Origin of the sequence: Sphingobacterium sp. UBA5639 (assembly GCF_002421245.1) — a bacterium.
GTDB classification, from domain to species: Bacteria; Bacteroidota; Bacteroidia; order Sphingobacteriales; family Sphingobacteriaceae; genus Sphingobacterium; species Sphingobacterium multivorum.
In genome coordinates this window covers 288,358-346,028 of the sequence record NZ_DIJR01000029.1, presented here as the reverse complement: position 1 = coordinate 346,028, position 57,671 = coordinate 288,358, and the positions used below count along the sequence as shown (strand labels likewise).

General features: G+C 39.9%; 47 protein-coding genes (1 of these 47 running past the window's edge). 23 read left to right on the top strand and 24 right to left on the bottom strand.

Going from position 1 to position 57,671, the window contains the following annotated elements; translation table 11 throughout:
- Positions 1-245: 245 nt before the first annotated feature.
- Positions 246-2,648 carry a S9 family peptidase gene (locus tag B4Z90_RS18320; protein ID WP_286802918.1) on the bottom strand — a complete coding sequence of 801 codons (2,403 nt, stop codon included), beginning with the start codon at positions 2,646-2,648 and terminating at the stop codon, positions 246-248.
- 461 nt (positions 2,649-3,109) lie between these two features.
- Between B4Z90_RS18320 and B4Z90_RS18315 the strand changes: the two genes are divergently transcribed.
- The 4 genes from B4Z90_RS18315 to nrdF all read left to right on the top strand — a co-directional run bounded on the left by B4Z90_RS18315 (position 3,110) and on the right by nrdF (position 6,969).
- A complete protein-coding gene (locus tag B4Z90_RS18315; RefSeq protein WP_046673718.1) occupies positions 3,110-3,343 on the top strand; it encodes a thioredoxin family protein in 234 nt (77 codons plus the stop codon).
- A gap of 34 nt (positions 3,344-3,377) precedes the next feature.
- Positions 3,378-3,785 (top strand): class Ib ribonucleoside-diphosphate reductase assembly flavoprotein NrdI, encoded by a 408-nt coding sequence (nrdI, locus tag B4Z90_RS18310; RefSeq protein WP_083296125.1) that lies wholly within the window; start codon positions 3,378-3,380, stop codon positions 3,783-3,785.
- Positions 3,745-5,850 (top strand): class 1b ribonucleoside-diphosphate reductase subunit alpha, encoded by a 2,106-nt coding sequence (gene nrdE, locus B4Z90_RS18305; protein ID WP_070570178.1) that lies wholly within the window; start codon positions 3,745-3,747, stop codon positions 5,848-5,850. The genes nrdI and nrdE overlap by 41 nt, the downstream gene beginning before the upstream one ends.
- Before the next feature lie 132 nt (positions 5,851-5,982).
- Entirely contained in the window at positions 5,983-6,969 is a 987-nt protein-coding gene (gene nrdF / locus B4Z90_RS18300) for a class 1b ribonucleoside-diphosphate reductase subunit beta (RefSeq protein WP_070570180.1), read from the top strand.
- A gap of 69 nt (positions 6,970-7,038) precedes the next feature.
- Here nrdF and B4Z90_RS18295 read toward each other — a convergent pair whose 3' ends face one another.
- The 8 genes from B4Z90_RS18295 to B4Z90_RS18260 all read right to left on the bottom strand — a co-directional run bounded on the left by B4Z90_RS18295 (position 7,039) and on the right by B4Z90_RS18260 (position 17,703).
- Positions 7,039-7,446 carry an alkaline phosphatase gene (locus B4Z90_RS18295; protein WP_286802916.1) on the bottom strand — a complete coding sequence of 136 codons (408 nt, stop codon included), beginning with the start codon at positions 7,444-7,446 and terminating at the stop codon, positions 7,039-7,041.
- 144 nt (positions 7,447-7,590) lie between these two features.
- Positions 7,591-8,757 carry a glycoside hydrolase family 76 protein gene (locus B4Z90_RS18290; RefSeq protein ID WP_115046519.1) on the bottom strand — a complete coding sequence of 389 codons (1,167 nt, stop codon included), beginning with the start codon at positions 8,755-8,757 and terminating at the stop codon, positions 7,591-7,593.
- Between the two features lie 55 nt (positions 8,758-8,812).
- Entirely contained in the window at positions 8,813-10,444 is a 1,632-nt protein-coding gene (locus B4Z90_RS18285; RefSeq protein WP_088163117.1) for a RagB/SusD family nutrient uptake outer membrane protein, read from the bottom strand.
- A gap of 12 nt (positions 10,445-10,456) precedes the next feature.
- Complete coding sequence (locus B4Z90_RS18280; protein WP_286709712.1) at positions 10,457-13,501, bottom strand: SusC/RagA family TonB-linked outer membrane protein; 3,045 nt, start codon at positions 13,499-13,501, stop codon at positions 10,457-10,459.
- A gap of 570 nt (positions 13,502-14,071) precedes the next feature.
- Positions 14,072-15,787 carry a GMC oxidoreductase gene (locus B4Z90_RS18275; protein ID WP_286802914.1) on the bottom strand — a complete coding sequence of 572 codons (1,716 nt, stop codon included), beginning with the start codon at positions 15,785-15,787 and terminating at the stop codon, positions 14,072-14,074.
- A gap of 7 nt (positions 15,788-15,794) precedes the next feature.
- Positions 15,795-16,283, bottom strand: coding sequence for a gluconate 2-dehydrogenase subunit 3 family protein (locus B4Z90_RS18270; protein WP_286727398.1), 489 nt, complete (start codon positions 16,281-16,283; stop codon positions 15,795-15,797).
- A gap of 88 nt (positions 16,284-16,371) precedes the next feature.
- Positions 16,372-17,031: an HAD family hydrolase gene (locus B4Z90_RS18265; RefSeq protein WP_286802912.1), complete on the bottom strand. Its 660-nt coding sequence runs from the start codon at positions 17,029-17,031 to the stop codon at positions 16,372-16,374.
- A 36-nt stretch (positions 17,032-17,067) separates the two neighbouring features.
- Positions 17,068-17,703, bottom strand: coding sequence for a DUF6266 family protein (locus B4Z90_RS18260; protein WP_115046514.1), 636 nt, complete (start codon positions 17,701-17,703; stop codon positions 17,068-17,070).
- Positions 17,704-18,187: 484 nt separating this feature from the next.
- On the opposite strand from B4Z90_RS18260, the gene B4Z90_RS18255 reads away from it, so the two are divergent.
- A complete protein-coding gene (locus B4Z90_RS18255; RefSeq protein WP_115046513.1) occupies positions 18,188-18,799 on the top strand; it encodes a fumarylacetoacetate hydrolase family protein in 612 nt (203 codons plus the stop codon).
- Between the two features lie 13 nt (positions 18,800-18,812).
- The gene (locus B4Z90_RS18250) at positions 18,813-20,543 is read left to right on the top strand and encodes a M23 family metallopeptidase (RefSeq protein ID WP_115046512.1); all 1,731 of its coding nucleotides are present in this window, start codon (positions 18,813-18,815) and stop codon (positions 20,541-20,543) included.
- A gap of 235 nt (positions 20,544-20,778) precedes the next feature.
- On the opposite strand, the gene B4Z90_RS18245 is transcribed toward B4Z90_RS18250, so the two are convergent.
- Positions 20,779-21,483 carry an IclR family transcriptional regulator gene (locus tag B4Z90_RS18245; RefSeq protein ID WP_115046490.1) on the bottom strand — a complete coding sequence of 235 codons (705 nt, stop codon included), beginning with the start codon at positions 21,481-21,483 and terminating at the stop codon, positions 20,779-20,781.
- Positions 21,484-21,580: 97 nt separating this feature from the next.
- Here B4Z90_RS18245 and B4Z90_RS18240 point away from each other — a divergent pair, with 97 nt between their 5' ends.
- Positions 21,581-22,303 carry a 3-ketoacyl-ACP reductase gene (locus tag B4Z90_RS18240; protein WP_070570201.1) on the top strand — a complete coding sequence of 241 codons (723 nt, stop codon included), beginning with the start codon at positions 21,581-21,583 and terminating at the stop codon, positions 22,301-22,303.
- A gap of 135 nt (positions 22,304-22,438) precedes the next feature.
- Here the strand turns inward: B4Z90_RS18240 and B4Z90_RS18235 are convergent, their stop codons facing one another.
- Positions 22,439-22,687 (bottom strand): hypothetical protein, encoded by a 249-nt coding sequence (locus tag B4Z90_RS18235; RefSeq protein WP_070570204.1) that lies wholly within the window; start codon positions 22,685-22,687, stop codon positions 22,439-22,441.
- Between the two features lie 784 nt (positions 22,688-23,471).
- On the opposite strand from B4Z90_RS18235, the gene B4Z90_RS18230 reads away from it, so the two are divergent.
- Complete coding sequence (locus B4Z90_RS18230) at positions 23,472-23,933, top strand: helix-turn-helix domain-containing protein (protein ID WP_088163129.1); 462 nt, start codon at positions 23,472-23,474, stop codon at positions 23,931-23,933.
- A 109-nt stretch (positions 23,934-24,042) separates the two neighbouring features.
- Here B4Z90_RS18230 and B4Z90_RS18225 read toward each other — a convergent pair whose 3' ends face one another.
- Entirely contained in the window at positions 24,043-24,540 is a 498-nt protein-coding gene (locus B4Z90_RS18225) for a hypothetical protein (RefSeq protein ID WP_286802911.1), read from the bottom strand.
- Between the two features lie 16 nt (positions 24,541-24,556).
- Positions 24,557-24,934, bottom strand: coding sequence for a hypothetical protein (locus B4Z90_RS18220; protein WP_112374984.1), 378 nt, complete (start codon positions 24,932-24,934; stop codon positions 24,557-24,559).
- Between the two features lie 197 nt (positions 24,935-25,131).
- Here B4Z90_RS18220 and B4Z90_RS18215 point away from each other — a divergent pair, with 197 nt between their 5' ends.
- From B4Z90_RS18215 to B4Z90_RS18185, 7 genes are all read left to right on the top strand, one after another.
- On the top strand, positions 25,132-26,142 hold the full coding sequence (locus tag B4Z90_RS18215) for a helix-turn-helix transcriptional regulator (RefSeq protein WP_286802910.1): 1,011 nt from the start codon (positions 25,132-25,134) through the stop codon (positions 26,140-26,142).
- 125 nt (positions 26,143-26,267) lie between these two features.
- Positions 26,268-26,885: a hypothetical protein gene (locus B4Z90_RS18210; protein ID WP_112374986.1), complete on the top strand. Its 618-nt coding sequence runs from the start codon at positions 26,268-26,270 to the stop codon at positions 26,883-26,885.
- Positions 26,886-27,005: 120 nt separating this feature from the next.
- Positions 27,006-28,481, top strand: a complete 1,476-nt coding sequence (locus tag B4Z90_RS18205) for an HsdM family class I SAM-dependent methyltransferase (RefSeq protein WP_112374987.1) — start codon at positions 27,006-27,008, stop codon at positions 28,479-28,481.
- Position 28,482: 1 nt separating this feature from the next.
- The gene (locus B4Z90_RS18200; RefSeq protein ID WP_112374988.1) at positions 28,483-29,571 is read left to right on the top strand and encodes a restriction endonuclease subunit S; all 1,089 of its coding nucleotides are present in this window, start codon (positions 28,483-28,485) and stop codon (positions 29,569-29,571) included.
- A gap of 75 nt (positions 29,572-29,646) precedes the next feature.
- On the top strand, positions 29,647-30,117 hold the full coding sequence (locus tag B4Z90_RS18195; protein ID WP_112374989.1) for an N-acetyltransferase: 471 nt from the start codon (positions 29,647-29,649) through the stop codon (positions 30,115-30,117).
- Positions 30,107-30,634: a helix-turn-helix transcriptional regulator gene (locus B4Z90_RS18190; RefSeq protein WP_112374990.1), complete on the top strand. Its 528-nt coding sequence runs from the start codon at positions 30,107-30,109 to the stop codon at positions 30,632-30,634. The genes B4Z90_RS18195 and B4Z90_RS18190 overlap by 11 nt, the downstream gene beginning before the upstream one ends.
- Positions 30,635-30,726: 92 nt before the next feature.
- Complete coding sequence (locus B4Z90_RS18185) at positions 30,727-34,200, top strand: DEAD/DEAH box helicase family protein (protein WP_286802905.1); 3,474 nt, start codon at positions 30,727-30,729, stop codon at positions 34,198-34,200.
- A gap of 16 nt (positions 34,201-34,216) precedes the next feature.
- Here the strand turns inward: B4Z90_RS18185 and B4Z90_RS18180 are convergent, their stop codons facing one another.
- Positions 34,217-35,974 (bottom strand): SWIM zinc finger family protein, encoded by a 1,758-nt coding sequence (locus B4Z90_RS18180; protein ID WP_286802903.1) that lies wholly within the window; start codon positions 35,972-35,974, stop codon positions 34,217-34,219.
- A gap of 221 nt (positions 35,975-36,195) precedes the next feature.
- Between B4Z90_RS18180 and bcp the strand changes: the two genes are divergently transcribed.
- Both bcp and B4Z90_RS18170 read left to right on the top strand, forming a co-directional pair.
- Positions 36,196-36,657 carry a thioredoxin-dependent thiol peroxidase gene (gene bcp, locus B4Z90_RS18175; RefSeq protein ID WP_112374995.1) on the top strand — a complete coding sequence of 154 codons (462 nt, stop codon included), beginning with the start codon at positions 36,196-36,198 and terminating at the stop codon, positions 36,655-36,657.
- Positions 36,658-36,720: 63 nt separating this feature from the next.
- Positions 36,721-38,190 (top strand): glycine--tRNA ligase, encoded by a 1,470-nt coding sequence (locus tag B4Z90_RS18170; RefSeq protein ID WP_075994392.1) that lies wholly within the window; start codon positions 36,721-36,723, stop codon positions 38,188-38,190.
- A 92-nt stretch (positions 38,191-38,282) separates the two neighbouring features.
- Here B4Z90_RS18170 and B4Z90_RS18165 read toward each other — a convergent pair whose 3' ends face one another.
- The 8 genes from B4Z90_RS18165 to B4Z90_RS18130 form a co-directional block, all read right to left on the bottom strand.
- Positions 38,283-39,722 carry a hypothetical protein gene (locus tag B4Z90_RS18165; RefSeq protein WP_286802901.1) on the bottom strand — a complete coding sequence of 480 codons (1,440 nt, stop codon included), beginning with the start codon at positions 39,720-39,722 and terminating at the stop codon, positions 38,283-38,285.
- A 76-nt stretch (positions 39,723-39,798) separates the two neighbouring features.
- A complete protein-coding gene (locus tag B4Z90_RS18160) occupies positions 39,799-40,299 on the bottom strand; it encodes an immunoglobulin domain-containing protein (protein ID WP_286802899.1) in 501 nt (166 codons plus the stop codon).
- Positions 40,300-40,596: 297 nt separating this feature from the next.
- On the bottom strand, positions 40,597-40,788 hold the full coding sequence (locus tag B4Z90_RS18155) for a hypothetical protein (RefSeq protein ID WP_286802897.1): 192 nt from the start codon (positions 40,786-40,788) through the stop codon (positions 40,597-40,599).
- A 216-nt stretch (positions 40,789-41,004) separates the two neighbouring features.
- A complete protein-coding gene (locus B4Z90_RS18150; protein ID WP_286802896.1) occupies positions 41,005-41,865 on the bottom strand; it encodes a helix-turn-helix domain-containing protein in 861 nt (286 codons plus the stop codon).
- 65 nt (positions 41,866-41,930) lie between these two features.
- Positions 41,931-43,133: a DUF4369 domain-containing protein gene (locus tag B4Z90_RS18145; RefSeq protein ID WP_286802894.1), complete on the bottom strand. Its 1,203-nt coding sequence runs from the start codon at positions 43,131-43,133 to the stop codon at positions 41,931-41,933.
- On the bottom strand, positions 43,120-45,459 hold the full coding sequence (locus B4Z90_RS18140; protein WP_286802893.1) for a glycoside hydrolase family 95 protein: 2,340 nt from the start codon (positions 45,457-45,459) through the stop codon (positions 43,120-43,122). The genes B4Z90_RS18145 and B4Z90_RS18140 overlap by 14 nt, the downstream gene beginning before the upstream one ends.
- Positions 45,449-47,332: an alpha-L-fucosidase gene (locus tag B4Z90_RS18135; RefSeq protein WP_201640054.1), complete on the bottom strand. Its 1,884-nt coding sequence runs from the start codon at positions 47,330-47,332 to the stop codon at positions 45,449-45,451. Before B4Z90_RS18135 ends, B4Z90_RS18140 begins: the two co-directional genes overlap by 11 nt.
- Before the next feature lie 517 nt (positions 47,333-47,849).
- On the bottom strand, positions 47,850-48,149 hold the full coding sequence (locus B4Z90_RS18130) for a hypothetical protein (protein ID WP_145327499.1): 300 nt from the start codon (positions 48,147-48,149) through the stop codon (positions 47,850-47,852).
- Between the two features lie 156 nt (positions 48,150-48,305).
- Between B4Z90_RS18130 and B4Z90_RS18125 the strand changes: the two genes are divergently transcribed.
- Positions 48,306-49,478: a trans-sulfuration enzyme family protein gene (locus B4Z90_RS18125; protein ID WP_286802890.1), complete on the top strand. Its 1,173-nt coding sequence runs from the start codon at positions 48,306-48,308 to the stop codon at positions 49,476-49,478.
- Positions 49,479-49,566: 88 nt separating this feature from the next.
- Here B4Z90_RS18125 and tpx read toward each other — a convergent pair whose 3' ends face one another.
- The gene (gene tpx, locus B4Z90_RS18120; RefSeq protein WP_070570237.1) at positions 49,567-50,067 is read right to left on the bottom strand and encodes a thiol peroxidase; all 501 of its coding nucleotides are present in this window, start codon (positions 50,065-50,067) and stop codon (positions 49,567-49,569) included.
- Positions 50,068-50,214: 147 nt separating this feature from the next.
- Here tpx and B4Z90_RS18115 point away from each other — a divergent pair, with 147 nt between their 5' ends.
- The 3 genes from B4Z90_RS18115 to B4Z90_RS18105 all read left to right on the top strand — a co-directional run bounded on the left by B4Z90_RS18115 (position 50,215) and on the right by B4Z90_RS18105 (position 53,426).
- Positions 50,215-51,441 carry an OmpP1/FadL family transporter gene (locus B4Z90_RS18115; RefSeq protein WP_286777469.1) on the top strand — a complete coding sequence of 409 codons (1,227 nt, stop codon included), beginning with the start codon at positions 50,215-50,217 and terminating at the stop codon, positions 51,439-51,441.
- Between the two features lie 22 nt (positions 51,442-51,463).
- Positions 51,464-52,768 carry an SGNH/GDSL hydrolase family protein gene (locus B4Z90_RS18110; RefSeq protein ID WP_286802888.1) on the top strand — a complete coding sequence of 435 codons (1,305 nt, stop codon included), beginning with the start codon at positions 51,464-51,466 and terminating at the stop codon, positions 52,766-52,768.
- A gap of 241 nt (positions 52,769-53,009) precedes the next feature.
- The gene (locus B4Z90_RS18105; protein ID WP_070570243.1) at positions 53,010-53,426 is read left to right on the top strand and encodes an OsmC family protein; all 417 of its coding nucleotides are present in this window, start codon (positions 53,010-53,012) and stop codon (positions 53,424-53,426) included.
- A gap of 157 nt (positions 53,427-53,583) precedes the next feature.
- Here the strand turns inward: B4Z90_RS18105 and B4Z90_RS18100 are convergent, their stop codons facing one another.
- Positions 53,584-55,956 carry an outer membrane beta-barrel family protein gene (locus B4Z90_RS18100; protein ID WP_070570245.1) on the bottom strand — a complete coding sequence of 791 codons (2,373 nt, stop codon included), beginning with the start codon at positions 55,954-55,956 and terminating at the stop codon, positions 53,584-53,586.
- A 185-nt stretch (positions 55,957-56,141) separates the two neighbouring features.
- Between B4Z90_RS18100 and B4Z90_RS18095 the strand changes: the two genes are divergently transcribed.
- Positions 56,142-57,485, top strand: coding sequence for a sensor histidine kinase (locus B4Z90_RS18095; protein ID WP_115046474.1), 1,344 nt, complete (start codon positions 56,142-56,144; stop codon positions 57,483-57,485).
- 83 nt (positions 57,486-57,568) lie between these two features.
- A protein-coding gene (locus B4Z90_RS18090; RefSeq protein WP_070570249.1) for a response regulator transcription factor crosses the window boundary here: on the top strand, positions 57,569-57,671 show its 5' end (the start). Its footprint extends 572 nt past the window's final position; the window shows 103 of its 675 coding nt (coding positions 1-103); the start codon lies at positions 57,569-57,571; its stop codon lies beyond the right edge, outside the window.

Genomic DNA, 57,671 nt, shown 5'->3' with positions numbered 1-57,671 from the left:
AAACGATTGATTCTATTGATACTTTAGTAAAAAAAACACAAATCAATAAAACAAATACTTCATTCAATATAAAAGGGGCAGTCCAAAGGTGGATAGCCCCTTTTATATTGAATTTTTACCGAATCCCTATACAGGTACTTTTCAAATATTCAATTCTCAGAGGGTTTGTTTTTACTTTTTAGACACCTTCTTTTACATTGAATCCTTGTACACCTTAACACTATTGCTTCTGGTTAATCGACCGGTTATTTTTTAAGGTATTTTTCCAAAAATTGATCCTGCTCCCAAAGTAAATGGAAGATATTTTCTTTGGCGACATATCCATGAGCTTCGCGTGGTAAAATGACCATACGCACGGGAGCTCCCAAATTTTTCAGGGCCTGGAAATAGCGTTCCGTCTGCAGGGTGAATGTTCCGGGATTATTATCGGCTCCGCCGTGAACCAACAAAAGTGGGGTTTTCATCCGATCAGCACTCACAAATGGAGACATGGTCATATACAAGGTTGGATCATCCCAGAAGTTTCGTTGTTCACTCTGAAAACCAAATGGTGTTAAGGTCCGATTGTATGCTCCAGAACGCGCAATTCCTGCGGCAAACAATTTTGAATTGGACAACAGATGTGCTGTCATAAACGCACCATAGGAATGCCCACCCACAGCAACTTTTTTCCGATCGATATAACCCAAATGATCTACCGCATCAATTGCAGCTTCGGCATTTGCCACAAGTTGCTCAATAAAGGTATCATTCGGTTCTTTTGTTCCCTCTCCAACAATAGGGAAGGCCGCATTATCCAATACAGCATAGCCCTTCGATACCCAGTAGATAAAAGAGCCATAACTTGGGAAGGTAAACTCCTTCGGATTGGCCGTGCTTTGTCCGGCTGTATTCTTGTCCTTATATTCCCGTGGATAAGCCCACATTAGCAGAGGCAACTTCTCTTTCTTCGTAAAATCATAACCGGCAGGTAAATATAATGTTCCAGAAAGTTCGACTCCATCCTTGCGCTTGTATTTTAAAATCTCTTTATGAACTTTTTCCAACGATTTAAACGGGTTTTCCAACGTGGTGAGCGTCACCTGTTTCCCCGATTTCATATTTTTCATGAAATAATTCGGATAAAACGATGCTGACTGAAGCGAAATCAACAGATCACCAGTTTTAGGGTTCACGAGTTGGGCGATACGTTCTTGCATTTCAGATGCTGGAGCAGTGTAGATGCGTTTTTTCTTCAATGAATGCAGATCAAGCTCATCCACAAAAGGAAACTCGCCATTTTTAGTAAAACCCTTACCTACAAACAACGCTTTATCCTTATCTATATACATCGAATAAGTGCCTAAACTATTTTTTTCCATATACACATCTCCCGGATCATTATAGACGTCCTGACTGTTCCGGTCATGCAATAGTTTAGATTCTCCCGAGGAAGGATTCACCACAAAAGTTTTTGCATTTCTCGTATCATACCATTGCGAATTGATCAATGCATATTTATCATTCCCCCATGTTACACCAGCATAACGGTCTTTGATTTTAAAAATAAGCTTTCCCGCACCATTGTAAGGGTAAGATAAAGTATATAAGGCATCACGAAACTCCGCAGGTTTGTTCGCATCCCCGCCATCCAAGGCTTCTACATAAGCCAACGTAGCTGGCTGATCACTCCGCCAATGCCAGGCCCGTTTTCCCGATCGTGTCGACGAAAAACCTTTCGGCATTACCTCTGTCAAGGGGGTCTCATTCACCAGCGCTATTTCCTTGCCCGACCGATCATAAATTCGAACCTGCTGTGGAAAAGACGAAACCGGAACTACGTAGGAATAAGGTTTTGTAATGGTCGTGACCATCACATATTCTCCATCCGGTGAGAAGCTGATCCCTGTATAAATGGCTTTATCTTTAAAGGAAGAAATCTTGCCGTCCAGATCTACAAGTTCAAGGTTGGATTGTACCAATGTTTCAAAATTCACTTCATCCTGCGGATTTTTAAGCAGGTCTTGGTATGTCCTCAATTGGGATACCTTCCCATCACTTGTTGAGACAATAGGTCCTGTCGGCAAATCTTTTGAAGGATCCAACAGTGCCGCCCTATCCTTTGGCAGACTTGTTATTATTAAACCGGAAGAATTTCTCAGCCACTGAAATGGTGCTGTCAATGTTCCGTTCAAATTGTAAGCAGTCAACTGTTTGACATTTCGCGTTGCAAGATCAATGACAAATAAGGCAGTTCCGCTTTCATTTGTATTGCTAAATGCCAAACGGTTATTGTCTGGAGAGAACACAAAATTGGCCATCGCCGCTTTTTCGGGCATTCCCGTGAAGTCGGAAAATTCCATATTTTGTCCTATTTTTTTCAAGGCAATCTTATCGAAAAAGATTGTCGAACTTTCCATGTTGGTCTTTGGATTAATCCGCAATCCCGCCAGTTTCATTTCTTCCTGGCCTAAGTCTGCCAGGCTTTTATACGTAGACCGGAACGTAAATAACATCCAATTTCTATCGCTAGAAATTTTTATCTGAGGGGGGCGCACATAATCGGCTAAGGCCAAAATTTCAGTAGAGGGTTTTTGAAAGGTAATGTTTTCCTGCGCTTGCGTCTGTAGCGACGTTAGAAGCAAGAGACCATAGAATAGTTTCTTCATAAATTTATTTTTCAAATTAGGGCAAAATAAGATAATAAAAATTTCATAAAAAAGCAAGTTTTATAGCTTTTTTATGACAGTAAAATTAAACTTAAATCATTTGTAAAATAGTGGTAAAAATTACGAATTTAAAGTTATCCACATTTATAAAACACAGAAAAACAACAACTTACAAACACTAATCTGCAGCAAACGCATTCTCTGACAAACTTTTGCCCAAAATGTGGAAAAGTCAAACTACCGCATCGAAAGAAAATATAAGATATTTGTTAAGCTAATGAAAGAATTGGCAACTCAACGAAGTTTTTAAGTATCGAAACACAGACTTTTCTTTTTGACGAATTGTCTATTTTTAATGGCTAGATTAACCTTCAATCTGGTCTCCCCGATTAAAATTGATACCATTAACTTCGTACCGAGTTTTTCTATAAAGATTGGAATAAAAAAATAAACAAGTAAACATGGCAAGAATTATCAAATTTGAGAAAAACGATTGTGCTCCTTGTGCGCAAGTATCGGCTTATTTGGATCAAAAAGGTATCCAATATGAAACGGTTAATCCTTTTGATGAACCAGACTTGGCCGCAAGATTCAAAATCCGCACAGTTCCTACGGTAATTGTGTTGGAAAATGAAGAGATTCAACACCGTATCATTGGCTTTAAACCAGAGGAATTGGCTGCCATTGCACTTTAATAAATTCAGCGTATCATTAAAATTAAACAGTGACATGATACACATTTATTATGATTCCAGAACGGGGAACGTACAACGTTTTATGGATAAAGTAGCGCAGATAACGGGTTGGCAAATCCATAAGATCACCGCCGATTTAACGGTAAAAGCCCCTGGTCATTTGGTCACTTTCACCACAAATTTTGGACAAGTGCCCGAAAACACAAAAGAATTCATGAAACGCGAAGCTAAAAATATTTATTCTGTTACTTCCAGTGGCAACCGCAACTGGGGACCGAATTTTGGTCTAGCAGCTGATCGCATTTCACAGGATTTCGACATTCCACTGGCGTTCAAATTTGAACTGTCCGGAACAATGGAAGATATTAATCAATTTATTGACATCTTAAAGAACTTTTGCGATGGTAGCAAACGAAGTAGCAAAAAACTGGATATTGCTTAATAATGAAATCATGATTAAGCATGATGACGAATTCAGCTTACATAAAGATAAGGAAGCGGTTCGTGCATATTTCTTGGAATATGTAAATAAGAACACCGTGTTCTTTTATACATTAAAAGAAAAAATAGACTATTTGGTAGAAAACAACTATTATATTGACTTTTACCAATGGTTTACATTTGAAGAAATGGAAACGGTATTCAACTATGTCTATGCGAAGAAATTCCGTTTCGAATCTTTTATGGCGGCATTCAAATTCTTCCAGAGCTACGCTTTACGTGATGACTCTGGCGAGAAATTTTTAGAGCGTTATGAAGACCGTGTAGTTGCTGTTTCCTTGTTCTTAGCAAGAGAAGAAGGTGTTCAGAAAGCAATTGAGTACGCAGAAATCATGATCAATCAAGAATATCAGCCAGCGACCCCTACATTCTTGAATGCAGGAAAGAAACGCTCGGGTGAATTGGTATCTTGTTTCTTGGATGAAATCGGCGACAACTTAAATGGTATCGGTTACGCTGTTGATTCCGCCATGAAGTTGTCTTCTATCGGCGGTGGTGTATCGTTCAATATCTCTAAAATCCGTGCTCGCGGAGAAGCTATCAAAGGTGTTGAAGGCCGTGCCGGCGGTGTACTTCCAATCATGAAGATTATGGAAGATACATTCTCATATGCTAACCAGTTGGGACAACGTCCGGGTGCTGGTGCAGTATACCTCAATATTTTCCACTCTGACATCGAAGAATTTTTAGATTGTAAAAAAATCAACGTTGACGAGAAAGTACGTATCAAATCATTGTCGATCGGTATCATCGTTCCCGATAAATTCATGGAATTGGCAGAAAAAGATGAACCATGCTATTTGATCTACCCACATACGGTGATGCAAGAGTATGGACAATTCTTGGATGAGATGGATATGGACAAAATGTACGACGAATTGATCACGAATCCAAACGTGAAAAAGAAAAAAATCAATGCTCGTCACCTTTTAGTTAAAATTGCTCAGACACAAAAAGAATCAGGATATCCTTATATTTTCTTCAAAGAGAACACCAACCGTGTCCATGCATTGAATGAAATCGGTCAAGTGAAATTCTCGAACTTGTGTACTGAAATCATGCAAGTATCTCAAGTATCCGATATTGAGATCTATGGCAAACAGGACACGATCCGTTATGGTATCTCCTGTAACTTAGGCTCCTTAAATATCGCGACTGTAATGGACAACAAACGTATAAAAGAGACGGTAAAAACGGCTATGCGCGCTTTGACTGTCGTTACAGACGTGACCAATATCGATATGGTTCCATCTATTGCAAAAGCAAACCGCGAGTTGCATTCTGTAGGGCTAGGTGCAATGAACCTCCATGGTTACCTTGCAAAAAGCTTCATCATGTATGAATCTAACGAAGCACTGGATTTTGCCAATACTTTCTTTATGATGATGAACTATTATTCATTGGAAGCATCGATGGAAATTGCCAAAGAACGTGGTAAAACATTTGTTGGATTTGAAAAATCAGCCTATGCCGATGGTACGTATTTCAACAATTACATAAACCGCGATTACATGCCTAAAACAGCTAAGGTAACGGAGTTATTTGAAGGAATACATATTCCAACAGTCGAAGATTGGTTGGAATTAAAAGCGAAAATCAAAGAACATGGTATTTATCATGCTTACCGCTTGGCTATTGCTCCAAATCAATCGACTTCGTATATCATGAATGCAACCGCATCAGTTATGCCAATCGTCGATATCATTGAGGTACGTGAGTATGGAGATAGTACAACTTACTATCCAATGCCATACTTGACAAACGATAATTATTTCTATTTCAAATCGGCTTATGATATGGATCAATTCAAGGTCTTAAAATTGATCTCGGTTATCCAACGCCATATTGATCAAGGTGTATCTACAATTTTGCATACAAACTCAAAGGATTCGACAAGAGATTTGTCTAGATATTATATCTATGCACATAAATTGGGGTTGAAATCCCTTTATTATACACGGACAAGAAAATCGACCATCGACGAATGTGTCTCTTGTTCAGCTTAATTTTGAGATTTTAGTATTTGGATATATAATGGGAGAAAGTCAAAAGTTGCCTACGCCATTGGCGGCTTTTGGCTTATCTAAAATCAACAATCCAAATACGTGATAATAAATGCCTAATACTTTAAACTAAAAATGAGTAAAACATATAAAGCTGTCAACTGGAATACCCCTGAGAACGATTATGTATTGATGTTCTGGGAACAAAATATCCGTCAATTCTGGATCGATACGGAATACATTCCTTCAAAAGATATCGATAGCTGGAAACGTATCAGCCCAGAAATGAAAGATGCGTATAAAAAAGCTTTAGGAGGATTAACCTTATTGGATACCCTTCAAAGCCACACAGGTATGCCTAAAATCATCGATCATATCGATACATTACAGAATAAAGCTGTATTGTCCTATATGTGTATGATGGAAGCTATCCACGCAAAATCGTATTCCACTATTTTCACGACAGTTTCTACAACCGCCGAAATAAACGACATTTTCGAATGGGTTCAACAAAATAAATATCTTCAATACAAAGCAGAAACGATTGATGGTTACTACCGCGCAATCGATAAAGAAGATGCTTCGGACGAGGAGATTTATATGGCGATGGCTGCATCTGTATTATTGGAGTCATTCTTATTTTATTCTGGATTCTTCTTGCCATTATGGTTATGTGGACAAGGTGAAATGGTTGCTTCTGCCGATATCATTAAGAAAATTATCGCAGACGAATCCATTCACGGTGTATTCGTTGGATTAATAGCCCAAGATCAATTCAAAAAATTAAAAAATCAAGATCAGGTAAAAGCTCGTTTCTTGGCCTTGCTTTACAATTTGTATGAAAATGAGCTGAAATATACAGAAGAGATCTATACTGAAGTTGGCTTAACTGCAGAGGTAAAAGAATATGTTCGTTACAATGCCAACAAAGCATTGATGAATTTAGGCTTTGATCCGATCTTCGAAGTAAAACAAGTCAACCCAATCGTATTGAATGGTTTGAATACTGAAACGACACAACATGACTTCTTCTCCAAGAAATCAACTAACTACGAAAAAGCAACGGAAATTGTCCATCTAAAAGATGACGACTTCAAAATGGATGTGGTCGTAGATATATAATATTGACGATTCGTCAAACAAAAAGCCCCAAAGAAAATTCTTTGGGGCTTTTTGTTTGACGGGAAACAACTATTGTTGGAATGCTTTGATTGCCTGTCCGCGCCAAGCGGCATCAAGCGGTGCACCAAGCAACCAAGTTAACGTAGGCGCGATATCATAAATCATCAAAGTTTCCTTGATTTCTTTTCCTTTTGGCACACCTGGTCCGGTCATTACCCAAGGAATCTCCACCTCGGCCAGCGATTTACCACCGTGTCCTTTTCCGGTACCACCATGATCCGCAACAATAACAAAAATTGTTTCGTCTGCTATTCCCGCATCTTTTACAGCTTGCTGCAAGGTACCAATACGTCTGTCGACCTGTTTTAGTTCGGCATAGTATTCCGGTGTATTATGCCCGATATTATGGCCTACGCCATCAGGTTGGTCGAAATGCACAAAAGTAATCGTCGGTTTCTCCTTTTTTATGATATCCACGGTGGTGTTCAAATAGAAATTTTACAGCATCTATTATGTTAAGTAAACATTATTTAATCTCTCTAACCAATATGTTACAGAACAAAAAAAAGACGCTGAAAAATTATTTTCAGCGTCTTAACCTTATACCGTTTTACATCGATTTTAATACCCAGCTTTTGCCAACCGTGCGTACATTTCGACAAAAGCACACTGATCGAGCAGCCATTTCGATTTATGCTGATCCTTCAGGGTCCAGTCTGGACTGAAAAGCCCTGCTTGATCGCGCATATGCTGCCAGGCAAATTCAAGATTTTTCGCAAAAACGGTGAGATACCTTTGGTCGCCATTCACCGCAGCGAGCTCGATGTAACCACGCATCATTACGGCATGAAACCACAAATTGCTATTTTTCAATTTTGGGAAATTCAATTTCGCATCCGTTTCGAAAAAATAGCCTAGACAGGCCTCAGCCAGCTGTTGTGCATCCTCAAGGTACCGTTTATTTTTCGTTAACTTATAAAGCAGGGCTGCTGCCTGCAACATTTGTCCGGCGTTGTACGAAAACTTAGCTTTTCCAATCTTTCCATTGAGCTGCATATTGTCCCAGTATAACTTATCTTCGGGATCCTGAAGATTTCTTTTTGTCCATTCATAAAGACGTTCCCCTTCTTGCAGATAGGACCTATCATTGGTTGCCATAAATAACTTAAGTGCAAATACACTTGCTGGTGCATTCGAACAGGTATTTTTAGATTCCTTTTTCTGTTCACACCAATAAATGCCACCGCCGAGTTTATCATCCTCCCCACTCTTTACAAAATTCCAGATCTCTTTGGCCGAAGACAGGTAGTTTATTTTTTTTGTATGGATATAGCTATCGGTAAAATCGATACCCAACCAGATATTATCGTCATAAAAACGATCCGAGGGAGGAGCTGTATTTAAATAAGAAGCATAACCAACCGGCGACCGACTTTCATCCCTATATTCCTGTAGCCCAACCAGGACTTTTTTGTCAAGTATGAACTGAAATGCCTTTTTTGTTTTTGGTAATTCCATCAAGGCATTTACAGCCGAGAAACTACCCGAGAAAGGCCATAGATAAGCATATTTCTTTTGCTGCGCTGCCTGTTGATTATTATCCAGATAATCAGCTTTAAAGTTTTCATCAAAGGGATATTTTTCAGCCAAGAGCTGATTCTTGGTATTTCCAAACTTGCTATAGATGCTATCTAAAGTTTGGATAGCATAGTTCTGAAAATTATTTTTCTGTGCAAATAAGGTTACACCAATAAAGTTCAAAAGAAACAACGTAAAATATCTTTTCATGTGTTTTAGGTAAAAGAATAGTAGATACCTATACGGCATCTACTATTCCTGAACATTAATAACCAGGGTTTTGTTTTAAATTGGGATTGATTGCCAATTGATCCATCGGTACCGCATATAGTTCTTTATTCTTATCGTTCGTAGCTTTATGATCCCACCAAGATCCGGATATATATTTTCCGAATCGGATTAGATCTGTCCGGCGCTTTCCTTCAAAAATAAATTCACGTCCCCGTTCCGCCAGTAATTCATCCAGCGTCAATGTAGCGACAGTATACTGCGCCATAGGCCAGTCAGCCTTACTAAATGCTCTTTTTCTGGATTCATTGACCAACTCCACAGCCTCACTACTGGCTTTTCCACCATTCTTACGCATAAGTGCTTCAGCTTTATCGAAATAGATCTCCGTTAAACGATAAATAATATAATCATTCTCCCAGTAGTTGGCATCGTCCAAGGTACCTGATTTATATTTATTAAATCGAGCTCCAGAATTCTCTTCTCCTTTTGTCATACCACCTTCTGAAGTTTTATCACCTTCGCTTTCTCTGCGGATCGAATTGACAAACACCAGCGGTTTACCTGAATACTCTTCCGTTCCCAATACAGGTGTAGTGGTGCCGTATTTATATTGTGGTCCAAACAAAAACCATTCTTTCTTCCGCAAGTCATTTTCAGCATAGGCATTAAATGCGGTAGGGATAACAACAAATGCATTCCATCCACCGTAACCAACTTTGAGCACTTCCTTCATATAGTCATAACTCATATAGAATCCCGACCAATCGAATGTAAACCCCGCCTGTCTGCTATATTGAAATTGAAATAAGGATTCCGGATTCGCCGAATTGGTATTACTGAACAATGCATTCAAATCAGGGCTCAATTTGGGAGCCCCTCCAATGCCGCCAGCCTGTCCGGAAATAATCTTATCACAAGCAGCGATACATTCATCATTCATTGCCTTACCCGACCATTTTTCGGCATTGAGATAGAGTTCAGCCAGCATGGCATAACCCGCAGCCATAGATACCTGACCGATATTACTGGCCGAGGTTTTAGGCAACTTATCCACATTTTCTTCCAGCTCCTTCTGCACAAATGCAAAAACCTCTGTTCTCGGTTTGGTTTCGGGGTTAATAGGATCGGCTACCTTTGTCACAATAGGAACGTTGCCCCAAAGATCCATTATCTTAATGTAGTGAAATGCCCGCATTACTTTTAATTGCACAAGTATTTGCGTGCGTTCATCCTCTGTCAGATCCGCAATTTTAGCGATATCCAATTTCTCAATATCCTGAATAGCATTATTGACATAGCCAACGCCGCCCCACATCAACTCCCAGGCCCCACGCATTCGGCTTTCATTGCTTGTCCAGGTATGATAGTGCTGCCGGATATGGTCTCCACCGTCATATCCATGGCGTCCCTTTTGCGGCCAGGCCACCTGATCGGCACTTAATTCGGAATGATAATAAAAGCCATTTCCACCTGTAGGTGCAAGCCAGGCCTGCATATGTGTAAAAGGGCGGAGCGCAGCTTGCATAACCTCCCGTTTATTCTTATAAAAATTATCATCCTTGATCTTACTATACACTGTCTCATCCAACTTGGTGCAGGAACTAAAAGAGATACCTAAGGTAACAGTGCTCAGGATGGCGAATAAATATTTATTTGTTTTTTTCATAACCTTACTATTTTAAAATCCAACATTTAAACCAATTGTCCAAGATCTTGTTCTTGGATAGAAACTGCGCGAATCAATCCCTGCTTCAAAACCTGTATCCTGCAACTCTGGATCAATCCCCGTATATTTGGTCATGGTTGCGATATTTCTCCCTGTCGCATATACATATAGACTTTTGATATAATCAGTCTTTAGTTTAAAGTTATATCCCAATGTAATATTATCCAGTTTCACAAAACTTCCATTCTCAAGGTAGTAATCCGAATACTGTGGATCCTGTTTAAGGTCGGCATGTTTAGTAAAAGCACTTTCGAAAACATTATTAGGCAACCATTTTTGATTACCAAAGAACATATCCGCTGTATTTAAAATATCATACTTAAATTTCCCTCTGAAAAATACGGTCAGATCGAAGCCCTTATAGGCAAACCGGTTACCTAGCGACGCATTGAATTTGGGAACACCATTTCCAATATAGGCGCGATCATTATCATTTATATCCGCAATGGTAGCCTTGGAGCCGTCAGCTTTATAGAAGAGCCATTCTCCAGCATCATTCAGACCCGCATAACGTTTTCCATAGAAGGAACCAATTTCACCGCCTTCTTCAAGACGAATGGCATCTCCGAGATTACCTGGAGAGGGCAGACCGCCAAAAGTCATCCAATTACTCTTAAAGATATCATTGGACATGGTAACGAGTTTATTCTTTTGATAACTTCCCGCAAAATCCACCGTCCATTTAAAATCTTCTTTTTGAATTGGAACTCCAGACAATTGCAACTCAACACCTTTATTCGAAACCTCGCCTACATTGTACCAAATGTTTGTACTCACATAGGCTGGCTGTTGCGCCTTATATTGGTATAATAAATCTTTGGTTTTACGATTATAGACATCTAGAGACCCTGTTAGTCGGTTATTCCACAAACCAAAATCGAGCCCGATATTCAATTCGGCTTTTTGTTCCCATTTTAAGTCGGGATTGGGGTTCTGTGTCGGTCCATACGTTTGATAATAGATGCCATCCTGCGGATATACCCCACCTGTTCCCAACAAGATCAACGAATTGTAATTTGGGAAGCCCTGATTACCGGTTACCCCATACCCCACACGGAGCTTCAGATTGTTGACAAGCTCTTTATTGGAGAAAAAGTCTTCGTTTGTAATGGTCCATCCCGCAGAAATGGCAGGGAAATTACCCCATTTATGATTAGCACCAAATCGCGAAGATCCCTCTCGGCGAAGAATTGCACTCACAAAATACTTTTGGTCATAATTATAATTTACCCGTCCAAAAAAAGCAATCAATTTATTGTCTTCCTTAAATGAGCCCATCGATGGTCTTGGCAATTTGGTATTTGTCAGAGCCGTACCACTTCCCATGTCCCAATCTTGAAAAGCGTCTGTTGTAAAACCATTATTGGACATCTCAAACCGCTCATAACCATTATATTGAAAACTGTAACCGAGTAAACCCGTTATATTATGCTTGTCGTTGAATGTCTGGTTGTAATCAATTGTTGTTTCAAAGGTCTTGGACCAATTCAACTCATTTCTTTTCCAAGCATAGCCCATACCCTGATACTCAGAATTTTGGCGTTGGTCCCAATCTTTTATCGAACGATATTGACGATCGTTCCAATTATTTCTAAGATAGGATCCGAAGGCTGAGATGCTCAATGGTTCTATAATCTTGAGTTTCATACGTGCGTCTCCCGAAAAAGTTTCCTGATTGCGTTGATCTACACGGTTGGCCATACGATCCAGCGGATTAAAATTATTATAACCCTGGGTTTGGTAAAAACTTCCATCGGGATTGTATAGTGGAGCAGTTGGATTACGCTGGATTGCCTGTTCGAAATATTCCGTTTTTCCACCCAAAAGATCTGCTTTATTGAAATTGGCAGCAATATTACCGGAGAAAGTCAATCGATCTTTTAATCCAGTTTGCGAAAAATTGACACGACCGCCAAATTGCTGACGTCCATTCTGTTTAGCAATGCCTTCGGCATTTTCATAGTTAATTGAAGCACGGTAGTTGGATTTATCGCCACCACCGCTGGCAACAAAATTATGGAATGTTGAGAAATTACCTTTATTGATCAATTCGTCATACAAATCTGTTGAAGCGCCAAGGTCAAGATCAGGTTTATTCTGTCCGTTGACCACATAATCTCTAAATTGCTGCGCACTCAGCATCGAAGGTTTCTTTGCGACAGACTCATGTTGACCATAGGTATAATATTCAAATCGTGGTTCTCCAGATTTGCCTTTTTTAGTGGTTACTAAAATTACACCACCATTACCCCGCGTCCCATAAATAGCCGCTGCAGATCCGTCCTTTAACACGTCTATGGATTCAATATCTCCTTGCTTGATCAAATCTAGATTTCCACCAGGAATGCCATCAATGACAATCAGCGGGGAGTTTCCGCCTTTCATGGAGGCCATACCCCGCAATTGGATATCTGAACCAGCATTTGGATTACTGCCCTGGGTTCTCGTCACATTTAGCCCGGCAACTTTACCTTGCACCAGATCCATTGGGTTGCGCATACCACCTTGATTGAAATCCTTTTCTTTTACAGAGGCCACTGCTGAAGTCACTTCACTTTTCTTTTGCGTACCATAACCGACAACAATAACCTCCTCCAATTGGTCTTCTGTCGCGGATAGTCGAATATCAATCGGGGCATTTCCTATTACTTTGACTTCGTTTGTTCGATAACCAATAGACGAAACGACAAGGACATCTCCTATCTTGGCTTGCAGGGCAAAATTACCCTGACCATCCGATGTTGTACCTTTTACTGATCCCTTGACGGTAACCGAAACACCGGAGACCCCTTCTCCAGTCTTCGCATCCTGTACCTTTCCTTTAATTAAATCCTGAAACTTAGCGACCTTATGGGTAAAGGTCTCTTTTGGATCTTCCCTCTTGGCGATGACATGCGCATTTGCCTGATGTATCGTCCCTGCGATAATAGCCAACGAAAAAAACAGCTTGGTATTTTTCGTTAAGCGGGCAAATGATTCTAAATCGATTCTGCTCATATAATTAGTGATTTTGGTTTATAAAACGTTTTAACTTTGATAAGCTTAAACGGTCATGTTTAATTAGTATCATCTTCAATAATTAATACGAATACCTGATCCCCATCTCTATCGTAATAGATTAAATCTGGCAGTCTATTAATTATTTATAATAGTGATTTGGTTTATAAAAACGTTTTAGCAAAAAGATGCTTAGAACGCCTAGTTTAATTTAGTTTCCCTTAATTGATCGTTTTAAAATCGATCTGCTTTCTTAAAATTGCCTGCTATATTCCATTGCTTTCACTTAACAGAAAACGTCTGGGTTCAAATGTCTATGGTATTATTGCCGCATAGAATCTGCAATAAAGTCTGCTAAATCGCTTTTGCTTTTGTTGTAAAATTTTTTGGTTTCCCTATTTTGGTTTTTTAATTGCTTTTTTTTGATTACTTATTTGTTCATTAATTGTTTATTCGTTATTGTTTTCCTTTTTGGTTATTCTTCTTGGTTTTAGCGTGCTATTCGGGTGGAAAGATAGCACTTTAATTTTACAGAGGAAAGATTTATTTTCAAAACCTTTCCCCTGTAAACTAAATATTTCCTTTCTTCATCTCGCTAATCGCATAATCGACAGATCGTGCCGAAAATGCCATATAGGTCAATGAAGGATTTTGTGTTGATGTCGAGGTCATACTTGCACCGTCTGTGACAAAAACGTTTTTCACAGCATGCATCTGATTCCATTTATTCAATACCGAAGTTTTCGGGTCGTGCCCCATACGTGCACCACCCATTTCATGGATATCCAAACCTGGAGCTTGCCAGTGTGAATCCGGGCGAATGTTTGTGAAGCCAGCATCCGTAAACATCTCCGTCATGACAGCAATGTAATCCTTTTTTATTTTTTCATCATTCTCATCATAATCGACAGCAATTTTTAACAAAGGAATACCCCAGTCATCTTTCTTACTGCTATCCAATGAAACCATTCCCGATTCTTTTGGTATCGTTTCACCCATCATGTGAGATCCAACCTGCCAAACACCTAATTTAGGATTCAACAAATTGTTTTTCAGATCTAGCCCTAAGCCCGAACGATCGGACTCTTTACTACGCGAAGCTCCGAAACCGGCGGCATAGCCCCTTAAAAAGTCCGTTTCCTGTTTGTGCAAGTTTCTGAAACGTGGAATATACCCTCCACCTGCTGGATTCCGCCCTTCGGCCGTAAAATCCAACAGTCCTTCATACTCTGCATAAATTCGTGCGCTATAGTTGTGAAAAGCAACATATTTTCCGAGCACACCACTATCATTACCCAAACCATTTGGAAAACGGTTCGATTTAGAATTCAATAAGATCAAATTCGTATTGATTGCAGCCGCATTGACAAAAATCAGTTTGGCATAAAAATCAATTTCCTCTTTTGTATTGGTATCAATAACACGTACACCCACTGCCTTTCCTTTTTGTTCATCATAGAGGATTGAATGAACAACAGAAAATGGACGTAGCGTCATATTCCCGGTCTTGGCGGCCCAAGGAATTGTCGTTGCATTAGAACTGAAATATCCACCAAAAGGACATCCGCGCTGACAAAGTACGCGATTCTGACACTGTACACGTCCTTGTTCGATGTGAATCTGATTTGGTTTAGATAGGTGTGCACATCGTGCTGAAATAACTTTGCGCTCCGGAAATTTCTTTTGGACGCTTTCTTTAAAATACTTCTCGACAATATTTAAGGGGTAGCCTGGCAAAAACTCGCCGTCCGGCAATTCAGGAAGTCCATCGTGATTACCGGCAATACCGGCAAATTTTTCGACATAAGCATACCAAGGCGCCAAATCAGCATAACGTATCGGCCAATCTACTGCAAAACCATCTCTCGCTGGCCCTTCGAAATCAAAATCAGACCACCGTTGCGTCTGTCTCGCCCATAATAAGGACTTGCCGCCAACCTGATAGCCTCTGATCCAGTCAAAAGGTTTCTCCTGAATATAAGGGTGTTCCTTGTCTTTTACAAAAAAATGGGCCGCATCTTCATGGAATGCATAACATTTGCTGACAATCGGATTTTCTTCTTTTACTTTGAACGGCATCTCGTTCCGATGCTCAAACTCCCAAGGCATCATATTGGTGGTTGGGTAATCCTTGATATGTTGTACATCACGTCCACGCTCCAAAACCAATGTTTTCAACCCCTTCTCGCACAACTCTTTTGCGGACCAACCGCCACTAATTCCCGAACCGATCACGATCGCATCGTAGGTTCTGTTTTTTTCACTGTCAATATTTAGATTTGCCATGTGCTATTTATGCCTTAACTTTTACCGCACCATTGTACGGACCTGGAATAAGTTTATAGATCACCTTATTCTTCATCACGTATTCTGAATTCATATACCCCTGAATTGCACGCGATTTGAAGGTCTCAAAAAAAGCCCTCTCGTCGGTTTGGTCTTTTAACCCCGCCAAAGTGGTCTCAGTCGCTTTGCTATTTTTTAAATTCAACTGTTTTCGCAACTTGTTGAAACCGGCGACAAATTTAGCCTGATTTTCTGGCGACTCACAATCATCGACCATTTTAATAACGAAAAGATGCAGATTCAGCTCCTTTCCTCCTGGTGTATCCGATTTTGGAATCAGGATGTTCGCCAGATCGCCCAAAAATTGCTCATCTTCGGCCGAAATCTTCAACTTATTTAATACAATTGATGCACCTCCATCATTCAGACAGGACGACAAAATTGTCAGTCCGCCAGCTATAATGAAAAATTGTTTTATTGCGGTTCTACGGTTCATAATTCAGAGTTCCCTTTACAATTCGATAATATTACATATATCCGAATAAAAATACAAATGCTAAAACGATTAAATGATTTTACAACCCTCAAATCCAGTGCGCCAACAAGGCTTTCGCCTCGAATAAGTTTTCCACAATGTTATCAACAGCTGTTAGTCTAGCACGTTCTACCTCTTGCTTCGTAACTGCAATCAACTGTAAGCCTGCTCCCAATGCCGATGTACTTCCTGTCGATGTATCCTCAATAGCCACACAGCGGTCGGCTGGTAGACCCAGATGTGTCAATGCCAAACGATAAGGTTCAGGATCGGGCTTTGGCAACTCCACACACTCACGCGTGACAAAAAACTCAAAATAATCCAAAAGCTCATGTTTGCCCAAAACAGTATCGACAGTGCTTCTATAACTTGAGGTCACCAGCCCAATACGGATATCTTCTGCTTTCAAAAAAGCTAAAATTTCTCGTGCTCCAGGCATCAATTCTATATCGCTCATGTTAGAATCGGCATAAGCCGCACGTGTACGCTTCCACATATGTTCTTCCGTCACGTCGTAGCCATAGTCCTCGGTAAGACGCTTGACATTATGTGCTAAAGTATGTCCAGCAAAATCGCGAATCCAATCTTCATAGCTGATCTGAAGGTTAAATTCCTGTTTTAATATAGGTGCCCAATTTTTGAAATAGAAATATTCCGAATCAATTAACGTACCGTCTAGATCGAACAATACCGCCTGTATTTTATTCATAGTGTTAAAGATACACAAGTAGGTGGAAAAATCCTATTAAATGACGCCACAATAGGTCGAATTTGAGAATGCACCATGATAGGTATCCCAAAACCCGATGTAGACATGATAATCAGCTTTCTGATTTAATTCAACTGGTACATTGACGAAACATTGACCATCCTTAGCAGATGCAACTGCTGGTTTTAAGGAACAGAAATCATTTAAGCTAACAAATGCTAGATTTAACTTATAAATTTCATCATCATACGCTGGGTTTGGTATCCATTCCAAAAATATACGTCCTTCACTCACACTCACCTTAGTACCCTCAGGCGGTATTAAATCCCCCACAAACACGTTCAAATTTTCAAAATTCACGACGGGATTATAGTCAGTATCAAAAGCCAACACATCATTGAAAACATGCTTTTGCGCAAGCTGAAATGCACCATATTTAGATCCATTTTCTTTTTTTAACTCATAGCCAAAATCAAAGACAGCTTTGTTCTCTGCACAAAATTTTCCGACAGCCTTCATTTTTTGGCGATGTAATCGCTGAGCTTCAGTCGGAGGTTTACTACTTTTCCTCCTTGCACCCCGAATAATCCATTGCCCCATACGATTGTATCCATATATCGATCCAACTTTACCCCGGAAACCACCATTTGGACCATCTTCTAATATAGCCATATTTTAAGTTTTTTGTTTAATATCATCTTAATAACAACCTCCTAACAATTGATTTGGATTTATGTTTGAATTAAGTTAGGTATAACTTATTATTAGGTTAGATATAGTTTAGGTCTTAATTAGGTATAACCTATATTATACCTAACTAAAACCTAAACAAAACCTAATTAAAACCTATATAAATAGCAATCTTAATTTAAATTAAAATGGACTTGCTTCTCTTCATTTTTGGATAACCATCGGACATTTGCTAAGTTTGTTGTGGCAAGCGAAAACACAGGTTTACTGGGTATAAGTCCGCAACAAGCTTTAGGAAGATAGTCATATGATCTTCATGGAAGTTATATGTCTCCGCCACGTGTAAGACGCTCACATAAAAAGCGGAGCCATCTTTGGATCTGGCTTCAAACATCCTCGCGATGAACGTCGAGCTAAAGCGCTTGCCAAGAAATCTGAAAGCTTCATTGCCTTAAAAATTTATATCATGAAAATAATTGCAATCGGTCGCAATTACATCGACCACGCGAAAGAACTCAATAATCCAGTCCCAGAAAATCCCATTATATTTTTAAAACCCGATACTGCGGTATTAAAGGATAACAAAGATTTCTATTACCCCGAATTCTCCAAAAACATTCAGTTCGAAACCGAAGTTGTCCTCCGGGTCTGTAAAGAAGGAAAGCATGTCACGCCCAAATTTGCGTCAACGTATTATGATGCCATTGGTCTGGGCATTGACTTCACCGCCAGAGATGTACAGCAGGAACTTAAAGCGAAAAGCCTTCCCTGGGAATTGGCAAAAGCATTTGACCATTCTGCAGTGATCAGCAACTTGATTCCTAAAGGAGAGCTTGCAGATGTGAACTCGATTGAGTTCTCCCTGCAGCAAAATGGACAAACAGTCCAGCAGGGAAATACCAAGGATATGATATTTTCCTACGAAGATCTGATTGTATATACCTCCAAATTTATTACCCTCCGCAAAGGTGACCTCATTTACACCGGAACTCCAGTTGGTGTCGGATCTGTAGCCATCGGCGATTTATTGGAAGGTTTCATCGGCGAACAGAAGATGTTTAGCTGTAAAATTAAATAAGCTCGGACATCTTATGACAACAAAAAGAATAGCATTACTGGCCTTCCTCACTTGTACGGCAGGCCTAAGCCAAGGGCAAGATATTATCAAAAGTCGCAATTATCCACAAAATTATTTTGTACGCCCCATGGATATTCCTCCACAGGCTTCGGGATCGTTTGGCGAATTGCGCGCGACGCATTTTCATGGCGGAGACGATTACCGCACACAACAACGCATCAATATTCCTGTGCATGCAGCGGCGGAAGGTTTTGTATCCCGCGTCAGGGTACAGATAGGTGGTGGTGGTAATTATGTTTACATTGATCACCCCAATGGTTACACCTCGGTATACATGCACCTAGAGAGTTTCAATTCAGATCTTGCTAAAATCATCAAAGATGAGCAGTACAAGCAGAAACGTTTTGATGTCGATGTATTCCTCAAACCAAATCAGGTCCCGGTGAAAAAAGGTGAGTTTATTGCAAATTCGGGCAATACCGGTGGTTCAGCTGGCCCACATCTTCATTTCGAAATCCGGGATACAAAAGCACAATTGCCGCTCAATCCGCAATTGTTTGGACTGTTGTTTCCAGACGGTGTCAAACCGATTATCCGCGGTATGACGGTCTACGATTTGGGTTCCGAAATATTCGACGAAAATACACCTCGAAGACATCAGACGATCAAGTCGGCTGGCAATGGTACCTATAGCTTAGCGAGTACCGCGCCGATACCTGTGAATGGTACCTTTGGATTGGGAATCAACACCGTTGATAAACGGAGAGGAATCTCTTTTACATATGGTGTATATTCGATTGAACTATTTTTAGACAATAAAAACATCAGCACGGTACTGTTCGAATCCATTCCTTTTGATCAGACCCGTGCGATCCAGTCTTACGTAGACTACCCTTATTTAAAAAAATCAGGGGTACGCGTGCAAAAGAGCTTCAAAGATCCTAACAATCCGATCAACATCTTCAAAAACTTGGATAACCTCGGTAAAATCACGTTGAAAGACAATGAGGTGCATGAGGTAAAATATGTGGTTAAGGATGTTCAAGGGAATACGAGTGAATTGAATTTTAAGGTGCAGAATAACCCTTCACTTTCCATCAGCCGCCCAAATGCGAAGGGGCTTAAAATGTTTCACTATGCCGATGAAAACAAATATGAAGCGGAGAATGCTCGGGTTTATATGAGCAAAAATATATTGTATGACGACCTTTACTTCAATTATTCGCAGGGAGCAAAACCTGCAAAAGGCTACTCGGCAATGCACTATATCCACAACGCTTATACACCGGTGTTCGGATTTTATAAGCTCATGATCAAACCAGACTACAGCTTGTCTGAAAATCTTTATGACAAAGCCTTGATTGTTTCTTCTGATGGCGGAGCACAAGGTGGTCAATATGAGAACGGCTGGGTGGTAGCCAACGTACGCGAATTTGGTGGTTTTTACATCGCTGTCGATACCATTGCACCAAATATCACTGCGCGTAACCTGACCGACGGCAAGAATGTTTCCAATCAACGCTCCATCGATTTTACCATCAGTGACAATCTATCGGGTATAGCTACTTTTGACGCTTATATTGACGGGAAATGGGCTTTAATGAAATATGACCCTAAAACAAGACATATCTGGCATGACTTCGAACCGGAACTCAGCAGTGGCAGACACGACTTTAAACTTGAAGTGAAAGACAACAAAGGGAATTTGAAGGTCTACGAGGCTTCATTCTCCACATCGCGTTAACAGCTAATTTCAAACTTACAACATTTCTCCGACCTGATCTGCTACATTAATTGCAATTTTCGATTTTTGGTTCAAACAAAAGGGAAATGATAAAATGAGTAAAGGAAAAGAGTCCTGGAATTGGCGAGGACTCTTTTCCTTTACTCAACAATAATCAATGTTACATTTTTAATTGTCACAGTACAATAAGCATGATGCATTCAATATACACGCTATAGAACGATTATCGTGTAGATTAAGATACCTTATTCTTTAATAATGATTGAATGATCTGTATTCCCTGTTGCATTTCTTTAGTTCCAAAACGATACGATGGGCCTGAAATACCAATTGCTGCCAATAATTTATTATTACTATAAATTGGTACCGCTACGCAATTCATCTCTTTTTCCAAACGTTCATAATCTTCAGCATAGCCTTTTTCTATTACATTATCGAGTTGCTTTTGCAATTTGATTTGTTCTGGCTCGATGAGATTAACCATTAATTGTTTGGTCAAACTCGGTGAATGTGCCATAAAAACATTGCCCAAAGCCGAATTCATTACATCCATTTCTTTACCTACTTCTAGACTTATACGTACAGAGCGTTTGGGATCGCTTTTTAGTTCGTGCCGCATATAGGATCCTAGCTGTATGGTTAGATAAGCGGTTTCACCGGTGAGTTCGGTTATTTTTTCTACGATAGGACGATAGTCTGTCTTCAGTGTAGCGGTAGAATATTCCGTTGGGATGAGGTGATGCATTTTGCCTGTGAGGTAATATCGGGTAGAAAGTTCCTCTTGATCTGCATAGCCCATCTGCACCAAGGTTTTAACAAAATTATGTACCGTAGATTTTTTCATATCCAAACCTGATGCAATATCTTGTATACGCACCCGATTACCGTTTTGTACCATATAATCCATAATGAGAAATAGCTTCTCGACCGACTGTATCATGTTATGTTCATTATTACGGAACAAATTTACATTTTAATGCTCAATAGTCGTTTATAATAAAATAAAAACAGAATTTTGCGATATATAAAATAGAAATATGCAAGATTTAAAAAATAAGAATGCCCTTATCACAGGTGCTGGTAAAGGGTTAGGTAAAGCGATGGCTTTGGAATTGGCAAAAGAAGGGGTCAATATCGCTCTGGCAGGTCGTACAGAAAAAGATTTGTTACGGGTAGCTGCTGAAATCAGCGCCATTAACAGCGATGTAAAAGTGCAAACTTATGCCTTGGATGTCTCAGATTATACAGGTGTACAAGACACGGTAAAAAGTATTTTGGAAACTTTTGAAACTATTGATATTCTTATCAATAGTGCCGGAGTTTTGGCTGTAGGAGGTATCAACGAATTGCCAGTTGAGCAATGGGAGCAATCTTTCAAAATAAATGTATTTGGAACGTATTATATGATCCACGAGGTATTCCCGGAAATGGTCAAAAACAATGGTGGTGATATCATTAACATAGCATCTACCTCAGGTTTGAAAGGTTCTGCAAAAATGAGTGCCTACGGAGCATCAAAAGCAGCGGTGATCAATCTTACCGAGAGTGTGATGCAAGAAGGCCGCAAGTCCAACATTCGTGTATCGACCATCAACCCGAGTACCATTGCCACAGATATGACGGTGAACGCCAACTTCACCGATGGAAACGAAGAAAAAGTATTACAGCCGGAAGATTTGGCGACCCTAGTCGTACACCATCTGAAATTGCCAAAACGTGCTTTTGTAAAAGAATTTAGTTTGTGGTCTACCAATCCATAAGGTTTTTTATTGTCAACGTTGTAAGAAGAGGCTAACTGAACTACGGTTAATTTAGCCTTTTTTATCATCATTATTTTGATAAACCTTTTTATCAGGAGTGTAGATGGTGATAAAGTGACTAATTATTTCCCGCCCCTAACCCTTGTCAGTGTTTTTCTTGAAATACCTAGGTAAGAAGCGATCATATAAAGCGGAATGCGATTGTAGATATTGGGGTAATTTGATACAAAATCTTCGTAGCGTTTCTGGGGTGAGTTTTTGAGTTGATGCATAGTTTGCTACCATTCCCTCTCTGTGGAGCAAAGCTCCCTTTTTAATCTGTCTGTATTCGCCGTATTGCCCCATGAGTTCCTCGTCTTCTTGCGTCAAAGTTCCTTTTTCCATAATCCATGTTTAATTGGTTTATCACTTTTACAGATCTCGACCGGCTCTGACGGATTTTTTGGAAAACCTTGATCTTATGATAGGTATATTAAAGCTGAATAGCACATTGACAAAATTGGTATTGATATATTTCTTATTAAACAGATTTAAAGCGAGCGCCCACCTTTGTGTATACGAATTATTGATATGCTACGGAAAACGAGTAAGCGAACGCCAATTGTGTAAGTTTCTATCAAGAGCATGCCCACCTATCGTATATACTTTTAGTACTGTTGAGCGCGTGAGAAACTAGTTGTGCATAATATAGATTTTGTACTTGAAATCACTTTCAACCTGCGGTGTCACAAACGGTCAGCTATTCTTATATGTAGCACACGTAAGACAGCCACTTTATGCATACGTTATAAAGTTTCCTTATTAACAAGGAACGGCCTCAGTTGTGTATATTAGGACAAGAAGCCTTATCGCAGATCGTTGGTCTCCCGATTTTTCACAGCAAGGCCCACCCTTTGTATATACCGAACTCTAGTACAAATAAATAGTATTTAGTGAGTGATCGTTATCCTCACCCTAAGGCTTCACAAGCAGCCTCATTATTTTTAATTTTTATTGATCTTATAAAATTTCTTTCAATACCAATAGGTCAAAGAGCATTCAGCGGTTGCTGTTCGTTACAATAATAATTCGTAACTTTAAAGGCAAAGTTATTGCATTACTTATTATTTTAGGGTGTGGTATTCCACCGATTTACCGGTAAAAAACCACCCTCTAATTTTGCTAGATTATGAATACTATTTTTAAAGAAAAAAACGAAACCATGCATATCGGTCACAATATTAAACGCATCCGTGAGATTCAGGGAATTAAGCAGGAGGCTTTCGGTCAGCTTTGCCGCAACAAGTACTCGCAGCAACGGATTTCGGACTTTGAAAATATGGTCGCACTCGATGAGCCGCTTTTAGAAGAGCTGGCTACTGCATTGGGGGTAACAGCTGAATTTGTTCAATCTTTTAAGGATGAGAATGTAATTTATAATATACAGCATTCACATACATTTAACGATCACTCAACCAACTCTAGTCAACATTCCCAACCAACATTTAACAATGATGGATCAGATAAGCTGGTCGCATTGCTTGAAAAATTTATTGAGGAGGATCGAGCGAAGACACAATCCATTGCAGCATTGAGCCAGGCGGTGTTGGACCTTACCAATGAAGTAAAAAAATTGAAGGAAGGAAAATAGTACTCCGTCGTATAAAAATTATAAAAAAGGGATGTTCTGCAAGAATGAACATCCCTTTTTTATGACTATTCATTTATAAATCTAAGTGAATAATATTGTTAACGACAATTTATCTACCCAATGCTTTGCGACGTTCGATTTCCGCTTGTAGGCTTTGGAACCAGGTTTGGTAGACCTGCGGCTCATAGATCATTTGTTCTTTTGTATCTTTATTCACCTGACCCCAGTAACCGTTGCGGCTAGACTCAGACCCTTCGTACATGGTAATCTTGACTTCCGTTACTTCATCATTTATCGGTTCTATATAAAACATCGCTTTGGAAGTATTGGCATCTTTGGCTACACCCGTCCAAAAACGCTGGGAGGCCGCATTTTTGTTTTCAATTCTTTTGCTGGCGTTGATCAATCCTGTTTCTTTATCGGCGCGATCAATGATATAGCTTTCGGAATGTAGTAGACTGATTACTGACTTGAATACGAGTTCTTGATTAGATTCCAATTGCTTTGTGGTCATCATCTTTACTTCACTAGGTGATTTGGTAACCATTTTTGTAGCACATGAGCCAAATAGGATGGCAATACATAATAATGTAATAATTTTTTTCATTTTGTGTGTTTTAAGGTTAAAATGCGGTAGATATAACGGAATAATCTGCAACAATATCTTTTTCATCAAACGTAATGATCAGATCAAAAGATCTACTGCTGCTGCTTTGGCTCGCACGTTGACCAGCAAAAAAATCTGTTGATCCCGCTTTTTGTTCGACTGACATCTTGTTGTAGCTCCAGACTTCACGGTTTGATTTATTTTTGGAAACAAGATTTGGCGATCCAAATAGTTTGAGGATTTCGTCTTGTGTTGTTTCACCTTTGATGATTCGGCTTTTGACCACCCCCATGGTCAGGTTGCTCTTTTCTGTGGGGCCCTCACTGCCATATTTATAACTTTGGCAAGCGCTCAGCGATAAGATCAATAATCCTGAAAGTAGTAATTTATACATAGTTAAATAATTTTGGCAAACATATCCAGTTCATTTCACTCCACATTACGGGTTACCGTATGGAATGAAATTATTGAAAGAATAAACTCACTACAAAGCAAATAAGGTCCTGTGCACTGTATGTTCACTGGTTTACGATCTTCTGTGCACATACGATGCATAGAAAAGCCTTATCTTTGTTATAGACCAATAAATTAATGATGGCCACCAACAAACATGCAATTATACGTTACGAAGCCTTGGACAGGTGTTTTTCCAACAAAGGCCGGAAATTTTTTATCGATGACCTTATCGAATATGTCTCGGCAGCTTTAATGGACTATACTGGCAGGAACTCCTCTATCTCTCGCAGACAAATATTGAAAGACATCGATTTTATGCGTAGTGAGACAGGTTTCCGAGCCCCAATAGCATCTTTTAAAGATGGGAAAAAGACCTACTACCGTTATGCCGACGGAGGATATTCGATCGGCATGCAACAAATCAACCCCGTGGAAGCTGATTTACTAAAAATGACGCTGGATATGTTAGGAAGATTTAAAGGTTTGCCCCAATTTGATTTTGTCCAAGAACTGGCGTTGAAACTCAAAAAGAGTTTTCAATTGGAGGATCTGGACGAATGCATCTTTTTTGACCAAAATGAATACCTTAAAAATCTCCATCTTTTGGGAGATTTGCTAAAATTCATACAGCAAAAACAAGTATTGACCGTACGGTACAAATCGTTCAATCAAGATAAAGAAGAAGATTTTTTAATACATCCATATTTTCTGAAACAATATAACAAGCGATGGTTTCTCTTTGGCCAGCGGGGCGGCTTTGATACTTGGACCAGTCTAGCGCTGGATCGTATGATTACGTTTGAGTCAGCCGAAGGTATCGCATTTAGTCTTCAGAAGGACACGCATGAAGCGTACTTCGAAGATATAATAGGCGTTAGTAAACCTATTGGCGGCGCTTGTCAGTTTGTCAAAATCAAAGTGAATAAGTCGCTATGGCCATATATTGAATCGAAGCCTTTACATCCTTCACAGACTGTTATCGAACGCGGCTCGGAATATATCATCTTGCAACTGGAGATTATTCCAAATTATGAGTTTTATGCTCAGGTACTAGGTTTTGGTCCTGCTGTGGAGGTCATTCACCCTAAGCAACTTCGGGAAGATTTTAAAGCCAGAATAGAAGAAAGTTTAAAACAGTATACGTAAGTCTTTCAATTTCTGCCTCACAAATTCTCCATATAATTGCGACCGAAGGCAGACGATCTGACAACTATGCATATAGAGTGCACATACACTATTTACATTTGTATTATAAACTAAAACAAATAGAAATGATGACTTTTTTTAAAACTAGCGATCAACGCTATGAGGTAGAAAATCACCTTTTTTGGATGTATCGCGTCACTTACGAAATCGAGATGCATATTAACGCTGTCCTTAATTTAGATAGATTAATATCCGAGAATGGATTACGAGGTGATCTTAGTACAGATATGATTTTTTACCATAACGAATTAGCATTAATCCGTACTGCTTATATTTTGAAAAACAACCCTAAAGATGATGAGAAGCACTCATTAAACTGTTTGAAAAACTATCTCGAAGGTAACCAAGTAAAAACAAGCAATGCTTTGATTAAAACAATTTTGGATAAAATATCACTTTTTTATAAAAAGTACCAAGGAGATATAGATAAACTTATAAATAAAAGAGATGCCGAGGCTCATGAATTTAAAACCAAAGAGCAAATTAAGATTTCGAATGAAAATCCAATCTCCTTTAACAAACAAATGGAGGTAATTCAAGAGGTCCGAAAAATAATCAACGATTTATATGTGGTGCTCTTTAGGAGAGATATGTCTCCTGATTTAAAATATCCAATTGATTTGTATGGTAAGATATACGAGCATAGTATAGAAATAATAGCTTCAAATTTAGACAGGAATTAATATACTACAAAAAGGTAAAAAATCCTAGCGAAGTTTTTTGATTCTTTCGTAGCGATCAAAAAGAACAAAAACAAATCTTTACCTTTACAGAGCAAAAAAAAACAAATTACCCCAATACTGATGATTACTGGAGAAATAAAATCCCAAATAGATAAAATATGGAATGACTTCTGGACAGGAGGAATTTCTAACCCCTTGACCGTTATTGAACAATTTACCTATCTGATTTTCTTAAAACAATTGGATGATAGGCAGATTACGATTGACAAAGAAAAACAATTATTGGGAAGCTCAAAAAAAGCAGATATCTACACCGAAGAGCAGAAATCACTACGTTGGTCTTATTTTAAAGACTTAGATCCTGAGCGCATGATGGATATCTTTCGCATACCACAAACAGATCTAGAGAACCTGACGGCATTTGACTTTATGCGTACGCTCGGTACTGCAGGAGGTAAATTTTCGCAGTACATGAAAGGCGCAACTTTCATGATAGAGAGTCCAAGTTTGTTAGATAGCGTAGTACAACAGATCGACAAATTACCTTTGAGTAACAGAGATACGAAAGGTGATCTATACGAGTATATGCTAAGTAAAATTGCAGAGGCAGGTACCAATGGGCAGTTCCGGACTCCACGACATATCATCCGCATGATGGTGGAGCTGATGCAACCCCAGCAAGACGATACCATCTGTGATCCGGCAATGGGAACTGCAGGTTTCTTGGTGAATGCTGCTGAATATATCCAAGAAACGCATGAAGACTGGCTGCTCGATAAAGCCTTCCGTGAACATTATTACGGCAATATGTTTAATGGAATGGAAATCGATCCCTCCATGTTGCGCATCGCTTCGATGAATTTGCAATTGCACGGCATTGAGAATCCTGTACTTTTTTCAGGGTCCGCATTGGCAGAGCGAAACAGTGTCAATTCGCAATACTCCCTTATCTTAGCCAATCCGCCATTTAAGGGCGCGCTGAATGCAAATGATGTCGAGAGCTCCTTGCTCCAAATGACAAATACGAAGAAAACCGAGATTCTTTTCTTGAGTCTGATGCTACGCATGATGACATTGGGAGGACGTGCTGCTGTGATCGTTCCTGATGGCGTTTTATTTGGATCATCCACTGCGCACAAAGCCATTCGCAAAGAATTGGTGGACAATCAACAGTTGCAAGCTGTGATCTCCATGCCTTCGGGGGTATTTAAACCTTATGCAGGGGTAAGTACCGCAATTCTGATCTTTACCAAGACCAATTCGGGCGGTACTGACAAGGTATGGTATTACGATATGAAAGCCGATGGTTATAGCTTGGACGACAAGCGCAATGCTATTGCTGCCAATGATATCCCGGATATTGTGACACGATACCATAACCAAGCTAGCGAGCAAGATCGCAGCCGTACGGATCAGTCATTCTTCGTGCCAGCGCAGGAAATCCGCGATAATGGGTATGACTTGAGTATCAATAGATATAAAGAGGTCGTGTATGAAGAGATTAGCTACGAGAAGCCTGCAGCTATCCTTGAGCAGATCGCGGAAATTGATCGGGAGAGACAGGTATTGTTAAACGAATTGAAAGGGCTGTTGTAATATGTGGGAGAAAGTTAAATTTACAGATGTTGTAAAAGATGTTACGGGAGGAAACAAAAAATTAAATCAAGATAAATATTTAGATAAAGGAAAGTATCCGATAGTAGATCAGGGTGAAAAGTTTATTGGTGGATATTTTGATGACGATTTAACAGTTAAAGTTGTTAAGCCTGTTGTCGTATTTGGAGATCATTCTAAATGTATAAAATACGTTAATTTTGATTTTATTCTAGGAGCTGATGGTGTTAAAGTTTTGGAACCATGTCAAAAACTAGATTCCAAATACTTGTTTCATTTCTTAAAAACATTAAAGCTCCCCAATGTGGGATACAGCCGTCACTTTAAGTTTTTAAAAGAATCTATAATACCACTCCCCCCATTACCAATTCAAGAAAAAATAGCTACGATCTTGGACAAGGCGGATGAATTACGTCGCAAAGACAAAGATCTACAAGCCAAATATGACGAACTTGCGCAAGCTATCTTTACCGATATGTTCGGCGATCCGGTAAGGAATGAAAAAGGTTGGGAGGTGAAGAAGTTGGAGGAGTTAGGGCGTTGGGCAACTGGAGGAACACCTTCGAGAAGTAATAATCAATATTTTAACGGCACTATTCCTTGGGTTTCATCAGGAGAACTTAATTCTATGTACATTTGTAACACAAAAGAAAAAATCAGTCTTAATGCTATAAGTAATTCAGCTGCTAAACTTATTGAACCTTACAGTCTAATGTTAGGTATGTACGATACGGCTGCTCTCAAGTCTTCAATAAATACAATATCTATGACTTGTAATCAAGCTATCGCATATTCAAAAGTTGAACATGGAAATTTAACATATATTTACAAAGTACTCCAATTAACAAAAGAATATCACAAATCTAGACAGCGAGGAGTGCGTCAAAAAAACCTCAATTTATCCATCATAAAGGATATAGAAATTATATTTCCCCCAATCCACCTCCAAGAAGCCTTCGCTAAAAAAATAGAGCTTATCAACCGGCTGAAAGCACAGACCAATACAGAGAAATCCGAGGAATTATTTCAATCGCTATTACAGAAAGCATTCAAGGGTGAGTTGGTAAGTTAGTCTCCATTCATTTTTATCCAATATTAGAACAAAAAGTTTACATTATCTGTAAACTTTTTTAGTTATATTTGTATTGTGAATATTATCGAAGTCGCTACAAGTCAGTCCCATTTAATCGAAATTGCTCTGGTTCAAAAGAGCGATTTCAAAAACTTACCTGTCAACAGGTATTTCTTTGATTGGAATGAGGAAGCTTCTTTTGAAATATTCAAATTGACGATTAAAGGGAAAGACGATATATTGGGCTTGATTTCTTTTGAAAGAATCCCAGATGAGATGCGGATCCATGTGAGGTTATTAACCGCATCGGTAGAAAATGTGGGGGCAGCTAAAATATACGACAGAATTATTGGCAACTTATTGGCATACGTGGCCAAACTTGCAGTACGTGATTTTGGTGAATGGGCCTGTATTTCATTACGTCCCAAAACCCAGATCGCACAGCATTATATCGATAAATATAAAATGAATATTACCGGAGTGACACTTAGTTTAGAGGTTCCGGAGATTTTTGAATTAATTGAACTTTATGACCATGACAACTAAAAAAACAACGCTTTTGAATACAGTCGAATATGGCGTAGACGCGAGGTATAATTCGCAGGAGGAAAAACAAAATGATGCTCAACTGTTAATGCAGGCGAGAAGGGATAGGATGGCTAGAACGTCCGAACAGGATATCATGCGCGCAAAATTGATGCAGCTAAAACTACAAATTGACGAGTACTTGAACTCTGCTGAAAGTGATGTGCAACATCAATTTACGTCATTTTTAAATACATATATTAATACCATCTACGAAAAACAACAACAGTTTGCACAAGATTTGGATATTACACCTGTGTCTCTAAGTCAGATCTTGAACAATCATCGTGAACCGAAAGAGGAGTTTTTTAAGAAGCTGATGATTCATTCCGAGCGTATTTTTAAGGCGATTAAAGGCTTTCATAAACAGAGTTGGTATCAGGTATACTATCGTGACAAAATCAATGAAACAATGGCACATCAGGATGAGTGGCGTGAAGAACTTGAAAAGAAAATAAAGTTTCCGGCATTTTCTTAATGATTTAAGGATAATTAATGTATCTTCCATAGGTATCCTTTCATGTAGCGATAAAACCATATTAATATAGATAGAAAATTGAGTAGAAATAAATGGTATCAAATTTTGACTTTTTAGCAGAAGAGTTTCCTCTTATTTACCAAGAAATCACACAGGCAGAACAGCATACTTTTACAGCACCGCGTTTTGCGGCGATGCTATGCCGCTCTACGTTAGAGATGTCGCTTTTTTGGCTTTACGAAAATGACTCGGATTTTGAAATGCCATTTGACAAATCGATCAATAGTCTGCTGCATACGGACTCATTCCGTGAAAACATAAGGTCCTCTGTGCGTGAAGAATTGAATACTGTTCGTTTATTAGGCAATATCGCTTCGCACGCAGGAAAAGGGAATACCGTAAAAACAATTAAAGATACAGAGGCCTTACATGTACTCAAATGCATGTACAACTTTTTACATTGGATAGCAAAATTATACGCCAAAAGATTTCCGGGAGAAGCACAATTCGATGAGAATCTAATCCCTCGTGGTCTGGTCGATGATATCAACGTAAAAAAAGTTAAAGAACTAAATCAATCTTATCAAGAGGCTCAAAAGCTTGCAGATGAAGCCTACAAAGAAAAACAAAAGGCTTTACTGCAGAATGAAGTGTTGCGCAAACAGTTGGAGGAAGTACAATCGCTACTCGCCAACAGAAAGGAAGAACGAGAACAAGTTATCGCCGCTTTACCAGCGCCGCCTATGCTCATAACTGAGCTGGAGACACGTCGCTTGCTCATCGATCTTTATCTGAGAGAAGCTGGATGGGACAACCTACAAAAACCTCGCGATCTGGAGTTTGAAGTAAGTGGAATGCCTTTATCAACGAATCCTTCTGGCAAAGGATACATCGACTATGTCCTTTGGAACGATGATGCCAAACCACTAGCGATTGTTGAAGCTAAAAGTACGCTTCACGATGTACATAAGGGTCAACACCAGGCCACACTTTATGCGGATTGTCTAGAAAAAAATACCGGCCAGCGCCCTATTATTTTTTACTCCAATGGGTATGAAACGTATATATGGGATGATCAGTTTTATCCGCCCCGACAGATTTACGGTTTCTACAGCAAATCGGAGTTACAAACATTGATCAAAAGACGGGAATCGCGAAAGGATATCAGGAAATTTGAAGTAAATGCTGCCATCGCGGGGAGATATTACCAGCTAGAGGCAATACAGCGACTTTCGGAGCATTTCGTAACGGTGAAGAATGATAAACTGAGAGGAACAAATCGTCGTGCTTTATTGGTGATGGCAACGGGCTCAGGTAAAACACGTACTGCTGCTGCCATTGTGGATATGCTTACTAAGTCCAATTGGGCAAAACGGATACTTTTCCTGGCAGATAGAAATGCGTTGGTCACACAGGCTAAAAATGCGTTTAAGGAGTATTTACCTCACTTGTCAGCAGTAGATCTGACCAGAGAAAAAGAAACAGGTCATACCAGAATTGTTTTTTCGACTTATCCAACCATGATGAACCTTATCAACAACCAAATGGAGGGCGAAAGTCGGGATTATGGTGTAGGTCACTTTGATGCTATTTTCATCGATGAAGCACACCGCTCCATTTATCAAAAATACCAATCTATCTTCGATTACTTTGATGGTTTATTGATTGGGTTAACGGCTACACCTAAAAAAGATCTTGATAAAAATACGTATTCATTTTTTCAATTAGAGGATGATATACCCACTTTTGCCTACGAATTAGATACTGCCGTAAACGACGGCTTTTTAGTACCGCCACGCTCGTATGCTGTCCCTGTACAGATGGTAAGAGATGGCGTGAAATACAAAGATTTAAGCGATGAGGATAAGGCCGAATTAGAGGAAAAGTTGGGATTGACAGCGGTATCTGTTGAAGCCCTTCAGGAATTTGAAGTTGGAGCGTCTCAGATTAATTCTTTTTTATTTAATGAACCTACAGTAGATCTTGTTTTAGATCACCTCATGAATAATGGGTTAAAAGTAGCTTCTGGCGATAAGGTCGGCAAAACGATTATTTTTGCCAGAAACCATCGTCATGCTGTTTTTATCGAAGAGCGATTTAACAAAAACTATCCCGAATATGAAGGCAACTTTTGCCGGGTCATTGACAATTACAATGACAAAGCGCAAGATTTACTTGAAAAGTTCTGTTATGACAAAGAAGAACTAGAACCTCAGATTGCTATTTCGGTCGATATGATGGATACAGGAGTCGATGCGCCTAGCGTACTGAATCTCATATTTTTTAAACCGGTAAAATCATATGCTAAGTTTTGGCAAATGGTAGGAAGGGGTACTCGTTTACGTCGTGATTTATTTGGACCCCATGAGGATAAAAAATTCTTCCTACTATTTGACTACTGCCGAAACCTTGAGTTCTTTCAGGAGAATCCGGACGGTTATCAAACGAATACGCAAAGACCTTTAAGTCAACTGTTGTTTCTGGAACAATTACATGTTGCTAACCTTATTCAGGAGAATATGGATGCCAATAACCAAGATTTAGCTTTAGCAAAGGAATATATCAATCAACTACATGCCAAAGTAGCGCAGCTGGATACAGCTCGGTATGAGGTCAGAAAGCATCTCGCTGTAGTGCATCAATTTGCAGATAGAAGCAAGTGGGACAACCTCAATAAATCTGCTATCATTGCTATAGAAACGGAACTGTCTCATCTTATTCCTTACACTGAAGACATAGATGAAATGGCTAAACGATTCGATCTAAATAGTTATAAACTGCAAGGAGCAATGATTAATAAATCTCCGCGGCAGACCGTCCTTATCCAGAACTTTATGGATATAGGAAAGAGACTATTAAAAAAGCGAAATGTACCTGCTGTCGCTGCTAAAGAAATCGTCATAAGAGAGATGGCCGCCATAGATTTTTGGCAAGATGCATCAGTATCAAAAATTGAAAATCTACGAAAGGAAATTCGAGATCTAATACACTTGCTCAAAGAGGAGAATAACATTAAACCTATTTATACAAAGCTTGATGATAATCTTTTAAAGGAAGAAATTATCGGGTATGATATTATCGCAAATTTTAAAAATCTACAAGGTTATAAAGATCGAGTAACCGCCTTTATCAAAAAGAATAAGCATCATCTTGTGATCGACAAATTGCATAAAAATCAACCGATCAATGCTTTCGAATTACAGCAGTTAGAACAATACCTCGTAGCGGAGGCACTGGGGTCCAAGGAAGAGTTTATAAAAGAATTTGGTGATCAGCCGCTAGGAACTTTTATTCGGTCCATTATCGGCTTGGATCAAGAGGCTATACAGGCTCATTTCACAAATTTTATTGGTGAAGCTAACCTTTCGGCCAAGCAGATCAAGTTTATGGACACTGTAATACGTTATTTCGTAACCAACGGTTATCTAGAAACCGCCGATCTCATGGAACCTCCTTTTACGGAGCTAGATGACAGCGGGGTTATCGGATTATTTGACGAAAACAATGTTGTCAAACTCATGAGCTTAATCAAGCAAGTTAACCAAAATGCAGATATCGGGGCCTAGATGAACATGTATTCATCTACTCCCCCTGTGCATTGATTTTGTCCAGTATATTCGTTAATTCATCCATCATCGCAGGACGGTGCCTGTAGATCATTTTCCAGTGAAGCATTTGGGCCAAGAGTGTTTCCCTACCAGAAGGTATATCTTTAAATATAGCGAATACGATGTCCATCAATCGTTGGTAGGCATTACGTTTATTGGCAGACTCAGCATGTTGATCCAATAGGGATGAGTACAATTTCATAAGTTCCGCAGGATACAATTTATATAAATGCTCATGATAGTTTAGTATGGTTTCCAGATCGGTCTGCCGTTGCACCAGTGCAAGTAATTGGTCGAACATATTCTCTTCAATATAGATAGGACCTATTTCGTTCAAAAGCCAGTAGTCTTGGTGTTTCGAATAGGAACTCTTTTCTCCGGTTGATTTTGCGCGAATCGAGTTGATTTTGTCGTTAATGACACTTCTCCATTCTTCTGAGGTATAGGTGTTTTTCCACTGGTTGTAATAGTGGCTGCTAAAAGAGTAACCTATAGCGAATTTTTCTGTAAAAGAGCGCACCATTGGAATGTCATTTTGCAGAACGGCAATATGAAAAAGGATTTCTTCCCAGTCCCTTATTACACGAGGATGCTGTGCTTCTTCCGCTAGTCGTATTCCTTCAACCAGCAATTCCTTGGCCTCTTCAAAGCGCTCGTTTTCAATAGCTTTTTCGACCTGAACCTTCCTCATTTGTGGCAAATGGATTTGTTGTTCTATCAATTGCTGTACCTCTTCTTTCCTGTTTCCTTTTTGAAGGATGGAGGCTTTAATCTGTATAAAAAAACTACTACGGTAATCATAACGGTCTAAACGAGCTTTATGAATAGCCACATCGGCAAAGTGCAGAAAATCATCTATTTTACTTAAATCCAGACATAGCTGCGCATAAAGATCTGTCATATCATATCCGAAATCGCCATAGTCAAAGTACAGATCCTGTTGCAGCTCTTTATTCAAATACACAGCAATCTTTTCTTTCAAATCGACGGGGGACTGCACCGCAATATCTGTCAATAAGGATATACCACCATCGATAGCATCTCCTATAGATCCATTGCTATCGTCGGCGTAAGTAATCACTGGCATGACTTCCTGTATATACGCCATGCATAACAAGCTACCGTTTAGGATGTTATTTTTGGATAGATAATATTGACCTTGCATCAGAATTTTTTGTAATTCCCGTGCTAGCTTACCACTTGAACCATAATCGATAAATTCGTGTTTGCTGTAGGTCTTGATCGCTTTCCTAATCTGATCCTTTATTTGCTTTTCTATGTCAAAGTTTTCATCTTTTTCTGCAAAGAATAGTTCCAAATCAGATTTAAAGCTACTGTCCTTTTTGCTGTACTGGACAATAAATGCTTTCAGCTCGTCGCTACTGATATTGTCCAGTAGTTTTTGAAAGGATAGTTTTGTTTTTTTCTTGGTAGTTTTAGGTACATCCTCAGGAGCAATCGCTTTTTCATCCCGTATAGCATACAAGACAGCAACCACGTGCTTGCACAAATCGCCATCGTAGGGACAGTCACATCCATAATCTCCTACTGATCCTTTTTTGCTAATTTCAATCTCTACAAAATAATCGTCCGACCCTGCTACCACTGCAACCCATACACCATCTTCTGTTTCTCCAAGAGATTCAACCTGTCCTTTTTGGTAGTAGACTTTACCTCGCTGTAAAATCGTACTATTGATCTGTTTTTCAAAAGATGATAGTTCCATTTCCATGTTTTTTTAAAAATAGTAATTTATGTGTCGATAGAACAATTGATTTTCTAAAAATTATCCTCACTGTACCAGCCGACAGATCTTTTATCAAATTACTTGGCGAGAACCAAGTTGTCGACTTCACGAGTAGCAGCAGGCACGTTAACCAAAATGCTTAAGCATACCATCGGATAGATTTATTGTTATAATTTCGTATCTTAATCGACTAAATCGAAATACATATGGCAACACTAGAAATAGGACAACAAGCACCGGATTTTAGTGCAAAAAATCAACATGGTGAAACGGTACATCTTTCGGATTTCAAAGGGAAAAAAGTTATTTTATATTTTTATCCAAAAGACAATACACCAGGCTGCACCACGGAGGCCTGCAATTTCAGAGACAATTATCAGTCCCTGAAAAAGGAAGGTTATGAAATCATCGGCGTAAGTGTGGATGACGAAGCATCACATAAAAAATTTATCACTAAACACGAATTACCTTTCCAGCTCCTTGTCGATGAAGACAAAAGTCTCGTGGTGGCTTATGGGGTATGGGTAGAGAAAAACATGTATGGTAAAAAATATATGGGTACAGCACGCACAACCTTTGTGATTGATGCAGATGGCATTATCCAGCATATCATCAAAAAAGTAGATAACAAAAATGCGTCCCAGCAGATCCGTGATTTAGGCATTTAAAGAATACCTCTTATCAAGAATCTTATATCTAAAATCTAAAACTAATATCTATATTTGCCACTTATGAGCAAACAGACAGACGACTTTTTCAAAAGTGTAGTATCACACGCGAAGGAATACGGTTTTGTATTTCAATCGAGCGAAATATATGACGGATTAAGTGCCGTCTACGATTATGGTCAATTGGGTTCGGAATTAAAAAACAACCTAAAGACTTATTGGTGGAAATCCATGGTGCAATTGCACGAAAACATTGTTGGTATTGATGCCGCAATTTTCATGCACCCAACAACATGGAAAGCATCTGGTCACGTTGATGGTTTTAACGACCCAATGATCGACAATAAGGATTCAAAAAAACGTTACCGTGCCGATCAATTGATCGAAGATAAGATTGCACGTTATGAAGCAGATGGTAAGACAGCTGAAGCTGCTGCCCTATTAGACGCTTTGAATACCGCATTGAATGCAGACGATTTAGCTGGACTGAAAACCATCATTGAAGAACATAATATCGTATGTCCGGTTTCAGGTACCAAAAATTGGACTGAAGTACGTCAATTTAATTTGATGTTTGCAACCCAAATGGGTGCTATGGCAGATGGAGCTGATCAGGTTTACCTTCGTCCTGAAACTGCACAAGGTATTTTCGTCAACTTCCTGAACGTTCAAAAGACAGGACGTATGAAAATTCCTTTTGGTATCGCCCAAATTGGTAAAGCTTTCCGTAACGAAGTAATTGCCCGCCAGTTTATCATGCGTATGCGCGAATTCGAGCAAATGGAAATGCAATTTTTCTGCCGCCCGGGTACTGAATTGGAATGGTATAACAAATGGAAAGAGACACGCTTGAAATGGCATTTGGCATTGGGTTTCGATCCATCCAACTACCGTTACCACGACCACGATAAATTAGCGCATTACGCAAATGCCGCAGTTGATATTGAATTCAACTTCCCATTCGGATTCAAAGAAGTTGAGGGTATCCACTCCCGTACAGATTTTGACTTGAAACAACATCAGGAATTTTCTAAAAAGAAAATGCAATATTTTGATCCGGAGATCAATCAAAACTACATTCCATATGTCATTGAAACTTCAATCGGATTGGACCGCCTTTTCTTAACTGTATTATGTAACTCTTTGGTAACAGAAGATCTTTCTACAGCAGAAAAACAAGATTCGCGCGTTGTATTGAAATTTCCACCAGCATTGGCACCGGTAAAAGCTGCAATTTTACCATTGACCAAAAAAGATGGTTTACCAGAAAAAGCACGTGAGATCCTAAATACACTAAAATTGGATTACAACGTTCAATATGACGAAAAAGATGCCATTGGAAAACGTTACCGTCGTCAAGATGCAATCGGAACACCAATCTGTATCACAGTCGATTACGATTCATTGGAAGACAACACCGTAACCATCCGTCACCGTGATACGATGGCACAGGAACGTGTTGCCATTGCCGATCTTGAAAAAATATTGAATGACTTGGCTGGTTGGAATACCTTGCTAAAAAAATTGATATAGCCAATATGCTATCACAGAAAAGGTGTCCATTGCTGGACACCTTTTTGTTTTAATAGATGTAGGGCGGCTAGATGCTAAGTACAATAACTGTGCTAGTATTCTATCACAATATGATCGTCCCAATGTTCATTCTTCACGATCTGAAAACCCAAATTCCCATTGGCAGTCTCCAGCAATTTGCCCTTAAACTGTATTTGAACATTATTTCGGATTTCGCTTTCCAGTTCAAATGTACGCAGCAATTTACCTTCCTTGAAAACTTGGAACTGATATTTAATAGCGGTATTGTTGAGATAATAGCCCATAAATTGGTTGAACGAAAAACTTTGATCAGCTGCCGTAAAATGTGGGATAACCGTCAAAAGACTTTCATCAACCTGGTCGTTACTATGCGTCATAAAAGGATAATAATGAAACACAGGATGAAGCTGCTTCACCTGAATACTATCAATTGCGCTCAGATCTTCGCTGTCTGTAAAAGTCAACTTGACCTCACTGTAGATCCGACTTAAGTTTAGGACCCGTTCCATAGCCCCTTTAACCTCAAAGGTATCCCGGCTAGCAAATAACTCTGCAGATTGTTCTGAAAAAGCATTCGTCGCATAAAAGTGCTCAAAATCCACCGCCCCTGCCAGGATCAGCGGCAATGTCGAATTTTTAGCAATCAGACTTAGGTAATAGGTTCCGTTCGGCAATTCAACATCGAAAGCTTCCTGCGAATTAAGTACGCCCGATTTGATCATAGCCTTCGATTTTGCATCAAACACATGGTAGTAAAATTTGCTAGGCAAAGCGGCCGGGTTGACTTGTCCGTAAACCATCAAGTTATCCATCTTGAATGTACCAGTCGTTGGGCTGTAGCCCGCTCCTCCGTCCCTGCTACCGGCAAATAATGAAATTTTCAACCAGAGCTCCTTGCTGTTGCCAAGCGAAATATCTGCCAATGATGCACTCACAGGGATTTTGGCTGAAAGTGACACATTCGATGGATAATTGATTGTATCCGAGAGCATCAAAAAACTATTCCCCTTATCCAGGGAATAACTCAAAAGCAGTGCCCTTGGTCCTGTACTCGAACTATTACAATCAAAGGTCCAGCTACCCAGCGAATGAATACCTGTGGCAGGGATTTTGACTAGGATCTCTTTACCACCTTTGAAACTAATGGCTTTTCCCGTTGCAGGCCAACCGCCTAAAAAATCATAGTCTGTCTTTCCATTGTTGTAATCGATCAAAACGGCATCATCAAGTGCATTTTCGGGAACAACATCGCTGTTATCAAAGGTCCAATGATACAGCAATTCGTTTTCGGAAGAAGCTCCGCTCAGCGCAGCTCGTTTTGCCGTGGTTGATTGTTTTTTTAGAGGAGTAACAATCGCTTCAAAATCCTTGACTTTGAATTTTACCGCATGAATTGTTTCATCGTTTTCATCGGGAAGTTTTACATGCTTTTTGCACGAAGGCATTGCGGCTAAAACCAGGATGAATACACATGAAAGAATTCCCCAAGTTGACTTGGATTTTCTTTTCATAAATATAAATGATTTATAAGTTAATTAACCGGCAGATTAAAATTAACTTATAAATCATTTCACTCCAATAGTATAACTAAAAAGTTACAATCCTTTTCTCACTTTTGCAAGTGGTCTCTTTATCTATTTTTTGAACGTATATCTTTCCAGAAGAGGTTTTTAATTTCATTTTGAGCACATTATTCACCCCTGTTGGACGTACATACTCGCCATTAAATTCGTCCCATTCATAGATCGGATTACCTTCTTCATTCATCCAGATATAGCTATAACGCGCATCGACTTTATCCTTTACTGTCAATTGTTCTGTGTTTTTCTTCTTGTCGATTTTAACCTGAATATTCCTTGGCTCATCAATTTTGTCCAATGTTTTGATGTAAACTTTTGTTTTCTCGGAAACCCGGTCATCCCAAATACCACGGACGAGGTATACGTTTAACTCCACAATATTTTGTAAAAAAATATTATTGCCCCTTTCTTCCCAAAACCCTGTAGCGGCATCATACCAGCGATATTCAAGTCCGGCAATAGGATGCTTTACCGTAAGCACCTGAGCACCACTATACCAGGTTTCCAATGTATCGCCTCATGTGATCGCTAGCCTCGCTAAATCAATCAATTTCAACTAATTAAATGTCCACACAACCGAATCTCGATGGTGACCTAGGATGGATTACGTAATAGATTGGTCGTATCTTGAAACATCACCTTCAACGTATTCGCTCCAACGCTTAGCATTCTTCACCATGTACACAGTCACCCACTTTGCAGTCCTGCACTGCACCAGATTCCTCGGAGATCGTACGAATAGCAAACACATTAAAAAACTGCTGTATTGCTTGAAGGGTTCGATCGAGAAAAAATAGTTGGTAAACTACTTTGCATCGGCAGCGTAGTCTTCCTGCTGTGCTTTGGTGTAACCGTCCCCCAAAATGACCAAATTGACGATATGCTTATCCGTCCCTTGGTATTGCAGCGTATCGATCTTAAAAAGGGAAGATTGGGCCCGGAGTCGCAGCGCAGATATACATAAAACTAGGAGTGCAATAAATAGATTTTTATTCACCGGAATGGTTATCGTTAGAACTCAAAAATACGATTTTAGCACCTGCTATTTTTAAATTTTATTGACGAGTCTTTCTCCGATATTGTCAACAAAACCATTCTTCCGATTTCCATGGAGGGGAGCCCACCAAAAATCAACGGTATGAGGATCGAGTTATAGCTCGGAAATCTCCATAGACTATTCCATTAAACGGCATAGTAACATTAGCCAAACAACCTAGTAGCGCATACGATGTTCCTGTACATATTCACTCGGCGACAGTTTGATTATTTTCTTGAACACCCGATTGAAATTGACAACATTGTTAAATCCTGTTTTAAAAGCGATATTAGAAACACTTTCCGAAGATTCGTCAATCAACATTTTACAGGCACGTTCAATCCGGATTTCATTGAGGAAGGTAACATAGGTTTTCCGGGTATGTTTCTTAAAATACTTGCAAAATGCGTGTGGTGTCATGTGTGCTACCGCTGCTATATCTTCCAAGGAAATTTTGTCTCCAAAATGCTGGAAAGTATATTGGAATATTTCATTGATTCGCAATCCTTCGGCATCTGAGAACTTCTTTTGTGGAATACCTGTATACAGCGAAGTCCATTGATCTACTTTTTTACTTAAAAAATTAATCAGCTTCACAAACGAGAGGAGACGATCTATGCCCGCACTCACGTTAATCTGTACAAATTTTTCTTTCAACGCGACGGAATGCTCCGCATCCAATTTTTTACTGACGTTGATGTGTTCCAGGAAATACTTAACATCATCGAATTCAGGAAAATCCAGAAAGGGTTTAAAATGTTCGTAGTCGAAAAAAATATGGATGGCATGAATGCCATCCCTTATATCTTCCCCCGTTTTGAACATATGCGGTTCATCTGCATCAACGATATAGATCTCGTCCTCTTCAAAACTATGTGTAAAGTTGCCAATCATAAAGGTTCCCCGCCCTTTCAGGATATAGGTCAGCTGGATTTCCTTGTGTCGGTGATAGTTGCTGTAGAATGAAGGCAGAATGTCTTCCTGCACACAAATAGATCCTTGGTAAACAACCGGAACTGTAAATTGAACGACTTTCATTATGTATTGAAATAACAAATATTAAACAGTTAATTCAAAAGTAAGCTTTTTTAAGACAATAATCGTTAATTTTTAGCAAGAAATTCCTTTACCTTCCCTAAAAACTGTGGCATTGCTGGATCCTCACCACTCAAGGATAAAATTTGGAAGGTCTGCGGATTTATCCATAGATAACTTGGCGTACGATCTATACCAAAATCATTTTCCATCGTTGCCTGGTCATTATAATTCAAAAAGTAACTCTGTTTTCCTAGGGCCAGCTCCTTACTTGATTTGATCCATTTATCCAGATCCTTATCCAGCGAAAAATAGATAACCCTTACCCCCATAGCGTTCAATTGAGATTCTTTTTTCCGTAACATCTCCATATCGGCCTTGCTATTGGTATTGGAAGTTCTCCAAAACGCGGCAATCAGCATTTTAGCCTTTGGAATATCCTTTAAATTCAAACTATCCCGTTCTACATTCATCGGGCTAATAGCAGGAAATACAGGCATATTTTCATAGAAGTCTTTCACCCTATCGACCTTTTCGCGGGCAAATTTAACATAAGGATGCTTCTGCAAATCCGTATTAAAACTCAGCAATGCGGCATCGAATTTTTTATAATTCGTCTGATCCAAGGAGATGTATTTAAAAAAATAAGGCAATACTAAGGATGAACGGTGGGTACTATCGAGAATAAAATCGGCGTATAGTGTGCGTGGATTAAATGCGGCATTACCACTTAAGCGCTGTATTTCATCGACTGTTTTCTCATAGGAACCATCATTTCTTGCAGCCATCGAAGGCAACTGACTCTCCAACTGCCTTACCCGTTGGCTTTTATTTGCCGTTTTATTTTTTTCCTCCTCTTCACGCTGTTTATAGTTCGCATTGAACTGTATGAAATCCTTGGCATTCTGCGAAGAGGTTGTCAAGGTAAACTTTCCCTGGTTTTCACTCAGATCATAGTCACTCCCGTCTTCGACAAATAATGTATAGGCCTCCATACCCTTTATCTGAATATCATAGAATCCGGCCATGGCTAGTTCGCCTTCCAAAACAAATTGCCCATTAGCAACCTGTGTTTTTACAAATTGCTGCAGTTTATTGTCGTGATCGACGAGGCTCACCTGAGTCCCGTCCCCGGCAGTGGTTTTTCCGGTTATCTTATAGCTAAAGCTATTCAATAAGGCGGCTGTCTTCGCCGATTCGGACTTTTGTGTACAGGCTGTTGCCCCCAAGGCCAGCACAGAAATCAAGCAAAAATAGTTAACGAACTTCATAATCTTTATAGTTTCCGTTTTCAAATAGACGAAGCTTTCCTTTTTTACCTTTAATCTGCAAGGCGGAAACCTTTCCATTTTCCCACTTGATGTCTACGGTATAGTTTCCACGGGTTTTAAGTCCCTTAACTTCACCCTTTGACCAGGCTTTAGGTAGCGCAGGTAATAGATGGATATAACCATTGTGGCTCTGTATCAACATCTCGGCAATCCCGGCTGCGCCGCCGAAGTTTCCGTCTATCTGAAAAGGCGGATGCGCACAGAACAAATTAGGGTAGGTACCTGCCCCGACTCCCTGATAGGTTGTTTCATTGGTAAAAGCGGGCTTAAGCAACTGCCTTAGAATTTCGAGTGCATGATCACCATCCTGTAATCTCGCCCAAAATAATATTTTCCATGCTCTAGACCAGCCGGTTCCTTCATCACCACGTACAGCTAAAGTCTTACGTGCTGCGTCAGCCCATTCAGGTGTCGTCTGTGGCGAGATAAATGCCGCGGGATACAGACCATATAAATGTGATACATGTCGATGTTTAGGTTTAACTTCCTGATAGTCCTCGAGCCATTCCATTACGCGCCCCGATGGGCTAACAACTACAGGCGGAGGGACATCCTTCAGCTTCGCTTTCAAGGCGCCGGCAAAACTATCGTTCGTCGTAAGGATAGAATCAGCTTTGATCACCGCCTGGTATAACTCCCGTACGATCTGGTTATCAATGGTAGGTCCCATCACAACCGCAGCAACTTTTCCATTGGCCATTCGGAAAGCATTTTCCGGCGACACCGACGGTGAAGTGACCCACCATCCTGTTTTAGGGTCCTGAACCAATGTATGATCGTAGAACTCTGCCGCTCCTTTGAGTATCGGATAAATCTCTTTGAGGTAATTTTTATCCCCGGTAAACAGATAATGTTCCCAGAGATGGTTACATAACCAGCCTGATGCCGTACTCGCTCCCCAGGAAGCCTGCTCACCCGGAGCGGAATACCCCCAGATATTCGTCATCATATAGACCACCCAACCCGGTGCGTTATAGTAAGCCTTTGCTGTCTGCTCGCCAGTTTTTGCAATCCGCTTTATCATTTCAATAAAAGGCTTATGATATTCGCTCAGGTTATTGACCTCCACGCCCCAATGATTCATCTGTGCATTGATATTGAGATGATAGTCACCATTCCAAGGTGTATTGATCTGATTAGCCCATAGTCCCTGCAGATTTGGCGGCAGAGAATTTGTATTTTTAGGAGCAGCACTTGAAATATTCAAATACCTTCCATACTGATAATAAATTGTGGCCAGATCAGGGTCCTGAACTGGATTTTTATAGAAATTGGCAATCCGTTCATTGGTAGGGATAGCGTTATTCGCCTTATTTCCAAACAAATTAAGATTTACCCGATTAAAGATTTCTTGATAGGCAGCAAGATGGTTTTTATATATTTTCTGTTCGTCAGCAGTTTTTGCGGCTGCAACAGCCGCTTTGACAACAGGTAAAGGATCCTTCCCATAATAGGAAGTACTTGCTGAGAAATAGACCGTGAGACCGCCTTTTGCAGACACCTCTAAGGTTTTATCCTTTTTGCTGATCTGCAGATTTTTACCTTTAACCTGAATTAATCCAACGAATTTCAGATTTTTACCTCCTTTTCCATCAGGCAAAAATCCCTCGATCAGAATCCCATCGTCCAACAAGGTGTAACGGTCAATATTTTCCTGCCGCTGGAATGATATGCCTAACTGCTGTACCTCATCGTTATGTTGGTTCAATTGGATAATACCTACATTATTGTCAAAAGAAGTATAATAACGACGTTGGAACTGTTGTCCGTTTATCTTGAATGAAGTTTGTGCCGAGGCAGTCGCTAAGTCCAAGGAACGCTTGTACTCTTCGATCGTTCCCGCGGGCAATTTATAATCCAGCAAAAGGTCACCGAATAACTGATAACAGCCATAGGGAACCTTTGCACCATTACCAAAACCAGATCCCTTGCCTTTGGTCACAAAAGTTTCATTGACCAGTTTTTCGGCTTCATCATTTTTACCAGCTTTAAGCAGTGCCTGAATGGCTTCAACATTTTTGTAGGCTTCATAATTATTGGGATCTTCTGGACTGCCCGACCACATACTGATCTCGTTGAGCACGATCTTTTCCTGACTAGGATTTCCATCTGGCATCATGCCGATGAGTCCATTTCCCAATGGCAGAGTTTCTTCCCAAACCTTCGCGGGCTTATTATACCAAAGTACGAGTGGATTTTGTTGGGCAAAAAGCAACGTGGTATGACATATACATACCACGATAAACATTAAGAATTTATTTGCCATACAATTCAAATTCCGCTATGGCCAATTCATTGCCGTCGATAAATTGTTTTGGTTCAAATTTGATAAACTTGGTTGCACTGTTTGTATCAAAAAACACCTGTTGCAAAATTGGATTTGCCTTAATATTGGAAAACTCGCCCTCTTTAACAAGGGTCCATGTTTTTCCGTCGGTACTGGTTGATATTTTATAATGTGTTGGTGTCCCTATGTTCTTTCCATCCTGACGAGGAAGGAAGCCGATACCAGAAACAGGTTTGTCTGTAGCGACAACGATTACACCTTGATCGGCAACAGTCGCAAAAGTACCTGGTTTTCCGTCAGATATATAAGCATTATTATTGGATCTACCTGTCGAAATCTTAAATCCAGTCAGCTTTTTCACCTCTTTGGTATTAAATGCAAAGGATTCGTTATACTCCTTGAACAGTCCAAAATCACTAAGCGTAATCGCTACAGGAGCATAGACATGAAGACGTAGTCGACTTGCAGTTTGAGGTTGCTCGAGTTTGATGAGGCGGTTTGCACCGATACTTGTTGCTTTGGCCAAAGGCTTCCAGCTGTTATTTTCCCAACGTTCAATCGAAACACTATCGATACGTTGTCCCAACTTAATGTTTTCTCTCAACTGAATAAGGTCGAACTTCGCTGGGGATTTTAATTTTATTTCCAATGTTGCCGATGTTTTGGAATCGTCTGTTGCCCAATAGCTATAGCGGTCGTTATCGGTAATAAATGAAGTACCATAGGATTTGGAATCACCGTTACGGACATTGGATGCCGTGATGGTCGCTCCTTTGGCTAAATTGGTACGGAAAGTTTCCTTCACTTTTTTCCCAAAAGCCTGCAGCGACTTCACATCATTCTCATGTAATGTACCAGAAGGCATCGGTGCTAAGCCAAGATTCATGCATGCTCCTCTTCCAACGGATTTTAAATAGATCTCAAAAAGCTGATTTGGTGTTTTTACACGGCTATCTTGTTCTTCATGATAAAACCATCCCGGACGTTGTGGCACGTCACATTCAGCAGGTATCCAATATTTACCATTACGGTCACCTGTTTCGGCATTATGTGATTCTGTCGCTCCGGGTACAGCGACTTTTCCGTTTAAGCCAATCGGCGTAAATGTTGCCCATGAAGTTTCAGCAGCAAATCCTTTTTCATTACCCACCCAACGCATATCGGGACCGATATCTGAGAAAATAACCGCTTCAGGCTGTAATTTTCGTACAATTGGCCAGGTTTTTTCATGCCACTCATAGTAAGTTGTTCGATCGATGATACGCTTTCCTTCATGGCCACCATAAAAGCCATCACCACCATTTGCTCCATCATGCCAGGATGTAAACAAAGGGCCATAATTGCTCATCAACTCAGTCAGCTGCTGTCTGTAGGCTTCAGCATAGGCCGGAGTACCGTAACGTTCATCGTGACGATCCCAAGCAGAAAGATATACACCAAATTTCATCCCATTTCGATGGGTCGCTTGCATAAAATCTTTGACCATATCACCTTTTCCATTTTCCCATGGCGAAGAAGCGATACTATAGGATGTTGTCTTGGTTGGCCACAAACAGAATCCATCATGGTGTTTTGCCACACTAATTAAGCCCCTGAAACCACCCGCTGCCGCTGCCTTAGCAATTTGATTTGCATCAAAAGCCGAAGGATTAAACAATGAGGGCTGTGCATCCCCATAACCCCACTCCTTATTTTGGAAAGTTGTCGGCGTATAATGAATCAAACAATACGTTTCCATCTCTTGCCACTTTAATTGACGCTCGGTTGGCAGAGCCCCGTAAGCTTTTAAAGTATCTGATTTGGCTACAGGCCCGCTGGAAAGTAAAATGGAGGATAACAAGATTGTCAACATAGTCTATATTTATGTGCTAGAAAATTAGGTTGTAAAGCCCTAAGATAAGAAGTTTTGCAAAATGCTGTATGTAACATTTGCGTACAAAACCGATCGATGCTCAGCTCCAACAGAATTTATCCCTAGGTCAAATCGTATTCTTTGTTTTAATCAATCGATTGATTAAAATATGCAAAACATGAATGCTGTAATAATACTTGGCACTAGTAGAACAATTGTTCAGCACATGTGGCCCGGCCAGTTTGAACCCGCTCGCCAGTTTCAGAAATCGAAACTGTATTTTTTCTTAAATAATTGTTTGTCGACAAGGCTCGGGGGAGAAACTCTTCCAGCACCATAACTCCTTTGATCTCATTAGGCTTGGCATCATAGTCACTAAATATCTGAACAGTTTTAAAAGCTGAATTAGGATAACTTACAACGAGGCTATCTAGGTTCTTCGCTGAATTAAAATAGAACGTTTTTTAGGACCTGAGTTGCTCGTCGACGTAGCTGTACTCCCCTTTTAGCAAATCACCTATGTATTGATAAGTTCGACAATTTTCCCGCCCTCAAATAATAACTTCTGTCTGTCTGAAAATATAAGTTCCTTATTAAAACTCTTTTTTTCAAGTATCATCCGATTTCCGTTTACACGAACGTCCCAGTACACCTTATCCGTAAAAAAGGGGGCAAATCCGTTCGTGGTAGGTATCTCTAAAAATCCTCCTATAATGCGATCCAATTGTTTCCCACGATAACTCAATTTCATTTCGTTCACGTTAGACATAAATAATTCAGCGGTAGATGACTCTAGATACAAGATCGGAATTTGCATTGGTCTTTGTCAAAAGTTCCTTCCTCATCCTTTGAACAGGAAAAGCAAAGCACTAGGAATATAGTACAAGGCAAAAGCCATATTTTTTTCATAAAATGGGTTATTTCATTGCTAATTATACAAATATAAAAATTTCATCTCGTACCTTTACACATCATGAAAAAAGATCAATCTAAAATCATACGTGAACAGGTCGATCGTTCAGCACTTCGCGAACATTCGACTCCTTTATACCTTACATCAAGTTTTATCTTCGACAGCGCTGAACAAGGTCGGGCGGTCTTTGCTGGCGAAGAGGATGCAATGATTTACTCCCGCTATGCCAATCCAAATACCTCTGAGTTCATCAACAAAGTCTGTATTCTTGAAGGTGCAGAAGCAGGATTGTCTTTTGCGTCAGGTATGGCAGCAGTATTTGCCTCCTTTGCAGGAATTATCGAAAGTGGAGACCATATTGTCTCTTCACGTGCAATATTCGGTTCTACACATCAGTTATTTACGGAACTATTCCCACGTTGGGGCGTTACAACAACTTACGTAGACGCCGCTAATCCCGAAGAATGGGAAAAAGCAATTCAGCCGAATACGAAAATCATCTTTTTAGAATCGCCATCCAACCCAGGTCTGGAATTGGTTGATTTGGAATGGTTGGGTAAATTCAAGGAGAAATATCCTCATATCATTCTGTCGATCGACAACTGCTTTGCCACACCTTATCTTCAGAAACCGATTCAATATGGATTTGACCTGGTTATCCATTCGGCGACCAAATATATGGATGGACAGGGTCGTGTTTTGGGCGGTATTGTTGTCGGAAAACAAGAGCTTATCGATAAATTGATGTTCTTTATCCGTCATACAGGCCCCGCATTATCGCCTTTCAATGCCTGGATCATATCAAAAAGTTTAGACACGTTGGGCATCCGTATGGATCGCCATTGTTCTAACGCATTGGCTTTGGCCGAGGCATTGGAAAATCATGCGGAAATTGAGGATGTAAAATATCCATTTTTACCAAGCCATCCACAATATGAGCTGGCCAAGAAACAAATGAAAGCTGGTGGCGGTATTGTAACCTTTGTTGTCAAAGGTGGTTTTGAGCGAGCAAAAGCCTTTGTAGATCATTTGGAAATGATTTTATATACCTCTAATTTAGGAGATTCAAGATCAATCGCAACGCATCCAGCTTCAACGACACACTCAAAATTGTCGGAAGAAGAACGTTTGAATCTGGGCATCAAACCGGGCAGTATCCGCCTGTCTGTGGGTCTGGAAGATCAACAAGATATCATCAACGATATCTTGCAGGCTTTAGAGAAAACGAAATAAACGTTCGCTTTGTAATAGTTAGCGAATATACATTAACTAAAAAAGCCTTTGCATAAGCAAAGGCTTTTTTTATTCACTCTCATCCTACTTAATTCAACGATGCGATCGCTGCAGCATAATTTGGCTCATCAGCAATTTCTGCGACTTGCTCTTCGTACAATACTTTTCCATTTTCATCCAATGTGATGACAACACGGCTCAATAAACCTGCCAAAGGTCCATCAGCGATAGCCAATTGATAAGCATCTGAAAAGTTTGAATCTTTATACTCTGATAATGTCACTACGTTATTTAGCCCCTCTGCAGCACAAAAGCGGCCTTGTGCAAAAGGCAAATCTTTCGATATACATAACACCACAGTGTTATCCAACTGAGAAGCCTCTTTATTAAATGCACGTACGGAAGCAGCACAAGTTCCGGTATCTACACTAGGAAAAATATTTAATACAATTTTTTTTCCTTTGAAGTCTGTAAGAGACTTATCGGAAAGATCGCCTGCAGTTAATTTAAAATCAGGAGCTTGCTCGCCAACCTGTGGTAAACTGCCTTTCGTGTTTACTGGATTGCCTTTAAAAGTGATTGTAGCCATATAATATGATCGTTTAATTTTTAGTATCCTTGCACTTAAAGGTACGAGCAAAAAAAATATTACACAACATTTATTAATTTTAGTCAAACATTTATTATGTTAGCATTGTATTTGAAAGAGGAATGTTAACCAAAAATAAACACTAGTATGAAGAAACTGCTATTTTCAATACTTTGTGCAAGTCCGTCACTCCTGTTTGCACAAGGATCTCAAGTGAATCTACAAAGTCCCAAAGCTGTGGGAATGGGGGGAGCAGGTTCTGCTTACTTTTTAGATGAGTCTTCCATTTTTTATAGTCCGGGTGCTTTAGCAAAAATGGACCATAACGCTATTTCAGTTGCCGGTAATGCCGTGATGTACAAATCTGGCTTTCAAGAGGTCGGCAGTACAGTTGTTTATCATACTAGAAATCAGATTTCAACTCCTTTTTCATTATTTGCTGCATTCGGCCCTAAAAACTCCTGGTGGAAAGCCGGTATTGGAGTATACACACCTTACGGTGGAGCCGTCGATTGGGGGAAAGATTGGGTAGGTAAATTCAGTTTGGTCAGCCTTTCGCTACGTGCAATCTATATTCAGCCCACATTGAGTTTCAAACTGACTGAAAATTTTAGTGTTGGGGGTGGTTTTGTATACAACGTTGGTACCGTAGACCTCGAAAATTCTGTTCCGGTATTCTATCCGGACGGTCACGCCGGACTGGCAACCCTAAAAGGAACCGGAACTGGAACGGGGTATAACGTGGGTATTCATTATAACTTAGAAGACGACTTCGCTATATCGGTAAGTTACCGCTCTAAAGTCGTCACCAAACTTAAAAATGGAGATGCAAATTTTGACGTGCCTGAATCGGTAGCAAGCAACTTCCCTGCGGGCAACAAATTCAGTGCTGAATTACCGCTACCATCCACATTTGCCGCGGGCGTTGCCTTCCCTATTTCGGAGAAATTGAAGATGGCTCTTGATGCAACAATCATCAATTATGACATCTATAAGGCGCTAGATTTCGATTACAAAGAAAATACGCCGGTATTGCAAGATACGCATTCTCCAAAAAAATACGATAAAGCAGGATCCGTCAAAGCAGGATTGGAATATATTGCTTCCGACCGCTTGCAATTACGTATAGGTGGCGGTGTGATCGCAACTCCAGTACAGCAGAGTGCTTATGTTTATCCGGAGACACCAGATAACACCAGGTATTTGATATCAGGAGGTTTTACAATAAAACCATCACCAAAATTTGACGTCACAGGTTCCTTTGCATACCAGCGCATCGTGGCTCGCCAATCAACCAATGTGGAGAGTCATCTTTCGGGTACTTATGCGACAAATATTTTTGCTCCCGGTATTGGTGTAAGCTATAAATGGTAATTAACAGCCAAATTTGACTAAGATGAAAAAAAACAAACTTTATATAGCTGCGGCGTTAGCACTTTTAGCGATCGCCTCATGTAAACCTACCTTGGACGAATATACGCCTTCGGCTGGATCGCTTAATTTTTCAAAATATGTTGCCATCGGAAATTCATTGACAGCAGGTTATGCCGATGGCGGACTCTACTTGGAGGGCCAAAAGGTAGCCTATCCAAATTTAATTGCTGAACAGCTAAAGCAAGTCGGTGGTAGTGAATTCAAATCGCCGTTTTTCAGTGAAGATCAAGCCAATGGTTCTGGTTATATTACACTTACAGCGCTCGTCAATGGCCAGCCAGTAACGGCACAGGTAACGGATAAATTGGCCTACCGTTCTGCTTCACCAAAATTATTGACAAAATATACCGACCCGATTAACAACCTTGGCGTACCGGGCATGCGTATGGATATGGCCTTTGCTGCTGGCGTGGGATCCCAAGCTGGAAACATGTATTTCGAACGCTTACTACCTGACGCAGATGCGATGAAAACATATTTTGCCTATTCAACGACGCAAAACCATACCTTCTTTAGTTTTGCTTTAGGCAATAACGATGCTTTAGGCTGGGCGACTAACGGTGGTGTAGAAGATGGACCAACATCAACATTGACTTCTACTGCGCTCTTCACGTCTTTATTGGGCAACTATGTAACGACATTAACAGCAGGAGGTCAAAAAGGCGTACTGGCCACAATTCCAGATGTAACAGCAACACCTTATTTTACGACGGTAACCCGTGCTGCTTTATTGGCAGCTGTGAATGCAACAAATCCGCCGACACCGGTAACAAATATCTACATTGCAACAAAGTCAGGTCCTCGTGCAGCTACTGATCGAGATTATTTTGTGCTCCCTTTCTCTTCAACAGGATTATTGGGGAAACCAAATGCGGCACAAATTCCGTACGGCTTACACCCACTGAACCCCGTGGAAGACAAATACGTGCTTGATGTAAGCGAAACAGCAACGGTCGTACAACGCATCAACGAGTATAATGCAGCCATCAAAGCTGCTGCAAATTCAAAAGGTCTAGCTTTAGCTGATGTGCATGAATTCTTGAATAATGTAAAAGGAGGTGTTCGTATCAACGGACTAGCGGTGAGTGCAAAATACATTACCGGAAATGCATTCTCTTTAGATGGTATTCACTTAACCCCAATTGGAAACGCCCTAATGGCCAACATCTTTATCAATGCCATCAATTCTAAATATGGCTCAAAGATTCCACAAGTTGATGTAGCGAAATATCGCGGTGTCAAACTGCCCGATACCGTCACAAAATAAACAGTGATCAACATACTGACAAAAGGCAGACAAATAATCGTCTGCCTTTTTTGTATATTTCCTCTATAAATAAGTTCCTCAAAAGGCAGAGGAGAGATCGATAAATTACTTTTATATACTACGCAATTATATTGCATATAAAAGGTAATTTATCTAAGTTTGTTTAGTATAGATTGAACAGAAAAAAACTCGTTTCACGTTCCACAGCCTAAACGAGCAAAAAAGAATAAAATAGAATAAGATGAAAATCAAATTAAACCGTGTCAACCAAGCTGTGCATTTCGAAGCCAGCAGTGAATTATCCCCCGTGAAAGTCAACATCGATGGTTCAGAAGCTATCGGCGGTGAAGGAAAAGGTGTTCGTCCAATGGAATTGGTTTTAATGGCACTGGGTTCTTGCAGCGTCTTTGACCTCCATAGCATACTGGTAAAACAACGCCAGCAAATTGACGATATCCAGGTTGAAGTGGAAGGTAAACGCCGCGAAGAAATTCCTCAAGTATTTACAGATATTCACATTAATTTTTTCCTAAAAGGTGAAATTGATGAAGTAAAAGCAGCCAAAGCAGCTGAATTAGCTGTTAAAAAATATTGTTCAGTACACGATATGCTTGCCGCTGGCGGTATTAATATCACGTATTCACTGAAAATAAACTAAGAAATACTTTCCTTGCATCTGATAATCCTCCACATCGCATGTGGAGGATTATTGTTTTTGATCCATGCGGTATTTATTCTCTTTTACAGGCGTATGGAGAATATAACCAAGGAAATAGAATCTGCAGCAGGATTTGACTTTGCCAAAATTAACCGAATTACAAGCGGTTCTGCTCTTCTGTTCTTGTGGGCTGATTGCTGCTCTTGACTTTCTGGTTTCCAAAATGATACCGCAGCGTTAGATTCACCTTTCTAGTATCGCGGTAATCTTTATAAAAGTTGTTTTGGTCACCATATTTGGATGATATCGTCATTTTTTCTGTTTTGAAAATGTCCATAAATGAGAGATTCACTTCAAATTTCTTTTTAAAGAATTTTCGATTTGTCATCACATAGGTACTTGAATACCCTGTAATATGAAATGGCCCCTGTATCGTGGGTGATGTAAATGTATTAACCAGTTCAAGGTTCCAACCGGCATCCTTATTCAGCACATAGTTGGTGCTTACGTTTCCGTTGCCGATATACACATCATTCTTGTGCAATACGTCATCAGTACCCATAAAGTAATTCTGGTTATACATCCCCTCTAGCTGCAGATTCAATCCCCAGCGCCCGGTCAGCTGAAAACTCTTTCCTAAGTCTATCCCTGCCCCTTGTCCTTTCTTGATATTGGTATATTGGAAAATAAGTTGGTGATTGTTGTTATCTTGGCGGGAAATTTCCATATTCGGCCACTTCTCAAATCGGTAGAATAAATCGATATTCCAGTTGTTTTTTGTCCAGGTCAGATTCAGGTTATGAACGATCGTCGCCCTTAAACGTGGATCTCCCTGAAAATAGGAAAAGCGATTATAGTAGGACTTAGCCGGATTAAGCCAGGAGTATGCTGGGCGACTAATACGCTTTCCATAGGAAAAACCAAACTGCTGATCGTCAGTCAAGGCATATTGCATGTAAAATGTCGGAAAGAGCACAAAATAATCACGCTTATTGATATCAGCTGGTTCGGATACAATACCTTCCAAATCGGTATATTCTCCCCTTAGACCTGCTTTCCAGCTCCATTTTTTCCAGGCATAGTCCAATGAGCCATACAAAGCCACATTACGTTCTTTGTAATCAAACACACTACTCTTATCAGGCCTTTGCTCGAGCTCTCCTGATTCATCATCAAAGAAAGCAAGGGTACTCGTCGTTTTCACATCGCTAAATTTTCCACCAAACTCCAGCCCCAGCTTCTTTATTTTTCCGGTGAAATCTATCTGGGAAGAAAAAAGCCGATTTTTATTTCCATTATTACTGATAAATCGGGTATATGTGGGTTCCTCCCCCTTAAATCGCAGTGCCGTCAGCACGTCTTGATCATTTGTCGAATGATTGTCAGTGAAGTAGGATGACCAATTTATGCTCCACCTGGAATTAAGCTTCTTTGTTACCTGAAGGTAGAGGTTATTCGTTTTTGTCGATCGTTGATGATCATTGGTGGTAAAATAACTGGACTCCTGTACATGATTTTTATCGTATATAACGGTTGGCACTTCATAAATCCCATAGGTTTTCGGTCCATAATATCCATTTAGTCCAGCATTAACCGTCCAGGTTGTATCGGGTGTATAGTCTATCGAAAACACATAGCTGTTCTGACTGTTATTGGTATCAAATCGATCCATGACACCTTCCCATGAGGTTTGCTCATTTGGATAATAAACATAATTCGTTTCATAGCGTGCGTAAGTCCCTCGTCCGAAATTATACGTACCTCGAAGATTGAATTTTTCATTTTTATAATACTGGGTTAGTCCAAACAGTTGCTTCCAGGTACTGCTTTTTTCGGCCAATGCAACCACCGTGCCTCTATAGCCATATAGGTTGGATTTGGAAAGTTTAATATTGATAATCGTACTTCCCTCAGCTTCATATTTTGCAGGTGGATTGGTAATAACCTCTATCGATTGCACGTCGCTACCTGCTGTATTCTCCAGATAGGTTTTCAGTTCGTCCCCCGTGAGCATCACTTTTCGGTCATTAATGAGGACAACAATATTTTTGTTTCCACGGACCATTAAATCCGCACCATTCACCATCACCAATGGCGTACGCTTCAAAATGTCCCAGCTGTTGAGCGCTGAAAGATTTGAATTCTGAACGTTAAATTCCAAGCGGTCCAACTTGCGGATCAATCTAGGAGCGCGACCGACGACTTGTGCTTCTTCGAGTACCTTTGCTTCGGGAAGAAGTTCAAGCAAGAAAGGGCGTGAAATGGTATCGCTGTGAAAAAAAAGTTCCTGAGATTTGAAGTTTAGATAGGTTGTTCGTAGATAGTAGCCACTAGGATGATCCAGCATAAGTATAAATTTTCCAAAATGGTCCGTCTTTACTTCCCGGATCTCCTGATAGTTGCTATCCAATAGCATAACGGTCGCTCCCGCCAGCACAATTTTGTTTGCATCCTGTACTTGCCCCCCGATTTGTTTGGTCTGTGCCGAAAGCAACAAGGGGAAAGCCAGAAAAAATAGGATCAATTTCATGTACAAATAATTAGTCTTTTAATTCTAGTATAGCTTATCCGCATTATTCTATTTGACAATCGCGGCCATTTCATACTGATATGCTATGCTTCAAAAGTGTCTATAGTGACGGCAAATAATGGTTAATAAAAGGTTAATACTGGGTTAAGGTACATTATCTTAGCCCTCAGCAGTTATATTTGTGTATGGAATTGAAACCCAAAAGTTATATCGTCCTATTCACGTTATTTTTTGCCGTACTTATTGGCATACAGGGGTATCAATTGTACAATACCTATCAGCTCAAACAGCGTGATATTTTTGCCACTGTAAAAAGTAAGCTAAGTAAGCTTCATGACAATGACAAGCTTTTTGATGATGATTTAATGAGCAAAGACATTGCTAGAGATTACTACATCAAATTGGTTAAACATGAGATAACGGCCGAAAAATTAAAGGAGTTATACCATGCAAACGCCCATAAAACATCCCAGAGGCTAACGCAATATGTCGACAGTCTATTTCAGCCACTTGGAATGGATGTCATTCTGAAAAAAGAAATTTTGGGCATCTATTTCAAGAGCTTAGAAAAACAGATCGCAGCGGGTCCCATTACCATCTACACAACGTCTGGAGCTTTTCGGCGGCCCGTTGAACTTTCCTCAAGCGAGTGGATAACAGAAAAAACAGAAACACAGAAAATCGAAAACAGCATCCAGAGCAAAGAGGTCTTATATACCTTTCTTGTACATAGGAAGACATCCTTTGAGGTGACGAATCTCAACTGGATATTGTTCAAAGAACTTACTTCGCTCCTATTGAGCACCTTATTTATTCTAGCCGCTTTTCTTTGGCTTTTTTATAGAACCATTCAGAATCTCCGAAAACAGCAGAAACAGATCACCGTACTGCACGATGTCGTCGACAATATTTCACATGAACTCAAAACACCTATTGCAACCCTGAAAATTGCTGCTAAAACACTTCGGAAATCAACAGGCGAAAGCATTATAACCGTCATTGAACGACAAGTAAATCGCTTGGAACAAACCCTTGATCCACTTAACGAAAATCTTCAAACTATTGATCAGCCTCCTGTTAAAAGCACAGAACTACAAGCTATTTTCGACGATTTTCAACTGACCAACTGCGCTATTGCATTCCAATTAAGTCTCTTGCCTGACGGCAAACTATGCCTGAGCCCAAATGATGCGACAACACTATTTCAGAACCTGATGAACAATGCCGTAAAATATGGTGCAACTTGGATTAATATCTCTTTTGAGGATCAGAAAGGCAAACTCTCGGTTTATATACAGGATAACGGTTACGGCATGGAGGAGTCCGAGCTACCCTATATTTTCGACAAGTTTTACCGCATCCAAAAAGACAATATTCACGACACCAAAGGCCTGGGAATAGGTCTTTTCCTTGTAAAAAAAATCGTCGATCGTTATCACGGACAGCTTACTGTAACCAGCGAACCCAATGTCGGGACTACGTTTAAAATCCAGCTACCGCATGCGCTTGTCCCATCATCGGAAATATGACCAAAAACAAGGATAAGCTGTGAAAAGACAATAGACGGCCATAGACTAAAGTATTTATATTAACTCAACTACTGAAAACAAAAATGAATAAAATATTACTCGTTGAAGACGATCCCGATTTTGGTTTTATGCTTAAGCAATACCTTGAGCTATCCACATTTGCCATAGACTGGATAGCACAGCCCA

Excerpts from the sequence above, each read along its gene's own strand:
- B4Z90_RS18095 (WP_115046474.1), top strand. The coding sequence starts at position 56,142 with ATGGAATTGAAACCCAAAAGTTATATCGTCCTATTCACGTTATTTTTT.
- B4Z90_RS18240 (WP_070570201.1), top strand. The coding sequence starts at position 21,581 with ATGCAAGATTTAAAAAATAAGAATGCCCTTATCACAGGTGCTGGTAAA.
- B4Z90_RS18100 (WP_070570245.1), bottom strand. The coding sequence starts at position 55,956 with ATGAAATTGATCCTATTTTTTCTGGCTTTCCCCTTGTTGCTTTCGGCA.
- B4Z90_RS18255 (WP_115046513.1), top strand. The coding sequence starts at position 18,188 with ATGAAAATAATTGCAATCGGTCGCAATTACATCGACCACGCGAAAGAA.
- B4Z90_RS18275 (WP_286802914.1), bottom strand. The coding sequence starts at position 15,787 with ATGGCAAATCTAAATATTGACAGTGAAAAAAACAGAACCTACGATGCG.
- B4Z90_RS18190 (WP_112374990.1), top strand. The coding sequence starts at position 30,107 with ATGACAACTAAAAAAACAACGCTTTTGAATACAGTCGAATATGGCGTA.
- B4Z90_RS18215 (WP_286802910.1), top strand. The coding sequence starts at position 25,132 with ATGATGGCCACCAACAAACATGCAATTATACGTTACGAAGCCTTGGAC.
- nrdE (WP_070570178.1), top strand. The coding sequence starts at position 3,745 with ATGGTAGCAAACGAAGTAGCAAAAAACTGGATATTGCTTAATAATGAA.
- B4Z90_RS18145 (WP_286802894.1), bottom strand. The coding sequence starts at position 43,133 with ATGAAGTTCGTTAACTATTTTTGCTTGATTTCTGTGCTGGCCTTGGGG.
- B4Z90_RS18285 (WP_088163117.1), bottom strand. The coding sequence starts at position 10,444 with ATGAAAAAAACAAATAAATATTTATTCGCCATCCTGAGCACTGTTACC.
- B4Z90_RS18200 (WP_112374988.1), top strand. The coding sequence starts at position 28,483 with ATGTGGGAGAAAGTTAAATTTACAGATGTTGTAAAAGATGTTACGGGA.
- B4Z90_RS18235 (WP_070570204.1), bottom strand. The coding sequence starts at position 22,687 with ATGGAAAAAGGAACTTTGACGCAAGAAGACGAGGAACTCATGGGGCAA.
- B4Z90_RS18230 (WP_088163129.1), top strand. The coding sequence starts at position 23,472 with ATGAATACTATTTTTAAAGAAAAAAACGAAACCATGCATATCGGTCAC.
- B4Z90_RS18320 (WP_286802918.1), bottom strand. The coding sequence starts at position 2,648 with ATGAAGAAACTATTCTATGGTCTCTTGCTTCTAACGTCGCTACAGACG.
- B4Z90_RS18135 (WP_201640054.1), bottom strand. The coding sequence starts at position 47,332 with ATGTTGACAATCTTGTTATCCTCCATTTTACTTTCCAGCGGGCCTGTA.
- B4Z90_RS18140 (WP_286802893.1), bottom strand. The coding sequence starts at position 45,459 with ATGGCAAATAAATTCTTAATGTTTATCGTGGTATGTATATGTCATACC.
- B4Z90_RS18130 (WP_145327499.1), bottom strand. The coding sequence starts at position 48,149 with ATGCAAATTCCGATCTTGTATCTAGAGTCATCTACCGCTGAATTATTT.
- B4Z90_RS18165 (WP_286802901.1), bottom strand. The coding sequence starts at position 39,722 with ATGAAAAGAAAATCCAAGTCAACTTGGGGAATTCTTTCATGTGTATTC.
- nrdI (WP_083296125.1), top strand. The coding sequence starts at position 3,378 with ATGATACACATTTATTATGATTCCAGAACGGGGAACGTACAACGTTTT.
- B4Z90_RS18225 (WP_286802911.1), bottom strand. The coding sequence starts at position 24,540 with ATGAAAAAAATTATTACATTATTATGTATTGCCATCCTATTTGGCTCA.
- B4Z90_RS18110 (WP_286802888.1), top strand. The coding sequence starts at position 51,464 with ATGAAAAAAAACAAACTTTATATAGCTGCGGCGTTAGCACTTTTAGCG.
- B4Z90_RS18185 (WP_286802905.1), top strand. The coding sequence starts at position 30,727 with ATGGTATCAAATTTTGACTTTTTAGCAGAAGAGTTTCCTCTTATTTAC.
- B4Z90_RS18125 (WP_286802890.1), top strand. The coding sequence starts at position 48,306 with ATGAAAAAAGATCAATCTAAAATCATACGTGAACAGGTCGATCGTTCA.
- B4Z90_RS18315 (WP_046673718.1), top strand. The coding sequence starts at position 3,110 with ATGGCAAGAATTATCAAATTTGAGAAAAACGATTGTGCTCCTTGTGCG.
- B4Z90_RS18220 (WP_112374984.1), bottom strand. The coding sequence starts at position 24,934 with ATGTATAAATTACTACTTTCAGGATTATTGATCTTATCGCTGAGCGCT.
- B4Z90_RS18105 (WP_070570243.1), top strand. The coding sequence starts at position 53,010 with ATGAAAATCAAATTAAACCGTGTCAACCAAGCTGTGCATTTCGAAGCC.
- B4Z90_RS18170 (WP_075994392.1), top strand. The coding sequence starts at position 36,721 with ATGAGCAAACAGACAGACGACTTTTTCAAAAGTGTAGTATCACACGCG.
- B4Z90_RS18115 (WP_286777469.1), top strand. The coding sequence starts at position 50,215 with ATGAAGAAACTGCTATTTTCAATACTTTGTGCAAGTCCGTCACTCCTG.
- B4Z90_RS18245 (WP_115046490.1), bottom strand. The coding sequence starts at position 21,483 with ATGATACAGTCGGTCGAGAAGCTATTTCTCATTATGGATTATATGGTA.
- B4Z90_RS18150 (WP_286802896.1), bottom strand. The coding sequence starts at position 41,865 with ATGAAAGTCGTTCAATTTACAGTTCCGGTTGTTTACCAAGGATCTATT.
- B4Z90_RS18180 (WP_286802903.1), bottom strand. The coding sequence starts at position 35,974 with ATGGAAATGGAACTATCATCTTTTGAAAAACAGATCAATAGTACGATT.
- B4Z90_RS18280 (WP_286709712.1), bottom strand. The coding sequence starts at position 13,501 with ATGAGCAGAATCGATTTAGAATCATTTGCCCGCTTAACGAAAAATACC.
- B4Z90_RS18205 (WP_112374987.1), top strand. The coding sequence starts at position 27,006 with ATGATTACTGGAGAAATAAAATCCCAAATAGATAAAATATGGAATGAC.
- B4Z90_RS18290 (WP_115046519.1), bottom strand. The coding sequence starts at position 8,757 with ATGAAAAGATATTTTACGTTGTTTCTTTTGAACTTTATTGGTGTAACC.
- B4Z90_RS18270 (WP_286727398.1), bottom strand. The coding sequence starts at position 16,283 with ATGAACCGTAGAACCGCAATAAAACAATTTTTCATTATAGCTGGCGGA.
- B4Z90_RS18265 (WP_286802912.1), bottom strand. The coding sequence starts at position 17,031 with ATGAATAAAATACAGGCGGTATTGTTCGATCTAGACGGTACGTTAATT.
- B4Z90_RS18260 (WP_115046514.1), bottom strand. The coding sequence starts at position 17,703 with ATGGCTATATTAGAAGATGGTCCAAATGGTGGTTTCCGGGGTAAAGTT.
- nrdF (WP_070570180.1), top strand. The coding sequence starts at position 5,983 with ATGAGTAAAACATATAAAGCTGTCAACTGGAATACCCCTGAGAACGAT.
- B4Z90_RS18210 (WP_112374986.1), top strand. The coding sequence starts at position 26,268 with ATGATGACTTTTTTTAAAACTAGCGATCAACGCTATGAGGTAGAAAAT.
- bcp (WP_112374995.1), top strand. The coding sequence starts at position 36,196 with ATGGCAACACTAGAAATAGGACAACAAGCACCGGATTTTAGTGCAAAA.
- B4Z90_RS18250 (WP_115046512.1), top strand. The coding sequence starts at position 18,813 with ATGACAACAAAAAGAATAGCATTACTGGCCTTCCTCACTTGTACGGCA.
- tpx (WP_070570237.1), bottom strand. The coding sequence starts at position 50,067 with ATGGCTACAATCACTTTTAAAGGCAATCCAGTAAACACGAAAGGCAGT.